Origin of the sequence: Pseudonocardia asaccharolytica DSM 44247 = NBRC 16224 (assembly GCF_000423625.1) — a bacterium.
GTDB classification, from domain to species: Bacteria; Actinomycetota; Actinomycetes; order Mycobacteriales; family Pseudonocardiaceae; genus Pseudonocardia; species Pseudonocardia asaccharolytica.
On sequence record NZ_AUII01000022.1, the window covers coordinates 1 to 57,671 of the forward strand.

Annotated in this window: 49 protein-coding genes, 2 tRNA genes and 1 pseudogene (1 of these 52 running past the window's edge); 22 read left to right on the forward strand and 30 right to left on the reverse strand. The window is 72.6% G+C overall.

Annotated features, from left to right (window positions below; all coding sequences use genetic code 11):
* A partial coding sequence (locus tag G567_RS29790; protein ID WP_037057670.1) for a transposase occupies window positions 1-291 on the forward strand: 291 nt, incomplete at its 5' end.
* Between the two features lie 509 nt (window positions 292-800).
* Here the strand turns inward: G567_RS29790 and G567_RS0118655 are convergent.
* The 10 genes from G567_RS0118655 to G567_RS34905 are packed head-to-tail and all read right to left on the reverse strand — an operon-like array spanning window position 801 to window position 16,297.
* Window positions 801-2,003, reverse strand: coding sequence for a glycosyltransferase (locus G567_RS0118655; protein WP_028931179.1), 1,203 nt, complete (start codon window positions 2,001-2,003; stop codon window positions 801-803).
* Between the two features lie 14 nt (window positions 2,004-2,017).
* Entirely contained in the window at window positions 2,018-3,232 is a 1,215-nt protein-coding gene (locus G567_RS29795) for a hypothetical protein (RefSeq protein ID WP_051233279.1), read from the reverse strand.
* On the reverse strand, window positions 3,226-4,743 hold the full coding sequence (locus tag G567_RS0118665; protein ID WP_051233280.1) for a right-handed parallel beta-helix repeat-containing protein: 1,518 nt from the start codon (window positions 4,741-4,743) through the stop codon (window positions 3,226-3,228). The genes G567_RS29795 and G567_RS0118665 overlap by 7 nt, the downstream gene beginning before the upstream one ends.
* Window positions 4,728-6,731, reverse strand: coding sequence for a heparinase II/III family protein (locus G567_RS29800; RefSeq protein ID WP_051233281.1), 2,004 nt, complete (start codon window positions 6,729-6,731; stop codon window positions 4,728-4,730). The genes G567_RS0118665 and G567_RS29800 overlap by 16 nt, the downstream gene beginning before the upstream one ends.
* Entirely contained in the window at window positions 6,728-8,932 is a 2,205-nt protein-coding gene (locus G567_RS0118675; protein ID WP_028931181.1) for a bi-domain-containing oxidoreductase, read from the reverse strand. The genes G567_RS29800 and G567_RS0118675 overlap by 4 nt, the downstream gene beginning before the upstream one ends.
* Window positions 8,933-8,944: 12 nt before the next feature.
* Window positions 8,945-10,861 (reverse strand): asparagine synthase (glutamine-hydrolyzing), encoded by a 1,917-nt coding sequence (asnB, locus tag G567_RS0118680; protein ID WP_028931182.1) that lies wholly within the window; start codon window positions 10,859-10,861, stop codon window positions 8,945-8,947.
* A 12-nt stretch (window positions 10,862-10,873) separates the two neighbouring features.
* Complete coding sequence (locus G567_RS29805; protein WP_245585698.1) at window positions 10,874-12,088, reverse strand: glycosyltransferase family 4 protein; 1,215 nt, start codon at window positions 12,086-12,088, stop codon at window positions 10,874-10,876.
* A complete protein-coding gene (locus G567_RS0118690; RefSeq protein ID WP_245585703.1) occupies window positions 12,085-13,404 on the reverse strand; it encodes a nucleotide sugar dehydrogenase in 1,320 nt (439 codons plus the stop codon). The genes G567_RS29805 and G567_RS0118690 overlap by 4 nt, the downstream gene beginning before the upstream one ends.
* Before the next feature lie 5 nt (window positions 13,405-13,409).
* Window positions 13,410-14,915: a Wzz/FepE/Etk N-terminal domain-containing protein gene (locus G567_RS34900; protein ID WP_051233283.1), complete on the reverse strand. Its 1,506-nt coding sequence runs from the start codon at window positions 14,913-14,915 to the stop codon at window positions 13,410-13,412.
* Complete coding sequence (locus tag G567_RS34905; RefSeq protein WP_028931184.1) at window positions 14,912-16,297, reverse strand: YveK family protein; 1,386 nt, start codon at window positions 16,295-16,297, stop codon at window positions 14,912-14,914. Before G567_RS34905 ends, G567_RS34900 begins: the two co-directional genes overlap by 4 nt.
* A 259-nt stretch (window positions 16,298-16,556) precedes the next feature.
* On the opposite strand from G567_RS34905, the gene G567_RS0118705 reads away from it, so the two are divergent.
* Both G567_RS0118705 and G567_RS29815 read left to right on the forward strand, forming a co-directional pair.
* Window positions 16,557-18,089, forward strand: a complete 1,533-nt coding sequence (locus tag G567_RS0118705) for a sugar transferase (protein ID WP_028931185.1) — start codon at window positions 16,557-16,559, stop codon at window positions 18,087-18,089.
* 64 nt (window positions 18,090-18,153) lie between these two features.
* Window positions 18,154-18,780, forward strand: coding sequence for a dTDP-4-dehydrorhamnose 3,5-epimerase family protein (locus G567_RS29815; protein ID WP_084796252.1), 627 nt, complete (start codon window positions 18,154-18,156; stop codon window positions 18,778-18,780).
* On the opposite strand, the gene G567_RS0118715 is transcribed toward G567_RS29815, so the two are convergent.
* Both G567_RS0118715 and G567_RS29820 read right to left on the reverse strand, forming a co-directional pair.
* Window positions 18,705-20,135: a DUF2252 domain-containing protein gene (locus tag G567_RS0118715; RefSeq protein ID WP_037057671.1), complete on the reverse strand. Its 1,431-nt coding sequence runs from the start codon at window positions 20,133-20,135 to the stop codon at window positions 18,705-18,707. The genes G567_RS29815 and G567_RS0118715 overlap by 76 nt on opposite strands.
* Complete coding sequence (locus tag G567_RS29820) at window positions 20,135-20,782, reverse strand: class I SAM-dependent methyltransferase (protein WP_084796253.1); 648 nt, start codon at window positions 20,780-20,782, stop codon at window positions 20,135-20,137. The genes G567_RS0118715 and G567_RS29820 overlap by 1 nt, the downstream gene beginning before the upstream one ends.
* 119 nt (window positions 20,783-20,901) lie before the next feature.
* Here G567_RS29820 and G567_RS34400 point away from each other — a divergent pair, with 119 nt between their 5' ends.
* Complete coding sequence (locus tag G567_RS34400) at window positions 20,902-21,228, forward strand: hypothetical protein (protein WP_147201238.1); 327 nt, start codon at window positions 20,902-20,904, stop codon at window positions 21,226-21,228.
* A gap of 241 nt (window positions 21,229-21,469) precedes the next feature.
* Here the strand turns inward: G567_RS34400 and G567_RS0118730 are convergent, their stop codons facing one another.
* The 4 genes from G567_RS0118730 to G567_RS0118745 form a co-directional block, all read right to left on the reverse strand.
* Window positions 21,470-22,066, reverse strand: a complete 597-nt coding sequence (locus tag G567_RS0118730) for an HNH endonuclease (RefSeq protein WP_028931188.1) — start codon at window positions 22,064-22,066, stop codon at window positions 21,470-21,472.
* A gap of 118 nt (window positions 22,067-22,184) precedes the next feature.
* The gene (locus G567_RS0118735; RefSeq protein WP_037057685.1) at window positions 22,185-23,297 is read right to left on the reverse strand and encodes a cystathionine gamma-lyase; all 1,113 of its coding nucleotides are present in this window, start codon (window positions 23,295-23,297) and stop codon (window positions 22,185-22,187) included.
* A 75-nt stretch (window positions 23,298-23,372) separates the two neighbouring features.
* Window positions 23,373-24,395, reverse strand: a complete 1,023-nt coding sequence (locus G567_RS0118740) for an NAD(P)H-dependent glycerol-3-phosphate dehydrogenase (protein ID WP_245585699.1) — start codon at window positions 24,393-24,395, stop codon at window positions 23,373-23,375.
* Window positions 24,392-25,099: a lysophospholipid acyltransferase family protein gene (locus tag G567_RS0118745; RefSeq protein WP_028931191.1), complete on the reverse strand. Its 708-nt coding sequence runs from the start codon at window positions 25,097-25,099 to the stop codon at window positions 24,392-24,394. Before G567_RS0118745 ends, G567_RS0118740 begins: the two co-directional genes overlap by 4 nt.
* An 86-nt stretch (window positions 25,100-25,185) precedes the next feature.
* Here G567_RS0118745 and cofC point away from each other — a divergent pair, with 86 nt between their 5' ends.
* The 3 genes from cofC (at window position 25,186) to G567_RS0118760 (ending at window position 29,350) form a co-directional block, all read left to right on the forward strand.
* Window positions 25,186-25,893, forward strand: a complete 708-nt coding sequence (cofC, locus tag G567_RS29825; protein WP_307724163.1) for a 2-phospho-L-lactate guanylyltransferase — start codon at window positions 25,186-25,188, stop codon at window positions 25,891-25,893.
* Window positions 25,894-26,270: 377 nt separating this feature from the next.
* Window positions 26,271-28,454: an RNA degradosome polyphosphate kinase gene (locus G567_RS29830; RefSeq protein ID WP_051233286.1), complete on the forward strand. Its 2,184-nt coding sequence runs from the start codon at window positions 26,271-26,273 to the stop codon at window positions 28,452-28,454.
* On the forward strand, window positions 28,451-29,350 hold the full coding sequence (locus tag G567_RS0118760; protein ID WP_245585700.1) for an NUDIX hydrolase: 900 nt from the start codon (window positions 28,451-28,453) through the stop codon (window positions 29,348-29,350). The genes G567_RS29830 and G567_RS0118760 overlap by 4 nt, the downstream gene beginning before the upstream one ends.
* Before the next feature lie 80 nt (window positions 29,351-29,430).
* Here G567_RS0118760 and G567_RS0118765 read toward each other — a convergent pair whose 3' ends face one another.
* The 3 genes from G567_RS0118765 to leuC form a co-directional block, all read right to left on the reverse strand.
* Window positions 29,431-30,072: an HU family DNA-binding protein gene (locus tag G567_RS0118765; RefSeq protein WP_028931193.1), complete on the reverse strand. Its 642-nt coding sequence runs from the start codon at window positions 30,070-30,072 to the stop codon at window positions 29,431-29,433.
* 118 nt (window positions 30,073-30,190) lie between these two features.
* Window positions 30,191-30,787 carry a 3-isopropylmalate dehydratase small subunit gene (gene leuD / locus G567_RS0118770; protein WP_028931194.1) on the reverse strand — a complete coding sequence of 199 codons (597 nt, stop codon included), beginning with the start codon at window positions 30,785-30,787 and terminating at the stop codon, window positions 30,191-30,193.
* Between the two features lie 76 nt (window positions 30,788-30,863).
* Window positions 30,864-32,291, reverse strand: a complete 1,428-nt coding sequence (gene leuC, locus G567_RS0118775) for a 3-isopropylmalate dehydratase large subunit (protein WP_028931195.1) — start codon at window positions 32,289-32,291, stop codon at window positions 30,864-30,866.
* Between the two features lie 80 nt (window positions 32,292-32,371).
* On the opposite strand from leuC, the gene G567_RS0118780 reads away from it, so the two are divergent.
* The 3 genes and pseudogenes from G567_RS0118780 to G567_RS36315 all read left to right on the forward strand — a co-directional run.
* Entirely contained in the window at window positions 32,372-33,082 is a 711-nt protein-coding gene (locus G567_RS0118780) for an IclR family transcriptional regulator (RefSeq protein ID WP_028931196.1), read from the forward strand.
* 105 nt (window positions 33,083-33,187) lie between these two features.
* The gene (locus G567_RS29835) at window positions 33,188-34,930 is read left to right on the forward strand and encodes an Hsp70 family protein (RefSeq protein ID WP_245585701.1); all 1,743 of its coding nucleotides are present in this window, start codon (window positions 33,188-33,190) and stop codon (window positions 34,928-34,930) included.
* Between the two features lie 133 nt (window positions 34,931-35,063).
* A pseudogene (locus G567_RS36315) lies at window positions 35,064-35,501 on the forward strand (transposase); the annotation flags it as partial.
* 130 nt (window positions 35,502-35,631) lie between these two features.
* Here G567_RS36315 and G567_RS0118800 read toward each other — a convergent pair.
* The 3 genes from G567_RS0118800 to gltX form a co-directional block, all read right to left on the reverse strand.
* A tRNA-Glu gene (locus G567_RS0118800) sits at window positions 35,632-35,707 on the reverse strand.
* 25 nt (window positions 35,708-35,732) lie between these two features.
* Window positions 35,733-35,804, reverse strand: a tRNA-Gln gene (locus G567_RS0118805).
* Window positions 35,805-35,871: 67 nt separating this feature from the next.
* Window positions 35,872-37,374, reverse strand: coding sequence for a glutamate--tRNA ligase (gene gltX, locus G567_RS0118810; protein WP_028931199.1), 1,503 nt, complete (start codon window positions 37,372-37,374; stop codon window positions 35,872-35,874).
* 66 nt (window positions 37,375-37,440) lie between these two features.
* Between gltX and G567_RS0118815 the strand changes: the two genes are divergently transcribed.
* From G567_RS0118815 to G567_RS0118850, 8 genes are all read left to right on the forward strand, one after another.
* Window positions 37,441-38,697, forward strand: a complete 1,257-nt coding sequence (locus tag G567_RS0118815) for an FAD-dependent oxidoreductase (RefSeq protein ID WP_028931200.1) — start codon at window positions 37,441-37,443, stop codon at window positions 38,695-38,697.
* A gap of 67 nt (window positions 38,698-38,764) precedes the next feature.
* Complete coding sequence (locus G567_RS29845) at window positions 38,765-39,232, forward strand: Na+/H+ antiporter subunit E (RefSeq protein WP_037057673.1); 468 nt, start codon at window positions 38,765-38,767, stop codon at window positions 39,230-39,232.
* Entirely contained in the window at window positions 39,229-39,483 is a 255-nt protein-coding gene (locus G567_RS0118825) for a monovalent cation/H+ antiporter complex subunit F (RefSeq protein ID WP_028931201.1), read from the forward strand. Before G567_RS29845 ends, G567_RS0118825 begins: the two co-directional genes overlap by 4 nt.
* Window positions 39,480-39,779, forward strand: coding sequence for a monovalent cation/H(+) antiporter subunit G (locus G567_RS29850; protein WP_037057674.1), 300 nt, complete (start codon window positions 39,480-39,482; stop codon window positions 39,777-39,779). The genes G567_RS0118825 and G567_RS29850 overlap by 4 nt, the downstream gene beginning before the upstream one ends.
* The gene (locus G567_RS0118835) at window positions 39,776-40,012 is read left to right on the forward strand and encodes a Na(+)/H(+) antiporter subunit B (RefSeq protein WP_028931202.1); all 237 of its coding nucleotides are present in this window, start codon (window positions 39,776-39,778) and stop codon (window positions 40,010-40,012) included. Before G567_RS29850 ends, G567_RS0118835 begins: the two co-directional genes overlap by 4 nt.
* Window positions 40,009-40,752 carry an MnhB domain-containing protein gene (locus G567_RS0118840; RefSeq protein ID WP_028931203.1) on the forward strand — a complete coding sequence of 248 codons (744 nt, stop codon included), beginning with the start codon at window positions 40,009-40,011 and terminating at the stop codon, window positions 40,750-40,752. The genes G567_RS0118835 and G567_RS0118840 overlap by 4 nt, the downstream gene beginning before the upstream one ends.
* Entirely contained in the window at window positions 40,749-41,096 is a 348-nt protein-coding gene (locus tag G567_RS0118845) for a sodium:proton antiporter (protein ID WP_028931204.1), read from the forward strand. The genes G567_RS0118840 and G567_RS0118845 overlap by 4 nt, the downstream gene beginning before the upstream one ends.
* Before the next feature lies 1 nt (window position 41,097).
* Entirely contained in the window at window positions 41,098-42,945 is a 1,848-nt protein-coding gene (locus tag G567_RS0118850) for a complex I subunit 5 family protein (RefSeq protein ID WP_037057675.1), read from the forward strand.
* A 40-nt stretch (window positions 42,946-42,985) separates the two neighbouring features.
* Here G567_RS0118850 and cimA read toward each other — a convergent pair whose 3' ends face one another.
* A complete protein-coding gene (gene cimA / locus G567_RS0118855; RefSeq protein ID WP_028931206.1) occupies window positions 42,986-44,638 on the reverse strand; it encodes a citramalate synthase in 1,653 nt (550 codons plus the stop codon).
* Between the two features lie 293 nt (window positions 44,639-44,931).
* On the opposite strand from cimA, the gene G567_RS0118860 reads away from it, so the two are divergent.
* Window positions 44,932-45,246, forward strand: coding sequence for an EthD family reductase (locus G567_RS0118860; RefSeq protein ID WP_028931207.1), 315 nt, complete (start codon window positions 44,932-44,934; stop codon window positions 45,244-45,246).
* Between the two features lie 24 nt (window positions 45,247-45,270).
* On the opposite strand, the gene G567_RS0118865 is transcribed toward G567_RS0118860, so the two are convergent.
* Window positions 45,271-46,803, reverse strand: a complete 1,533-nt coding sequence (locus G567_RS0118865; protein WP_028931208.1) for an AMP-binding protein — start codon at window positions 46,801-46,803, stop codon at window positions 45,271-45,273.
* Between the two features lie 85 nt (window positions 46,804-46,888).
* Between G567_RS0118865 and G567_RS32285 the strand changes: the two genes are divergently transcribed.
* The gene (locus G567_RS32285; protein WP_028931209.1) at window positions 46,889-49,699 is read left to right on the forward strand and encodes a helix-turn-helix transcriptional regulator; all 2,811 of its coding nucleotides are present in this window, start codon (window positions 46,889-46,891) and stop codon (window positions 49,697-49,699) included.
* Window positions 49,700-49,765: 66 nt separating this feature from the next.
* Here the strand turns inward: G567_RS32285 and G567_RS0118875 are convergent, their stop codons facing one another.
* Together G567_RS0118875 and G567_RS0118880 are read right to left on the reverse strand one after the other, a co-directional pair.
* Window positions 49,766-50,806 carry a 3-isopropylmalate dehydrogenase gene (locus G567_RS0118875; protein WP_028931210.1) on the reverse strand — a complete coding sequence of 347 codons (1,041 nt, stop codon included), beginning with the start codon at window positions 50,804-50,806 and terminating at the stop codon, window positions 49,766-49,768.
* Between the two features lie 128 nt (window positions 50,807-50,934).
* Window positions 50,935-51,264 (reverse strand): hypothetical protein, encoded by a 330-nt coding sequence (locus G567_RS0118880; protein WP_028931211.1) that lies wholly within the window; start codon window positions 51,262-51,264, stop codon window positions 50,935-50,937.
* Between the two features lie 81 nt (window positions 51,265-51,345).
* On the opposite strand from G567_RS0118880, the gene G567_RS0118885 reads away from it, so the two are divergent.
* Entirely contained in the window at window positions 51,346-51,552 is a 207-nt protein-coding gene (locus G567_RS0118885; RefSeq protein ID WP_147201131.1) for a hypothetical protein, read from the forward strand.
* A gap of 24 nt (window positions 51,553-51,576) precedes the next feature.
* Here G567_RS0118885 and serA read toward each other — a convergent pair whose 3' ends face one another.
* The 4 genes from serA to G567_RS29860 all read right to left on the reverse strand — a co-directional run bounded on the left by serA (window position 51,577) and on the right by G567_RS29860 (window position 57,027).
* A complete protein-coding gene (gene serA / locus G567_RS0118890) occupies window positions 51,577-53,187 on the reverse strand; it encodes a phosphoglycerate dehydrogenase (protein WP_028931213.1) in 1,611 nt (536 codons plus the stop codon).
* A 324-nt stretch (window positions 53,188-53,511) separates the two neighbouring features.
* A complete protein-coding gene (ilvC, locus tag G567_RS0118895; RefSeq protein ID WP_028931214.1) occupies window positions 53,512-54,516 on the reverse strand; it encodes a ketol-acid reductoisomerase in 1,005 nt (334 codons plus the stop codon).
* A 61-nt stretch (window positions 54,517-54,577) separates the two neighbouring features.
* On the reverse strand, window positions 54,578-55,084 hold the full coding sequence (gene ilvN / locus G567_RS0118900; protein WP_028931215.1) for an acetolactate synthase small subunit: 507 nt from the start codon (window positions 55,082-55,084) through the stop codon (window positions 54,578-54,580).
* The gene (locus tag G567_RS29860) at window positions 55,084-57,027 is read right to left on the reverse strand and encodes an acetolactate synthase large subunit (RefSeq protein WP_051233287.1); all 1,944 of its coding nucleotides are present in this window, start codon (window positions 57,025-57,027) and stop codon (window positions 55,084-55,086) included. The genes ilvN and G567_RS29860 overlap by 1 nt, the downstream gene beginning before the upstream one ends.
* 296 nt (window positions 57,028-57,323) lie before the next feature.
* Here G567_RS29860 and G567_RS29865 point away from each other — a divergent pair, with 296 nt between their 5' ends.
* Window positions 57,324-57,671 carry the 5' portion of a PH domain-containing protein gene (locus G567_RS29865; RefSeq protein WP_147201132.1) on the forward strand. The gene runs 114 nt beyond the window's last position, so 348 of the gene's 462 nt are visible here — the first part of the coding sequence; the start codon lies at window positions 57,324-57,326; its stop codon lies beyond the right edge, outside the window.

Consider the following 57,671-nt stretch of genomic DNA (forward strand, 5'->3'; position numbering starts at 1 on the left):
AAGGCGCCCGTGGTCCGTGCCTGGCTGGAGCGCCATCCGCGCTTCCACCTGCACTTCACCCCGACCTACTCGTCCTGGCTCAACCAGGTCGAACGCTGGTTCGGGCTGCTGACCGACCAACGGCTCCGCCGCGGGGTCCACAAGAACCTCCAAGCCCTCGAACGCGACATCCGGGAGTGGATCCAGAGCTGGAACGACAACCCCCGGCCCTTCGCCTGGACCAAGACCGCGGACGAGATCCTCGAACGACTCGCCGCATATCTTGACCGGATTCCTGGCGCGACTCACTAGGTGACTGGCGGATCTTCGCGGTGGTTTCGGAATGCGCGTGCAGCAGGAATACGCAGTGTCGACCTGTGCGAATGTCGCCGTACTCGTCCAATCGAGGATGTCGATCATCGCGCCGCGAACATCCGAGCCGATACGTGTACGTCATCTCAAATATTGGCGCCTTCGTGGAGCGAATGATCAATATTGGCATGACAAGACGACTTGAACCTATGGACCACATACGCGAGCTTGGCGATGCGTCTGTCCGTTCAGGTTTGACGTCCGTGCGCTCTCCTTCTCGGAAGACGCTGTAGGTATTGAAGACGCTGTAGGTATTGAGGGCGCCATGCATGCACGTCTGGCCGACCGACGTGTCAAACAGAGTCAACCTTCGCCGTGAGTTCTTCTACGCAACTGCAGCGGAAGCTCGACCGCGTCGGGTGCGAGCGCCGCCGCCGGTGGCCCGTAGCGCACATCTCCTTGGTCCGGCACAGCAGCTCGACGACGAAACCGCCGAGCATGACGGATCATCAGGACCGTCCTGGCCGGACCGGATCGGCGATCGCCGCCTCGTACCCGGCGACGAGACGCTCCAGCCCGACCGCCGGGGCGAGGTCGCGCTCGTAGCGGCGCCGCCCGGCCAAGCCCAGCGCCGCGTTGCGCACGGGATCGGCGACGACCCGGCGCAGACAACCGGCAAGCGACGCCGCGTCGCCGGGCGGATGTCGCAGCCCCGTCACCCCGTCCTCGACGAGTTCGACGAACGCGCCGTGGCCCGCGGCCACCACCGGCACCCCCGCCGCCATCGCCTCCGCGACCACCAGCCCGAACGCCTCCGGCCACACCGATGGTGCCACCACCGCCGCGGCGCGCGCGATCAGTCCCGCGCATTCGTCCCTGGTCCGCAGGCCGAGGTAACGGACGTCGTCGCAGCCGCTCGCCCAACGCACCAGCTCGTCGTGCAGCGGCCCGGCACCGGCCAGCACCAGCGGAAGGCCCAGCCCGCCGCGCGCCCGCAGCTCGTCCCAGGCCGTCATCAGCAGGCGCACACCCTTCTCCTCGGTGAGCCGCCCGAGGTAGAGCAGCCCCTCGCCCCGACCGCGGCGGCGCTCGACCGGATCGGGGACGAAGTTGGGCTTGACCCTCAGCCGGTCGGCCGGCATCCCCGCCCCGACGAGGATGTCGCGCTGCGCGGCGGAGATGCAGAAGAACCGCGCCACGTCCGACCACCAGCGGCGGCGGTTCGCCGCCAGGTTCACCGCCAGCGGGACCGTCGCCAACCGCGAGTCGCGGTAACAGCCATGCCGGACCGCGGGAAGCGGCGTCGCGCCCACGCAGTCGGTGCAGACCCGCCCGGCGCGGTAGAGCGTGCCGGTCGGGCACACCATCAGGTAGTTGTGCAGTGTGGCGACGGCGGGCACGCGCGCGTCGGCGCAGGCGGCCACGACCGACGGGCTCAGCAGCGGAAACGTGCTGTGGATGTGGACGATGTCCGGCCGCTCCCGCCGCAGCAGGGCGGCGAGCTCGGCGCGGACCGGAGCATTCCACGGCACGCGCAGTGGTATCGCGGCCTTCCGCAGCAGCGGCATGCCGGCGATATCGTCGCTGCGCCGCTCGAAGCGGCCGACCCGGTGCCCGGCGGCGGCCAGCAGCGCCGCCTCCTGGTCGACCACCCGGTCCTCGCCGCTGGGCTGCGCCGAGCGATACCGGTTGTGCACGACCAGCACGTGCAGCGGCCGCCCCGCCGTCATTCCGCGGCTCCCCGCGGCAGGGGGCCCGGCGCGACCAGCAGCGCGGCCGCCACCGCGAGATTCAGCGCGTAGGCGGACGCGTCGCCGAGTCCGACCTCGGTGTAGGAGGCGATGATGCAGTACCCGACGAGGAACACCGCGCAGGCCCGCTGCGGCGACGGCGGGCGCAGCGCCGCGAGGACGAGCAGGCCGACGAGGATCGCGGCCACGATCGCGACGCCGAGCAGACCCTGCTCGTAGTAGACCGACAGCCAGGTGCTGTCGATGGGCAGCCCGGCGAACGACTTGTCGGTCAGGCCCACACCGAAGATCTCCTCGCCGAGGCTGCGGTCGGCGGCCAGCAGGAGATCCCACACCTTCTGCCGCCCGGTGAGGTTCTCCAGTTCCTCGGTGTCCTGACCGCGTTGCAACCAGGTCAGCACGGCCTGGCTGAACAGCGCGGCGCCGACCACGCCGAGCCCGACCGCCACCGCGAGCGCCCGCCGGACCCTGCCGTGGGTCAGGGCGAGGCTGAGCCCGGCCATACCCAGGGCGACCAGGAGGCCGATCAACGCGGTGCGGGTGTGGCTGAGCAGCAGCAGCCCGGCGGCGGGCACCGTGATGACGACGGCGCTGCGCCCGTCGACACCCCGGGTGAGCCAGAGCACGACGGCCAGCCCGATCGCGGTGGCGGCGTACATGCCGACCTGGGGCGGCTGGATCGGCCAGAGGGCCCCGACCAGCCTGCCGCCCGGGCCGGAGAACGCCGAACCCGGCGAGATGATCACACCGGCAAGGACCGTCAGGAGCATGACGCAGACGACGCGCAGATGCAGCCGGGCGAAGAAGAGGTCGCCGCGCCACCACGCCGACGTCAGCCACAGGGTCGCGATGAACACGACCAACCGCACGCACCGCAACAGCGACCCGACCCCCGTCTCCAGCAGCATGCCGGAGGCGACGGCGACGACCGTCAGCAGACTGAGCAGGAGCAGATACGCGTTGGGTCGCACCCAGCCCCGCGGGTTGAGCGCCAAGACGATCCCGAAGGCGATCGCCAGCGCGGCCATCGTGATCAGCTGGGCGACCTGGCGCGGGAACGGAATGATCAGATCGACCTTGGTGTAGCCCAAGGTGTTGATGAACAACAACAGCCAGACCACGCCCAGCAGCCGCGGGGGGCGCGTCGCCGAGGTGACGACCTCGCCGATCCGGCCCGGCCCGGTCAGCACGACCCCGCCGAATCGCCCGCGGTGAACGTGCTCCCGGCGTCCTGCCGGTACGGCTCGGCCTGCCACTCTGCGACGCCGACCGTGTGGTCGACGCTGCCCAGCACGAACCTCCACGGCCCGACGTAGCGGTTGTCCCGCCACGTGATCTGCTGATCCGTCACGATCGAGTCCTGGACGACCTCGGCCTGGTACGGCGACCACTTCGGGTAGGTCCCGTAGTTGGACAGCACGGCCATCCGCCCGCCACCCCCCGGCAGGCAACCGATCGCCTCCGCGGTGAAGCTGAACGTGTTGTCGTGGATGTCGACCCGCTGCGTCCGCCACCGGCAGTCGCTGTAGAGCGGCTCGGTGGCGATCCCCGGCTGGGTGCACCGCGACGTCTCGGGCACGAGCAGCGTGCAGCTGTCGGTGGAGGTGTTGGCCGGGCTGTTGCAGAAGCGGTCGGCGTTCTCCCAGGCCGTGATCCCCGACCAGTTGTCCTCGAACCGGTTTCCGGTGATCTCGATCTTGTCCGTGCGGGCGGGCACCCGCGGCTCGCCGCCGGACTCGCTCAGGTACACGGTGCCGGTCGGGAAATGATCCCCGCTCTCTGCGACCTTCCGGCCCTCGACCAGCGTGTTACGGCGCAGCACGTTGTTGCGCAGGATGAGGTTGTAGCTGGTCTCGTAGAACAGGGCGGGCCCGTCGTTGTCCTCGATGAGGTTGCCCTCGATCAGGAAGTCGTTGTTGTTGGTATCGGCCCACAGCCCCGCCCCGCGGTTGTCGTGGATCCAGTTCCCCCGGATGTCCGCGCCGTTGACCGACCAGAACTTCGCTCCCCCGCTGCACCCGCAGCCCGGGTTGCGGGTCTCCCAGTCCTCGGTGTTGTTCCCGACGATCTCGTTGCCCTCGACGACGAGCCCGACGATCCCGTTCCCGGGCTGGTAGGCGTTGATGCCGTACTGGCCGTTGTCGCGCAGGCAGTTGCCCCGGACCTGCTGGCGGGCGCCCGCCATGAGCCCGGCGCCCCGGTTGTCGGAGATCGTGTTGTGCTCGATCACCCATCCGTCGCCGGAGTCGTGGTTGACCACCCCCTGGTCCTGCGGCGGGACGAAGCCGCGGACCGTCAGAAACCGGATCGTCACGTCGCGGGCCTCACCGACGAAGGCGTAGCGGTTCAGCCCGTGGCCATCGATGCTCGCACCCGGTGCGCCGAGGTACGCATTGCGGTCCTTGGGCGCGACCTGGCTGAACTGGTCGCCGCCCAGGGTGTGGGTCCCCGGGGCGAGCCAGAACGTCGTTCCCGGCGGGCTGGCCCTGGTCTTGGCGACCAGATCGCCCTCGACCGCCGGATCGACGACGACCGCGCCCTGCGGCGGCGACGCCGGACCGGGGGCCGTCCGGTCGCAGACCGCGGCTGTGGACGGCGGCTGTGAGGCCGGGGGCGGCGCGGAGCAGGCGGTCAGGGCGAGGGCCGCCACCAGCGCCGGCACGAGCACCAACCCGCGCCACAGCGTCACCGGACCGGCCATCGCGTCCCTCCGGCCGGGGCGTCGCGGCCAAGGTCCAGCAGGGTCGTCAGCGCCGGGCCGCCCGGCCCCGTCCAGCCGCTCCCGACCAGCGTCGCCGAGGGTTCCTTGCGCCCGAACCCCGCCGAGTACCAGCCCAGCGGCGGGTCCGTCTCCCCGCGATGCACGCTCCAGGACAGCTCCCCGGGCAGCTCGAGGACGGCGGCATCATCACGGCCTCGGTGGGTCCACGACAGCAGCGCCCGGGCCCCTTCGAGGCGCACCGCGATCCGCGGGCCGAGGTGATGGGCCAGCCGGCATCGATGCCACCCCCGCCCCCGGAGTTCGTCGGTCACACGCAGGGTCCGGGTGGCGGCGTCGAGCTCGACGGACCGGCGGTGCACGACCCGGCCGTAGCCGTCGTGCTCGGCGCACCAGCGGGACACCCCGTCGTCGCGGGGATCGGCCACCAGCACCCGGCTGCGGGCGTGCCGGGTCCACAGGAACGGTCCGCCGGAGCGGGACTGGTCCGCGCCGTCGAGCTCCAACGTGTTGTGCCCCAGGGTGGACCGGAAGTACGCGCGCCATTCGGGGCGGCCGTGGTAGCAGTAGCAACCGGGGTCGGCGAGCACGTCGACGCCGTCGTGGCGGACCTCCACCGACAGCGCGTCGGCGTGTGCATGGGCCGCGAGCGACCCGAAGCCGTGCGGCCCGCCGTCGCAGCGGCACCAGATCTCGCCGTCGCCGTCGCAGCGCGCCCGCAGGATCGTCAGCCCGGCGTCGGCGAAATGTGACGGCCGACGCGCGGGCCGGTCGGTGCGCGGCGGGCGCGGCCCGGCGAGACCCACCAGCAGCGGGGTGCGGACGTCCGCGACGGAGATCGCGGGCCACCAGTCCGCGCTGCCGAACAGCGCCGCCCCGGTGGCCAGCAGCGACGCCCAGTGCTCGGTGCCCGCGCCATCGAGGACCAGGCCGTACCCGTCGTCGCCGTCGCCCTGGCGCGGCGGTCTGCCGTGGGCGTCCACGACCGCGGCCAGCGCGTCGGTCATCCGGACCAGCACCATCCAGCCCCGCTCCGGGATCGGCATCCCGGCGGCCTCGGCCTCGGCGAACGCCGCCAGGCCCAGCTCCAGGACCAGGCCGTGGTACTCGGTCGCGAGCTCGCGGTTCAGCCCGGACCCGAAGGTGTTGCGGGCCAGCTGGTCGAGCAGCGAGGCCGCCGCCGCGACCCGCCAGCGCCCCGACTCGGCGAACCAGCCGAACGCGCAGGCGGCCGCGAGCAGGCCCGCCGACTCGGCGATGACGTGGTTGTTGGCCGACGAGCCGCGGCTGGGGAAGGCGGCGAGCCAGCGCTGGTGGAACCAGATCTGGTGCAGCGCCTCCGGATTCTCCTCGAACAGCCCCGGCGCGCCGCGCCAGCCGTCGAGCAGTCTGCGCACCCACACCCACGACAGCAGCCGGATGCCCAGCTCGATCCCGCTGATCCACGCCACGCCCCGCATCGGCGGGTGCGCGGCCCACCACGACTTGAGGTGATCGGCCACCCGTATCGCGTAGCGGTCGTCGCCGGTCAGCGCGAACGCCGCGGCCAGCACGGTCAGATGCTGGTGGCGGGAGAGCTCCCAGATCTGCTTGATGTCGCCCACCGCCCGCTCGTCGCGGTAGGCGATATCGAAGGCGTAGACGTCCGCCGGGGCCCGCCGCCCGGTGCGCGGGTCGAGCGACCAGTCCGGGCTGACCATGTCGTCGCGCCGGTGGCCGAGCAGCTCCGCGCAGCCGTCCATGAGCCGGTCGGCCGTGCCGAGCAGGCGTGCCCGGGCCGCGGCGGGAACCGCGGCCGGCACCTCGGGGGCGAGCACGGCCGCGAACCGGCGGCCCGCCGGGCCGGTCGGCCCGGGCGCGGGCGGAACCCGGCGCCACCGATGGATCCGGGCCGCCGTCTCGATCTGGCCCGCGATCTCGCGGGGACCCATCCGGGACAGCCGCCGCAGGTACCAGCCGAGGTCGGTCATGGGCCGGCTCCGTCCGGTGCCGCCGGTGGATCCAGGCGGACCGGCGTCCCGGTGCGCAGGCTGGTGTGCACCGCGAACGTCGCTCGGGTGGTCGCGATGAGCGAGTCGAGCCCGATCGGCATCGGGCCGCCGGTGCCGACCGCGGCCAGGAACGCGTCGAGCTGGGCGCGCTGGCCCTTGTCCCGCCCGCGGGGCAGCCGCGGGCCCGCCCAGCGCCACCTGCCGTGGACCGAGGCGCGGAGGAAGTCGTTGAACCGCAACACTTTTCCGTCGCCCAGCAGTTCGATGGTCTCCTTGGGGAAGCGGGCGGAGCCCGAGGTCGCGTAGGTGATCGCGGCGGTGGAGCCGTCCGGGTAGCGCAGCAGGACCTGTAGGTCGGCCTGGTCGGGGGTGGCGCAGGCGAAGACCTCGGCCGGGTCGGCGTCCAGCAGCCAGTCGATCGTGTCGATGAAATGCCCGCCCTCGCCGGCGAACCGGGACCCCTCACTGTCCCGGCGCCGGTACCAGCTGGCCGGGTCCAGCTGTCCCGCGTTCACCAGGTACCGCGCCGTGGCCGGTCCGATCCGCCTGCCGAGCCGCCCCCTCGCCTCCCGCAGCAGCGGCGCGAACCGGCGGTTGAACCCGACCTGGAGCCGGTCGTTGCCCGACTCCGCGACGGCGTCGAGGATCTGCCGAAGCTGCGCCTCGTCGAGAGCGAGTGGTTTCTCGACGAACACGGCCTTCCCGGCGCGCAGCGCCCGACCGGCCAGCTCGGCGTGCGAACTGTGCCGGGTCACCACGAACACCGCGTGCACCGAGGGGTCGGACAGCACGGCGTCGAGGTCCGTCGAGGCGGCGGCGAAGCCGAACGAACGCCGCGCGTTGGCCGCCGACAGCGCCGAGGTCGTGACGACCTGGCGCAACGCCACGTCGTCGCGTCCCGCGAGATGCGGCAGCAGCATCGACGAGGCGTAGGCGCCTGCCCCGACGAAGGCCAGCCCCACGGGGCGCGGCACCGGGGGCCGGGCCGCCGGCGCCGCGCCCCGGTCCGGCCGTCGCGCGCCGTTCCCACCCGGCTCCGGGGACGGGCGGGGCCCGGGAGGCGGGTACCGGAACAGCACCGCGACCGCCTTCAGCTCACCCGAACCGAGCCGCCGGTAGGTCTCGACCGCGTCCGCGAAGTCCGCGACGTGCGAGATCAGCGGCTCGACGTCGAGCCGCCCGCGGGCGATCAGGTCCAGGACGCAGGCGAGGTTGCGTCGCTCGGTCCAGCGCACGTAGCCGTACGGGTAGTCCCGCCCCGCGAGCTCGTAGTCCGGGTCGTAGCGGCCCGGGCCGTAGGACCGCGAGAAGCGCAGGTCGAGCTCCTTGGCGTAGTAGGCGTTCCAGGGCAGGTCGAGGCGGCATTTGCCGATGTCCACGACGCGGCCTCGGTCGCGCACCAGCCGCGCGGCCAGCTCGACCGGCTCGTTGCTGTCTCCGCCCGCCGCCAGATAGACCTGGTCGGCGCCGTGGCCGCCGGTGAGCTCGGCGACCGCGGTGTCGACGACGCCGGAGCCGGGAGGGCCGCAGGCCAGCGCGCCCAGCCGCTCGGCCAGCGCGCACCGCCGCGGATCGGGATCGGCCCCGACGACCCGGGTGCCCGAGCCCGCCAGCAGCGCCACCACGAGCTGCCCGATCAGGCCGAGGCCGACGACCAGCGCGGCGTCGCCGAGCTGCGGTTCGCCGCGACGGACCCCCTGCAGCGCGATCGAGCCGACCGTGCCGAACGCCGCGTGCGCCGCGGACACGCCCTCCGGTACCCGGGCGTAGAGGTTGGCGGGAACCCAGTTCAGCTCGCCGTGCAGGGCGTGCTCGTTTCCGGCGCAGGCGACGAGATCACCCACCGCGACGTCGCTGACCCCCTCGCCGACCTGCTCCACCACCCCGCACAGCGAGTAGCCCAACGGGGTGTAGGAGTCGAGCCGGTTCATCGCCTTCCGGTAGGTGGCCACCACCCCGGCCGTGGCCGCGCTCTGCACCACCTTCGCGACCTGGTCCGGCCGGGCCCGCGCCTTGCCCAGCAGCCCCATGCCGGCCTCGGAGACCTTCATCAGCTCGGTGCCCGTGGAGATCAACGAGTAGCGGGTCCGGACGAGCACACCCCCTGGTTTGCACCGCGGCGCCGGGACCTCCAGCAGCGCCAGCTCGCCGGTCCTGTAGTTCTGCACGACCTGTCTCACCGGTCCGCCCACCTATGCCGCCATGGCACCGGCGGCCGTGGCGCCGCGGTACCAGTATTCGAGGGTCACGAGATGCCAGAGATGTTTGGACCGGTCCTCGCGGCCCGACGCGTCCTCGTCGATGAGCCGCTGCACCGCCTCGCGGCGCAGGAAACCGGACGACACCAGCGCCCCCTCATGGGCCACCGCCCGGACCAGCGGCGCCAGGTCGCGGCTCATCCACGCCCGCAGCGGGGCGCTGAACAGCCCCTTCGGCCGGTAGGCGATCTCGCGGGGCAGGACGTTGAGGGCGGCCTGCTTGAGCGCGACCTTGCCGTGCCGTCCGATGATCTTTCGGCTGCCCGGGATGCGGAACGCCGCCTCGACGACCGCGACGTCGACGAACGGAACCCGCACCTCGGTCGAGGCCGCCATGCTGGCCCGGTCGGTGTAGGCGAGGTTGAGGCCGGGCAGGAACATCCGGGCGTCGGCCAGGCACATGCGGTTGACGACGTCGTCGAGCGCGGTGTCGGCGTAGACCGCGGCGTGCTCGGCGAGCACGTCCTCGACCGCCCCGGCGAGATCGGGGTTGACCAGGCCGAGCAGCTCCGTCCGGTCGTACATCGTGTAGCTGCGCCGGAAGGCGACCTCCTCCGGTAGGTCGGCGAAGGAGAGGAACCGCTTGGCGAAGCGGACCGAGCGGTAGCCGCGCCGCGCCGTCGCCACCGGCAGCCGGTCCATGCCGGCCCGCAGTCCGCGCCGCAGCGGCCGCGGGACGGCCTGGTAGCGCCGGGCGAGCAGGTTCGCCCGATGTTTGCGGTAGCCGGCGAACAGCTCGTCGGCGCCCATCCCCGACAGCAACACCGTGACCCCGGCGGCACGGGCCGCCGAACAGATGAGGTACGTGTTGATCGCGGCGGGATCGCCGATCGGCTCGTCGAGGTGGTAGGTCATGCGTTCGAGCAGGTCACCGACGTCCGGCGCGATCTCGATCTCGCGAAGGTCGACGCCGAAGCGGCGGGCGACCCGCCGGGCGTAGCGCAGGTCGTCGGGCATCGCCTCGAACCTCGCGTCCCGGGGCCGGAACCCGATGGTGTAGGCGGGAAGGCCCGGCCGGTGCCGCGCCGCGAGCGCGGTGAGATAGCTGGAGTCCAGCCCGCCGGACAGGAACATCCCGACCGGGACGTCGGCGACCAGATGCCGCCGGGTCGACTCCGCGACGACGGCGTGCAGGTCGGTGTCCTCGGGACCCTCGCGAGCGGCCCGCTCGGCGACCTCGCGGATCGACCAGTAGCGTCCCCGCTCGACCCGCCCGTCGGGCAGGCAGCGCATCCAGGTCCCCGGTGGCAGCTTCTCGACGTCCCGGTAGACGCAGTGGCCCTCGGGCACCCAGTAGTAGAGCAGCGACGCCACCAGCGCCGCGTCGTCGATGCCCAGCGCCGCGCCGAGCCCACCGGCGAGCGCCTTGAGCTCCGAGGCGAAGGCCAGCCCACCGCCCCGGCGCGCGACGAACAGCGGCTTGATGCCCAGCTGGTCGCGCGCCAGCACCAGCTCCCCGGTGCGTTCGTCGAACACCGCGAAGGCGAACATTCCGCGCAGCCGCGAAAGGCAGTCCGGGCCCCAGCGTCGCCAGGCCGCGAGCAGCACCTCGGTATCCGACGAACCCCGGAACCGCACGCCGGCGCCCACCAGCTCGGCGCGCAGCTCCGGTGCGTTGTAGAGCTCACCGTTGTAGGTCAGAGCGAGGCCGTCGGCGACCATCGGCTGGGCCCCGGTGGGCGAGAGGTCGATGATGGACAGTCGCCGATGTCCGAGGTGGACCTCGCCGTCGCCCGCGCGGTGGGTGTAGCGGCCGGTCGCGTCCGGGCCGCGGTGGGCGACGGCCGCGGTGAGCCGATCGGTCAGCGGACCGCCGTCGGGCCAGCGGTAGGTACCCGCGATTCCGCACATGCCGCCGGCCCCTCAGCCCCGCGCCGCGAGGGGGTCGTAGACGCCCACATAGGCGGGGATCTGTTTGTCCCAGGCCAGCACGGTCTCGACCCGGCGTCGGCCGCGGGCGCCCATCTGCTTGCGGCGCACCTCGTCGTCGAGCAGCGCAAGGATCGTGTCCGCGTAGTCGTCGACCCGGTTCGGCTCGGCGTAGGCGGCCGCGTCCGCCGCCGAGACCCGCGTCTCGACCAGATCGAAGGCGACGACCGGCAGCTCGAAGGCCAGATACTCCATAGTCTTGTTCATGGTGGACACGTCGTTGAGCGGGTTCTTCGGGTCCGGCGAGAGGCCGATGTCCGCGGTGGACAGCAGCCGGGCCACCAGCTCGTCCGGGGCGCGGCCGGTGAACTCGACCCAGCCGTCCAGCCCCAGCTCGCTCGCGAGGCGGCGCAGCCGTGCCGCGTCGTCGCCGTCCCCGATGAGGGTCAGCGCCACATCGGACCGCTTGCGGACGTGCACGATGTGGCGCATCGCCCGCAGCGTGATGTCGACGCCGTCCTGCGGGCCCATCACGCCCAGGTAGATCAGCAGGTGTTCGCGCCCGCGGCGCAACGCGGGGTCGGGGCTGCCACGACGCATCCGGTCCGGGTCCGGTCCGGTGCGCACGACCGTCACCTCGTCCGGCCGTTTACCCCCGCGCCCCAGGGCGACCCGCCGGTACGACTCGTTCGTGGCGATGACGTGCGCCGAGAGCCGGTAGGTCAGCCATTCGGTCGCCCGCAGCGCCCGATGCGGCAGCCGTGCCCCGTCCGGGAACCGGGACTCGTACAGCTCCGGGCACAGATCGTGCTGGTCGAAGACCAGCCGGACGCCGAACAGGACCTGGAACGGCAGGACCGCGAGGCACAGCACGTCCGGCGGGTTGCACACCTGGACGACGCCGAAGCGCCGCTCCCGCCAGACCTGGACCAGTCGCACCAGGGTCGCGAGGATCGACCAGGCGTATTCGGCGACGAACATCGCCTGTCGGGTGATCGGGGGGAACGCGGAGTAGCGGAACAATCGCACCCCGTCGAGCTCCTGGCGGGCGGGTTCCCCCCGGCCCCGTGGGCAGACGACCGACACCTCGTAGCCCGCGGCGCGCAGCGCCCGGCATTCCAGCCACACCCGCCGGTCGAACGGCACCGGCAGGTTCTGCACGACGATGCAGACGTGACGAGCGTGCCGGACGGGCCCGATGCGCCTCACCAGCCCACACCCTCGTAGCCGGCGAGGCATTCCACCTCGGCGCCGAGCCGTCCGTCCAGGTCGAGCACGAGCGGCGGTCGCGCCGCGACCACGGCGGCCGCCACGTCGGGGCCGGTGGAGCCGACGACCGCCACCGCCGCGCCGTCCAACGCCTCGGCGACGTCGTCGTAGAGCACCCGATGCAGATGCGGCAGCCGTTTCTGGACATGGCGGAGGTTCGCACCGGACAGCCGGGTGGGGTTGACGACCGGATCGTGGATGCGCACGTCCAGTCCCTTGCCGATGAGGATCTCGGCCAGCGCCACGTTCGGGCTCTCCCGCAGGTCGTCGGTCTGCTGCTTGAACGCGAGACCGATCAGCGCCACCCTGCGGTTCTCGCCGCCGCGGGCGTCGACCCCGCGCAGGATCCGCTCGGCGACGTCGCGGACCAGCATGTCGTTGGAGACGAGCACGGCGTCGAGGACCGGCAGATCGACGCAGTTCATCCGGGCGAGATGCAGCAGGCCGCGCAGGTCCTTGGGCAGACACGACCCGCCGAAGGCGAACCCGGGGCGCAGATAGGCCGGCGACACGTTGAGCTGACGGTCCCGCACGAAGACGTCCATCACCTGCCGGGAGTCCACATCGAGCGTCCGGTACAGCCGGGCCAGCTCGTTGGTGAACGCCACCTTGAGCGCGTGGAAGGCGTTACCGGCGAACTTGATGCTCTCCGCCGACCGGATCGAGACCGCGTGCACCGCGCAGTCGAGGAACCCGAAGAGCTCGCGGACCGTCGCCACGGCCGCCGACGAACCGCCGACCACCAGGAACGGCGGGTGGAAGAAGTCGGCCACGCTCGAACCCTCGCGCAGGAACTCGGGGCACATCGCGACCTGCAGATCGGTGCCGACCCCTCGTCCCGAGGACAGCTCGAGCTGCGAGACGACGACGTCCTCGACGGTCCCCGGGGGGACGGTCGAGCGGATGACCACCGTATGCGGATGGTCCGATCCGCCCAGTGCGGAACCGATCTCGCTGATCACCCGAGTGAGCTGGCGCAGGTCGGTGCTGCCGTTGGGGGCCGACGGAGTGCCGACGCAGACGATCGAGACGTCCGCGTGGGCGAGCCGGTCGTGGGCGGACCCCACGGCGGTCAGCGCCCCGGTGCCGATCGCGTCGGCGACCAGCTCGTCGAGGCCGGGCTCGATCACCGGCGGCCGACCGGCGCCGAGCGCCGCCACCTTGACCCGGTCCGGGTCGACGCCCACGACCCGATGGCCGCGCACTGCCAGACAGGTCGCCGTGACCGAGCCGACGTAGCCGAGGCCGAACACCATGACGTTCACCTGACCTCCACATGAGTGACGGGCGCCGCGGCCGCAGCCGGGACCGGTCGGTCGCGCAGGGACACCGTTCGCCCCCGCAGCGCCAGGTGCAGGCCGTCCCACAGGGTGCCGTCGGACCGGTCCCGCGGATCGGGGTGCACGAGCACCACACCGATCACCACGATCTCGACGTCCGCGAGCTGGCGGGCGACGGTGTGCAGCCATTCGGTGCCCGCCTGCCCGGCACGCACCACCAGCAGGCCCTCGCGGCCCAGCCGGGCGAGGTCCGTCCACGCCGCGCCGGGACCGACGGTGCCGACCCCGAGGGAGAACCGGTCCGGTACGCCCGGTTCGGGCCGAACGTCCGGATATCCCGCACCGTCGAGGACCTGGACCGGGTTCTGCGACGCCGCGGCGTATCGGGACACGGGTCTGCCGGGCAGGTCGTCGACGACCAGCACGGGGTGCTCGAGCACGAGTTCCCTGGCGATATCCAGCGCGAGCGCGGCGGCGGGCTCCGGGCAGCCGAGCTCGAGCAGCGACACCCCGGCGGGCGCATCGCGGATCAGCCGGGCGAGAGTCGCCGCGGCCCGCCCGCGCTCGAGCTCGGCGCGGTGCTTCCCCCGCCGGAAGGGCCGACGGCGAGGGGCGGGCAACTGCACGATGACCGACGCCCCGAGGTGCGCGGCGATATCGCGGCGCAGCACCGGACGGTCCTGCACGACGCTCGCGACCGCGGCCAGCGCGAGCCCGACGCCGAGACCGATGACGAGACCCACCACGCCGGCCAGGCCCGCCGCGACCGGCAGCGAACGACTCGTCACGTGCGGGGTGTCCAGGATCTGCGTTCCGGCGGCGACTTGCGGCGAGCCGATGCTCGCCATGGCGGCGGTCTGTGTGATGTCCTGGATCTGCCCCGAGAGCGCCCCGCGGCGGGTCTCCAGTGCCGCGGTCTGCCGGGCGTCGCCCGCCCGGTTCGCCGCGGCCAGCGCCGCATCGACCTCGGCGAGCTCCCGTTCGGCCTGCGCACCCTGGTCGCGCAGCGCCGCGACCTGTGCCTTCGCCACGTCCTCGGTGCGCTGGACGTGGTCGGCGATGAACGCCTCCGCCAGCGCCGTGGCGGTCGCGAGAGCCTCGTGCGCGCCGGCGGCGCGGACGGTGAGCCCGAGGACGTTCGGGGCCACCGCCTCGCCGGAGTAGCTCTCCCGGAAGTCCTCGACGGACTCCGCGGAGTGGAGCCGCTGCAGGGCCGCGGCCGCGATCCGGCTCGTCTCGAACACCGCGACGTCGGTGCCCATGAGGACGGTGGGATCACCCACCTCCTCGTTCTCGTGGACGACGTAGACGCGGGCGGCCGCGGTCACCCGGGACGGCATGACGAAGGTGAGCAGGACGCCGAGCAGCAGCCCGATCACCGCGCAGCCGGCCCAGAGCCTGCGCCGCCAGCGGATTCCGGCGACCAGGCGCTGCAGGTCCACCAGCGGTTCGGGACTCGAGGTGGCCGTCGTCGCGGTTGTCGTCACGAGGAACCCACCGTCGTCGCGTTGTTGTCGGGGTGCGCGAGCGATTCCGGCTGGCCGGGCGCCGCGCGGTACGGCCGCACGACGAGCGCCCCCAGGAGGGGATAGCCCATGTCGAGGCAGGCCCCGGCGAGACCCACCAGCTCCCACGCGGTTCGGGTTCCGACCGCCATGGCCACCAGGACCGCGCAGGCGGCTCCGCAATCCGGGAAGGTGGGGCGGCGGGCGACGTCGACGACCGTCACGACGAGGATCGGTGTGCCGCCGGCGACCGTGGTCAGCCGCTCCGCCGCGTGCCGCGCGGCGGGATCGTCGTCGGGGACGAGGACGATCAGCCCGGCCGCCGCCTCGGGCAGCCGCGCCAGCAGCCGGCGCAGCAGGGCGTCGCACCCCATCCGGTCGTCGGGCACCACCGGTTGCGGGGTCCAGGCGGCCTCCTCGCGCAACAGGTCGCGCAACCGGTCCCACCGGACGCGGCGTCCCGACCCCTCGCCCGATCGGCCGTTCGACTCGGCGCCGGACGGGACCGCAATGTCCACGGTGGCCAGTACCGGGGCGCCGAGCGCGGCGGCGATCGCACCGGTGTCGCGCAGCCGCCGGTCCGACCGCGCGGCGAGGAGCAGGCCGAACACGCCGAGCAGCGCGAACGCCACGGCGGCGCCGGCGACCAGCTGCGGCAGTGTCGGCGACGCGGCGCCGCGCACCACCGCAGGCCCGATCACGGTGATCCCGGACGGGCCGAGCCTGGCCGCCGAATCGGACTGCTGGCCGCCGTTCTTGACGTTGTCCAGCTCGGCTGCCGCCTCGGCCAGGGCGTTGCGCAGCCGGTCGAGCTCGGCGCGGGCCTGGACGCCCTCGGGTGAGGCCGCCCCGAGCACCGGCGAGCCCTGGAGCTGGTTGATCTGTGCGGTGGTCTCGTCGACCTTCTGCTGGGCCGCCGCCCGCCGTTGCAGCAGCGCGGCCGCCGCCGCCGCACCGTTGTCGGCGATCTGCGTCGAGAACGTCACGTACTCCTGGGTCGCCCGCCCCACGAGCTGCTGCGCCTTGTCGGGGCTCCCCGCCGTCCCGCTGATCTCGAGCACGTTGCCGTCGACCACCGCCGCCGTGACCGACCGCTGCAGATCGGCGGCGCCGACCCCCCAGCCGAGCCCCGCCGCGGTCCGGTCGAGTACGACAAGGCTCATCGCGACCTGAGCCTCGCTGAGCACCTCCTGCTTGTCCCGCGACCCCTGCAGCAGGACCCTGCTCGTCGCCTCGTACCCGGGGGAGAACAGCAGCGACAACCCGAGGCCGACCAGCGCACCCAGGCCGGTGAGGGCGGCGAGCAGCCGCCATCTCCTGCGGACGAGCTGCCCAATGACGGACAGCCGAGCCACGTCGTCCACGCCTCGCCATCCCTTCCCCCGGAGATCGGGTTCATCGGCGTATCGCTGGACTCGCCGGGGTTCGGCACGGCGTTACAGCCACCTGTCGGACACGATCGTTCGGAACCGCGCCCGGGGTGGACGTTGTAACGCCCACCGCCGTGGGCGCGAGCCCACCCCCGACGCATCTCGATCGTCGTCCCCCGGGCCGCGACATCGGGATGCGCCCGCTCACCGGACGGTTCGACGCGGCGCAGCACGCGACGGCATGAGGGGCACCATGGCTTCAGACGTCGAGTTGGGGGGCGGTCCGGAACCGGATGCCGACACCCGGTCCGCGCCGGGACCGGTCGCTCCTGTGTGCTCACCCGCCTGGGCGGTCGGGCGGCCGGCCGGCTCGCTCACCCGGCCCCGGTGGGAGACCCGGTACGCGCGGCTCGTCGTGGGCGGCGACCTGCTGGCCGTCGCCATCGCGGTCCTGGTGGGGCACCTGCTGGGGCTGGGGAACTACCTGCCCCTCTTCGGCGGCTCGACCTCGCCGAGCCTGGGCATCGGCAGCGGGCTCATCACCGTGACCGGGCTCTTCGTGACCAGGGCGTGGGACCCGCGCATCCTCGGCCAGGGCTCGGACGAGTTCAGCCGGGTGCTACACGCGCTGGTCGCCAGCGCGGTCGTGGTCGGCCTCGGGGGTTTGGCCCTGCAGATCTCCGCCGTCCGGCCCTGGGTGTTCGGGCTCATTCCGCTCGCCGGCATCCTGCTGGTGATCGGTCGGTTCGTGCTGCGCGGCTGGCTGCACCGCCGCCGTGCCGACGGTCGGTTCACCCACGCCGTGCTCGCGGTCGGCACGATCGACTCGGTCGCCGATCTGATCCGGCGCACCCGTCGCGACTCGCACAACGGGTGGGTGGTGAACGGCGTGTGCACCCCGACCGGCGCCGGTGCCGACGGCACCCCCAGCGTGCTCGACGTCCCGGTGCTCGGCGATCTCGACTCCGTCGCCGAGATCGTGCGCCGCGGCCGGCACCGGGTGGTGGCCGTCGGCGACGCACCGGGCTGGTCAGGACGTCGGTTGCACCAGCTCGCCTGGGACATCGAAGGGCTGGGCGCCGATCTCGTCGTCGATCCGGGGCTGATGGAGATCGCCGGGCCGCGGCTGCACGTGGCCCCGGTCGACGGGCTGCCCCTGCTGCGGCTGACCGAACCGATCTTCAACGGCGTGCCGCGGGTGGTCAAGAACGTGATCGACTGGGTCGGTGCGAGCCTGCTGCTGGTGGTGGTCGCTCCGGTGCTGGTCTGCATCGCCGTCGCGGTGAAGCTCGACGGCGGCCCGGTACTGTTCCGACAGACCCGAGTGGGCCGGCACGGAAATGCCTTTCGCATGCTCAAGTTCCGTTCGATGATCGTCGACGCCGAAGCATGCAAGGCCGACCTCATGGCCGCGAACGACGGCGCAGGCCCGCTGTTCAAGCTCAAGGACGATCCACGGGTGACCAAGATCGGAGCTTTTCTGCGGAAGTATTCCCTCGACGAACTCCCGCAGTTGGTCAACGTTCTCACCGGCAGCATGTCCCTGGTCGGGCCGCGACCGCCGCTGCCCCAGGAAGTCGCCACCTACTCCCGCGCCGCCGAGCGAAAATTACTGGTCAAGCCCGGTCTCACCGGGCTGTGGCAGATAAGTGGCCGCAGCGATCTCTCCTGGCAGGAGTCGGTCCGGCTCGATCTGCGCTATGTGGAGAACTGGACCCTGGCGATGGACGCGCACATCCTCTGGAAGACCCTCGGAGCACTGATCCGCGGAAATGGGGCCTATTGAAATGCGACGGCCTCCACCGAACGTGGATCGTAACGAATTTCGTCCGTCCGCCGACTACGAAGGCATGCAGACGTGCACGATGTCGATCGACGGGGTGCTGCTTTTCCTCCCGGCCCCGCACCACGACGATCGAGGATTCTTCACCCGCACCTTCGACAGCGCCGTCGCCCGCCGCCACGGCCTGCGGCCGGAGACGTTCGTGCAGGACAGCCAGTCCCGATCTCGCTGCGGCACGATCCGGGGGTTGCACGGCCGCAGCGGCCGGGGCGAGGCCAAGCTCATCCGCTGCGCCCGCGGCGCGGTGTTCGACGTTCTCGTCGATGCCCGGGCTGGCTCCCCCACCTTCGGCGAGCACCTGACCGTGACCCTGGACGACACCCGGTTCGCGCACCTCTACGTACCGGCCGGAATCCTGCACGGCTTCCAGGCGCTCACCGAGGAGACCGACATCTGCTACCGGATCGACCGCGAGCACGACCCGAGCGAGGACATCTCGGTGCGCTTCGACGACCCCGCGCTCGCCATCCGCTGGCCGATGCCGGTGACCGCGATCAGCGAGAAGGACCTGAACGCCGGCTCGTGGGGCACCCTGGCCGAGCGATTGCTCAGCGAGACTCACCCCCCCTCCTCGCACGGCAACACCCCGGCCCGGACCGCAGCCAGCAACGCCGCGTGGTCCCGCTCGGTCTGATCGGCGTAGTCCCTCGCGAACCGGCACATCGCCCGGTCGAGTTTGTCCGAACCCCCGCAGTAACCCGCGATCATCGATGCCCCGCTGGTGCGGGCGTGGCCCTTGGCCAGCAGCAGCCCGCAGACCGCGGCGTAGTCCTCCAGCGCCGCAGCGTCGATGCCATCAAGGACGATCGCCCCCTTCATGTCCCGGAACTGCCGCACGTAGTACTGCCGGTCCTCCACGGTGGTCCAGCCCAGCAGCGGGTCGCTCACCGTCTGCAGCGCCTGCTGGTACTCCACCACCCGGTTGCCCTGATGAGCGTGCCAGGCGTCGTCGCCATGCACGTACGGCGCGATCACCGAGCGACGGGCTTGTTTGAGCTGCAGGAACACCACATCGTCCGGGCTCGAGCCCTCGCACAGCGCGATATAGGCGCGCAGCCCCACCGAGCCGACGCCGACGACCTTGTGCGCCACATCGACGAGCCGATACCCACCGAGGATGCGCGCCCAATGCGAGGGCAGCGTCTGCAGATACTGGTCGAGCGCCACGGCGAGCCGCTCGTACTGCTGCGGGTCCGGCCGGGTGATCAGCGGCGGCTCCTCGACGATACGGCGCGTGCCGCCCAGCTCGCGGGTGAACCTCGGCAGCGCACGGTCACTGGTGCGCCGCCGAGCCCGGCGCGCGGCCTGTTCGAACTCGCGGCGGACCGACTTGCGGGACGCGCTCTCCTGCAACCGCTCCAGATCGAGCCGTTCGAACGACCGCGCGAGCAGCGGCTGCTCCGCCAGATGCGCCAGATGCTCCCGGTAGGACGCCACACAGCGGGTCACGGCCTGCGCGCAGTCCTGCTCGGACGCGCCGTTCTGCCGGCCCGCGACCCACACGCTGGCCACCAGTCTGCGCAGGTCCCACTCCCAGGCGCCGGGATGGGCCTCGTCGAAGTCGTTGAGGTCGAAGACCAGGTCCCGCTCCGGCGATGCGTAGAACCCGAAATTGCCCAGATGCGCGTCGCCGCAGATCACCGGCTGGATCCCGGAGGCGGGCAGCGCCGCGAAGTCGGCGGCGTGAATCGCCGCGGCGCCGCGCAGGAACGCGTACGGGGACGCCGCCATCCGCCCCACCCGGACCGGGATCAGCCGTTCGACGCGGCCCTCGTGGCTCGCGATGATCTGCGCGACCGGGTCGGCCCGCAACGGCGAGTGCTCCCAGGTCCCGAGGGTCTCGCGGGACACCTTCTTGCGCAGTCCGCGCCCGATCCCGTATCGCTCGTCCCGCGGGGTGGCCGCCAGGCGCAGCGACGCGAAGCCCCGCCGGTCCACCGCCGCCACCACTTCGTGCCGGTCCTGCGCGTCGTCCGTCGGGACCGACATCATGAGACCCCTTCTTCCGATCGCCGCTGCGCCACGAACACCGTGCTGCGGCGGGTGAGTTCGCGGTGGACGGCACCGAATCGCCGTCCGAGCTCGTCCTCGATCCGGGCGAGCGTCTGCTCCGGCAACAGCAGACGGCGGGCCACGGCGTTCGGGTCGGACCCGCCGTGCCAGCTGAGCACCAGCCGCCCACCGGGCCGCAGCACCCGATGCAGTTCGGCGAGCCCGGCCTCCAGATCGGGCCAGATCGCGACGGTGTTCGTCGAGACGACCACGTCGACCGCGGCGTCGGGCAGACCGGTCGAGGCGGCGTCACCGGCCTGGATCTCGACCCGGCCGTCGGCGATCTCGCGGGCCAGCGCGCGGATCGCGAGGTAGCGCATCTCGGCCGACGGATCGATCCCGACCACCTGCGTCGTTCCCGGCCGGCCGGCGAGCATGCCGAGCAAGACACCCGGCCCGTGGCCGACCTCGAGAACCTCGGCGGGCCGATCCTGGGCGACCAGCTCGGCGATCTCGCGCTGCGCGGCGCCGCTGAGCCGGCGCATCAGCCGTCCGCCGAGACGGCCGATCCGGCCGGCGGGCAGAGCGGCGAACCGGTTCGGCCGCGCCCCGGTGGACCACGACCGCTGCATCGACGTCGTCATGGCGCCAATGATCGTCCGCGAAGGGCCGCTCCGCTGTCCCCGCCGACGACGTCGGTCCCTGATCGGGCTCGTCCCTGGCGTGCCGTCCTCACCGTCCGCCGGCCGATGTGCTGAGTGTGGTGGTTCTGATCGCCGTGGTGGACGCGCTGGGTGGAACGATCGTCGACGTGACGATCCTGGGGAGGTCGACCGGCGGAGGCACCGGGGCGGCGGCCGTCGGAGCCGGGTGCGGATCGTCCGTCGGGGCCGACCAGCGGTCGGTCGCGGGCGCGCCGGCCGCCACGACGGGCGTCGGCTCGATCTCCGCGACCCACCCGGGCCCGGCCGCGGGCTCGCTCGCCGTGTCCTCGAACAACCGCGCCTCGAGCCTCGTCGTACCCGGACCGGTGACCAGGTTCACGCCGACCACACCGAGGATCGCCGCGCACGCCGACGCGCCGGTGTAGGCCGCCGCCCGCATCCGCCTGGATCGGCGGCCGGGGCCGTCGGTGAAGACGGGGCTGCTCAACCGGGTGCCAGTGGTCTCGTCGTCGATCAACGGCTCGTCCCTCTCGCCAACGTCCCTCGTGGACGGCGGGAAGTGAGTGCGTCCAACGCCGCGGTACCTGCGCCATCGTCGTCCGCCGCCACCGGCTTGTCGGTCCGGCCGCACCGGTCGTTACGGAGCCTGCGCTCCATCGGCCACCGTCAGGCTGCGGTGGTCAGCCACGGCTCCCAGGCCGGCAGCGGTTCGACGGCGAGCACGAGGACGCCGCCCGCCGAGCGGCTCGGCGGGGCCGGGTGCGTCCGCAAGCTCCAGCCGAGTTCCTCGATCAGCCGGTCGGCCTTGCGGGAGTTGCACGACCGGCACGCCGCGACGCAATTGTCCCAGCTGTGCGCGCCGCCGCGGCTGCGCGGCACGACGTGGTCGATGGTGTCGGCGCGCTTGCCGCAGTATGCACAGCGCCGCCCGTCGCGGCGCAACACCCCGGAACGGGTCATCGGGATCGACCGCCGGTAGGGCACCCGCACATAGCGGGACAGCCGCATCACCGACGGCGCGGGAATGGAGAGACTCTCGGAACGGAACGCCGTGCCCTCCAACTCAACCTGGACGCATTCGGCCTTACCGCTCAGCATGAGGAGGATCGCGCGTTTGGCGGTGACCACCGTCAGCGGCTCGAAGCTGGCGTTCAGCAGCAGGACCCTGGACCCCGTCGGGACCGCGCCCGGGCGCGACGCGATCCCCGGCACCTCCCCTGGATCGGGGTCGGCACCGATGGGGCCAGGTTGTCGATGCGGCACGCGACCACCTCCAGCGGGCTGCTCACAGTCGACCATACGGGGGCACGGTTACGCACGGGTGATATCGGAGATGTCGCTCAGGTGGACGCACGGAAGGGTGAGCGGCCGATCCGCGCGCTCAACGGCCGACGGCGTCCAGCGCCGCGACGACGTCGGCCACCAGATCGGCGGCGTCCTCGCAGCCCGCCGACAGCCGCACCAGTCCCCCGGGTACGGCGTCACCCCAGCGCTCGCGCCGATCCGCAGTGGTGCGCAGACCGCCGAAGCTGGTCGCCGAGCACACCAGCCGCGACGTCTCGAGGAACCGGGCGACGGCGGTCGGCGAGGGCAGGGTGAACCGCAGCACCCCGTTCCAGCGGCGCATCTGCCGCGCCGCCACGGCGTGCGCGGGGTCGTCCTCGAGCCCCGGCCAGCGGACATCGGTCACGGCCGGGTGCTCGCGCAGCGCCGTGGCCAGCGCACGGGCGTTGGCCGCCTGGCGCTCCAGCCGCAGGTCGAGGGTGCCCAGCCCACGGTGCGCGAGCCAGGCCTCCACCGGCCCGGGGACGGCGCCGCCGCGCGTCCGCGCCGATCGCAGCCGCCCGGCCAGCACCGGGTCGGCGCTGCTCACATGCCCGAGGACGACATCGCCGTGGCCGGCCAGCGCCGTGGTGTCGCTGGCCACGACGAGGTCGGCTCCCAGCTCGAGCGGGCGCTGCCCCAGCGGCGTCGCGGTGGTGTTGTCGACGGCGACCATGGCACCCGCGGCGTGGGCGAGCGCGGCGACGGCGGCGATGTCGCACACCTCCAGCCCCGGGTTGGACGGGGTCTCCAGCAGGATCAGCGAGGCGCCCTCCAGCACCCTGCCGGTCCAGTACCCCGCGGTGGGCACCGCCCGCACCGGCACGCCGAGCGGGGCCAGTTCCTCCTCGGCGAGCACCCGCCCGAGGAAATAGCCGTCGCTGGGCAGCACGACGGCACCGCCCGGGCGTGCGGCTGTCCGCAGCACCGCGGAGATCGCCGCCATCCCGGAACCGAACAGCACGCATTCGCCGCCGTCCAGCTCGCCGATCGCCGACTCCAGCGCGCGCCAGGTCGGGTTGTCAGCGCGACCGTAGAAGTCGCGCGGCAGCGGGTCGCCGGGGACACCGAGGTGAAAGGTCGACGAGAGCGCCGGCCCGGGATGCAGGGGCGCCCCCAGCGCGGCCGGCGGGTGCCCGCCGTGCACGCAGCGCGTCCCGTCGCTCACCATCGCCACACACCGTCCCGTTTGACCTGGTCACCCGGGCCTGTGAGTGCGTAACAGTGTTGGAACACTGTTACGCACTCACAGGTATTCGGGCTTGAAGGAACGGCTGATCAGCTCCTTCGCCATCGACGACGGGGCGAGGTCCTCGTGACAGACCCGCCGCACGGCGTCGGCGATCGGCAGCTCGACGCCGTGCCGCTCGCCCAGCTCGCAGATCGACAGGCACGACTTCACCCCCTCGGCCACCTGCCCGTGGTTGGCCCGTTCGGCCTCGGCGAGGGTCTCGCCCCGACCCAGCCGCTCGCCGAAGGTCCGGTTGCGCGACAGCGGCGACGAGCACGTCGCGACGAGGTCGCCCAGCCCGGCGAGACCGGCGAAGGTCAACGGGTCGGCCCCGAGCGCGACGCCGAGCCGGGAGATCTCGGCCAGCCCCCGGGTGATCACCGAGGCGCGGCTGTTGTCGCCCAGCCCCATCCCGGCGGCGATCCCGACGGCCAGCGCGATCACGTTCTTGCCCGCCCCACCCAACTCGCAGCCGATGACGTCGGTATTGGTGTAGGCCCGGAAGTAGCCGGTGGCACAGGCGTTCTGCAGGGCCACCGCGCGGTCGTGGTCGGCGCAGGCGATCACCGTCGCGGTCGGCTCCCCGTGCGCGATCTCCAGGGCGAGATTCGGACCGGAGACGACGGCCACCTGGTCCGGCAGCACCCCCGCGACCTCGACGATCAGCTCGCTCATCCGTTTGAGCGTGCCCAGCTCGACGCCCTTGGCCAGGCTCACCAGGGTCCGCCCTCCCGACAACTGATCGCGCCAGTGAGCGAGGTTGGACCGCAGAGTCTGCGACGGCACCGCGAACACCACGGCGTCGGCGCCCTCGAGTGCGGACGCCGGGTCGGCCGACGCCGAGAGCCGCGCCGGCAGCACGATCCCCGGCAGATAGTCGGGGTTGGTCCGGCGCTCGTTGATCGCGGCCGCGACCTCGGGGCGGCGGGCCCACAGCGTCACGTCACGGCCGGCATCGGCCAGCACCTTGGCGAACGTGGTCCCCCACGAACCAGCGCCCAGCACCGCGACCCGGCGCACCTCACGGGCCCCGCTCACGACGCACTCCCCCGACGGTAGAACTCGGCGGGAGCCGGTTCCCCGCGCACCTCGACGAGCAGATCGCGCACCCGTGTCATCAGGAGGTCGGTCACCTCGCGCAGCACGCCGGCGTCGATCGGCCGCCCGCGATAGGCCGAGAGATCGACGGGGGCCCCGGCGCGCACGGTGATCGTCCGGCGCGGCAGCGGCCGGAACCTCTTGTTGTAGTGGTCGTACACCTCCCGGGTGCCCCAGTGCACCACCGGCAGCACCGGCACGTCGGAGCTCAGCGCGAGCCGGGCGGCGCCGGTGCGCGCATGCATCGGCCAGCCGCCCGGGTCGCGGGTGATCGTTCCCTCCGGGTAGATCACGACGATCTTGCCGTCGCGCAGCGCCTCGGTCCCGGCGCGCAGGCTCTGCCCGGCGTCCGCGGACTGCCGGTAGACCGGGATCTGACCGGTGCCGACCAGGACCTTGCCGAGCACCGGGATGCTCCACAGGCTGTGCTTGGCCAGGAAGCGCGGCGTCCGGCGGGCCGTGTGCACGTACAGCGCGGTGTGCACCGGGTCCAGATAGGAGATGTGGTTGGCCACCAGCAGCGCCCCGCCCTGCGCGGGGATGTGCTCGCGTCCCTCGTAGCGGACCCGGCCGGTCCCCCAGCCGATCGGATAGAAGAACACCGCGGCGAACTTCTCCCAGAATCCACCGTTCTCCCGAGTCACCCAGAACCTCCCGCCTCGCGATCTCCGGTTGAGTCTTCCCGGCCCGAGCCCCCCGGTCCACCGCCGGGTGGTGCGACGATGGAGCCGTGCCCACGCCGCGGATGCAGACCGTCGATCTCGTGGTCCCGATCAAGCCGCTGCACACCGCCAAGTCCCGGCTGCGCGGCGCCGCCGACAACGGCGTCGGCGAGGCGGCGGCGCATGAGCGGCTCGCGCTCGCGATCGCGCTCGACACGATTGTCGCGGCGCGCGCCGCTGAACGCGTCCGCGCCGTCCTGGTTGTGACATCCGACCCAACGGTGACCCGCGAGCTCGCCACCGAGGGGGTCGCGGTGGCCCCGGACGGACCCGCCGCCGGACTCAACCCCGCGCTGCGCTACGGCGTCCACGTCCTGCGCGACCGCGACCCGAGCGCTGCCGTCGGCGCACTGCAGGCCGATCTGCCCGCGTTGCGCCCCGCCGAGCTCGACGAGGCGATCGACGTCGCCGCGGCCGTGTTCGCGGCGGGTCCGGTGCGTCGCGCCTACTGCGCCGACGCGCACGGCGCCGGGACGACGCTGCTGCTCAGCGCCCCGGCGACGGCGCTGGGCCCGCGGTTCGGCCCCGGCTCGGCCGCCCGCCACCGCCGTTCCGGCGCCTATCCGCTACCCGGCGCATGGCCCGGTCTGCGCCGCGATGTCGACACCGAGGAGGACCTGCGCCGGGCCGCCGACCTCGGCGTCGGACGTCGGACCCGCGGGGTGCTGACGCTGTGTGGCGGCGGCTGCGGTGATGCAGTCGAGATTGTTTCGTAATCAGAAGTTCATTTGGCTGTACTTGGGGGACCGGACAGCGGGGCCCGCGAAGTGCGTCAGAATGGCTGATCGTGGGTCGCGACGCGCGCAGTGCAGATTCAGACTCCTCCGGTTCCCCGTCCGCCCAGTCGAAAAAGACCTTGCCGGAGTGGGCCGACGGCGCATCGCGCCGGGCCGGCGCGGCGCGTACGTCACGTCGCGCTCCGCGCCCATCCGCCAGACGAGCGAGCCTTGCCGGCCGCTCCGCCGCGGGATCCGCGGTCGCCGCGGCGTCCGCGGGCGTAAGCGTCTCCGCTCCGATCGCCCCGCCGAGCGGCCCCGACACTACCGAGTCCACGCCGGGCGCCCCGCCGAGCGCGCCCAACTCCACCGCGTCCGTGCCGACGCAGACCGCCGCATCCGATTCGGCGCTCAGCACGCCGCCTCCGGCCGCCGCTCCGATCGCCCCACCCGCCCCGACCACGGCCGTGGCCGTGGCCGGATCGGGCCTGCCCGACGACCGTTACCTCAACCGCGAGCTGTCCTGGCTCGACTTCAACGCGCGGGTGCTCGCGCTGGCCGAGGATCCGAGCCAGCCACTGCTGGAACGGGCCAAGTTCCTGGCGATCTTCGCGAGCAACCTCGACGAGTTCTACATGGTCCGCGTCGCCGGGCTGAAACGCCGCGACGAAACCGGGCTGGCCGTGCGCAGCGCGGACGGGCTGTCCCCGCGCGAGCAGCTGGCCCGCATCGCCGCGCGCAGCCAGGTGCTCGCGCGGGCCCACGCCCAGGTGTTCCTCGACGAGGTCCGCCCCGAGCTCGCCGACCACGGCATCCACATCAAGCGCTGGCCGGATCTGTCCGCGGCGCAGCGGCAGCGGCTCGCGGAGTACTTCTCCGCCCAGGTCTTCCCGGTGCTCACCCCGCTCGCGGTCGACCCGGCGCACCCGTTCCCCTACATCTCCGGGCTGTCGCTCAACCTGGCTGTCACCGTCCGCGACCCCGAAGGCCGCACCGAACGGTTCGCCAGGGTCAAGGTGCCCGACAACGTGCCGCGACTGGTGCGGGTCGAGAGCGACGAGCCGGGCGAGGTCACCTTCCTGCCCATCGAGGATCTCATCTCGGCCCACCTCAACGAGCTGTTCACCTCGATGGAGGTGACCGAGGTGCACGCGTTCCGGGTCACTCGCAACGCCGACCTCGAGGTCGAGGAGGACCGCGACGAGGACCTGCTGCAGGCGTTGGAGCGCGAACTGGCCCGGCGCCGGTTCGGCCCGCCGGTGCGGCTCGAGGTCGTCGACACGATGAGCGAGCACGTGCTGGAGCTGCTGCTCCGCGAGCTCGACGTCGACCCGAGCGACGTCGTCACCGTGCCTGGGTTGCTCGATCTCACCACCCTGTGGCAGGTCTACGGCGTCGACCGGCCGGACCTGAAGGACGAGCCGTTCGTACCCGCGACGCATCCGGCGTTCGGTGAGCGGGAGACCCCGCTGAGCGTGTTCGCCACCCTGCGCGAGGGCGACGTGCTCGTGCACCATCCCTACGACTCGTTCTCCACCAGCGTGCAGCGGTTCATCGAGCAGGCCGCGGCCGACCCGGACGTCCTGGCGATCAAGCAGACGCTCTACCGCACGTCCGGTGACTCCCCGATCGTCGACGCGCTGATCGAAGCCGCCGGGGCCGGTAAGCAGGTCGTCGCGCTGGTGGAGATCAAGGCACGGTTCGACGAGCAGGCCAACATCCGGTGGGCGCGCGAGCTGGAGAAGGCGGGCGTGCACGTCGTCTACGGCCTGGTGGGCCTCAAGACGCATTGCAAGACCGCGCTGGTGGTCCGGCAGGAAGGATCCACCATCCGTCGCTACTGCCACATCGGGACCGGCAACTACAACCCCAAGACCGCCCGGCTCTACGAGGACATCGGGGTGCTCACCGCCGACCCGACGATCGGCGCCGACCTCACGAACCTGTTCAACTCGCTCACCGGCTACTCCCGGCAGAACCAGTACCGCAGCCTGCTGGTGGCCCCCTACGGGGTGCGCCGGGGCATCGTGCGGCGCATCGAGGACGAGGTCGAGGCGCATCGCCGGGACGACCGGCGGGCCCGGATCCGGATCAAGGTCAACTCGCTGGTCGACGAGCAGGTGATCGACGCGCTGTACCGGGCCTCGCAGGCCGGCGTCCCGGTCGACATCGTGGTGCGCGGGATCTGCGCGCTGCGGCCCGGTCGGCCGGGGCTCTCGGAGAACATCCGGGTCCGCTCCATCCTCGGCCGCTTCCTCGAGCACTCCCGGGTCTTCCACTTCGCCGCCGCGGACGAGTACTGGATCGGCAGCGCCGACATGATGCACCGCAACCTCGACCGCCGGGTCGAGGTGCTGGTGCGCGTCGCCGACCCGATGCTGGCCGACCAGCTCGGTTACGTCTTCGACTCCTGCCTGGATCCGGCCACCCGCTGCTGGACGCTGCTGGCCGACGGTGGCTGGGAGCCCTCCCCGCCACCGGGCGCCGATATCGACGAGGTGCGCGACCACCAGGCCGAGATGATGGCGCGGCACGCGACCGTGGCGGCCGGCGCCGAATGAGCGCCCCGGATCTGATGGTGGCCGACGTGCTGGCGGCCGGCGCCGTGCTGTGGCGGACATCGGGCGGGGCGGGGCTGCAGATCGCGGTGGTGCACCGGCCGCGCTACGACGACTGGTCGCTGCCCAAGGGCAAGCTCGATGCCGGCGAGACCATGGCCGCCGCCGCCGTCCGCGAGGTGGGCGAGGAGACCGGGTTCCGGATCCGGCTCGGGCGGCGGCTCGGCGACGTGCGCTATCCGGTGGCGGGCGCGGCCAAGCTGGTGCGCTACTGGGCGGGCCAGGCGCTCGACGACGGCCCCGGCTTCATCCCGAATGCCGAGACCGACGAACTGCGCTGGCTCGCGCCCACCGAGGCCATGGACGTACTGTCCTACGACCGCGACCGGGAGATCCTCGAGCGGTTCGCCGAGCGTCCGGTTCCGACCTCGGTGCTGCTCCTGGTTCGGCACGCCAAGGCGGGCAGCCGCGAGGGCTGGAACGGCGAGGATGCGCTCCGGCCCCTGTCGCGGGCCGGTCAGGCCCAGGTCGTCGAGCTCACCGGGCTGCTGTTGTTGTTCGGGCCCGATCGCATCCACAGCGCACCCCCGCTGCGCTGTCGGCAGTCCGTCACCCCGCTCGCGGACCTGCTGGGACTCGACGTGGTCGCCGAGCCACGGCTCGGCGAGGTCGGCTACCACAACGACCCGGCCGGGGGCCTGGCCCGGCTGCGCGAGCTCGCGGCGATGCCCGGCGTGACGGTGCTGTGCGACCAGGGCGGGGTGATCCCCGCGGCGGTCGGCCACCTCACCGCCGAGTCCGACCGCGAGATCCGGGCGGCCAAGGGCAGCATCTGGGTGTTGGGCAGCCGCGACGGCCGCACTCTCTTCGCCGACCACTACCCCACTCCCAGCCGCTAGGCCCACTCCCAGCCGCTAGGCCCACTCCTCGCGAGTCGTGGTATTCCCGAGCGCGAGTCGGGGTCGGGCCGCGGCAGCGGCTACTTCTTGGGCTTGGCCGTCCTCCGGGCGGGCTTGGCGGTGCCCTCGACCGTCGACTTCGCCGCCGTCTTCGCGACCGTCTTCGGCGCCGCCTTCGCGGCCGTCTTCGGCGTCCCCTTCGCAGTCGTCTTCGGCGTCCCCTTCGCAGTCGTCTTCGGCGTCCCCTTCGCAGTCGTCTTCGAGGTGGCCTTGCTCTCGGTCGCCCTCGCCGGCTTCTTCTCGGAGAACGACGCCGACGCCTTGGCCTTGCCCGACGACAACCGGGCCGGCTTCGCCTTCGGTGCAGCCGCCGCCTCGGCGGTCGGAGCTGCGGCCGTCGAGGGCGTGCGCCGGGCCCTGCGGGCCGGAGCCGGACGGGTCGACACGCCGTTCCCGCTCACCAACGATTTGAAGCTCGTGCCGGGCCGGAACGCCGGGACCGTCGTCGCCGGGACGTTGACCGTCTCCCCGGTACGCGGGTTGCGCGCAACCCGCGCCGCACGGGCCCTCGCCTCGAACACGCCGAAACCGGTGAGCGAAACGGACCCGCCGGAGCCGACGGTGTCCACGATGATCTCGAGCAGCCCGTCGACCGCCGAGGCGGCGGTTCGCCGGTCCCCGAGGCGCGCTGCGAGCGCGTCCACAAGCTGGGATTTGTTCATGGATGCGCACCGTAGAGCTTTCGGGCACGCAACACCAGGCGCAACGCCAAAAAACCCCTTGCCGTGCAACGGGTGTCTTCGACGGACCGTTGCACGGCAAGGGCTCGACCCGGTCGGGTCAGCGAACGGGGGTGGTGACCGGCAGCCGAGCCGGACGGCCGGCCTCGAACGCAGCGATGTCGTCGGTGTGCCGCAGGGTGAGCCCGATGTCGTCGAGCCCCTCCAACAGGCGCCACCGGGTGTAGTCGTCGATCTCGAATCCGACGGTCAGGTCCTTCGCCTGCACCGTCTTCTCCCGCAGGTCGACGGTGACCTCGGTGCCGGGCTCGTTCTCCAGGAGCTTCCACAGCAGTTCGACGTCGGGCTGTGTGACTTGGGCCGCGATCAGGCCCTGCTTCGCGGAGTTGCCGCGGAAGATGTCGGCGAAACGAGAGGAGATGACGACACGGAATCCATAGTCCATCAGCGCCCATACGGCGTGCTCGCGCGACGAGCCGGTGCCGAAGTCCGGACCGGCCACCAGCACCGAGCCCCGAGAGAAGGGCTCGATGTTGAGAACGAAACTCTCGTCGGCCCGCCATGCCGAGAACAGCCCGTCGGCGAACCCGGTGCGGGTCACCCGCTTCAGATATACGGCCGGGATGATCTGGTCGGTGTCCACGTTGGACCGGCGCAGCGGGACGCCGATTCCCGTGTGTGTGGTGAACGGCTCCATGCTCGGGAAATCCCTCCTCAATCGGGGCCGTGAGTGCGTAACAGTGTTCTAACACTGTTACGCACTCACGGGCAGGTCAGCGCAGGTCTTCGGGGGAGGACAGCGTGCCGCGGACGGCGGTCGCCGCGGCCACCAGCGGGGAGACGAGATGGGTCCGTCCGCCCTTGCCCTGCCGGCCCTCGAAGTTCCGGTTCGATGTGGATGCGCTGCGCTCACCGGGCGCCAGCTGGTCGGGGTTCATGCCCAGACACATCGAGCATCCCGCGGATCGCCATTCGGCCCCGGCAGCGGTGAAGACCTTGTCCAGACCCTCCTGTTCGGCCTGCGCACGCACCCGCATCGACCCGGGGACGACGAGCATCCGGACCCCGTCGGCGACCTTGTGTCCATCGAGGATCTTCGCGGCGGCACGCAGATCCTCGATCCGGCCGTTGGTGCAGGAGCCGACGAACACGGTGTCGACGGTGATCTTCCGCAGCGGGGTACCGGCCTGCAGCCCCATGTAGGTGAGCGCCTTCTCGGCGGCGACCCGCTCGTTCTCGTCGATGATCCGCGCGGGGTCCGGCACGTTCTCGCTCAGCGGCAGGCCCTGGCCGGGGTTGGTGCCCCAGGTGACGAACGGGGTGAGTGCATCGGCGTCGATGTGGATCTCGGCGTCGAACACCGCCTCGTCGTCGGTGCGCAGCCCGCGCCACGCGGCGACGGCCTCGTCCCACGCCGCCCCCGACGGGGCGTGGTCGCGGCCCTTCAGGTAGGCGAAGGTGGTGTCGTCCGGGGCGATCATGCCCGCCCGGGCGCCCGCTTCGATCGACATGTTGCAGATCGTCATCCGGGCCTCCATCGAGAGGTTCTCGATGACGTTGCCCCGGTACTCCAGGACGTAGCCCTGACCGCCGCCGGTGCCGATCTGCGCGATCATGGCCAGCACGACGTCCTTGCTCGTGACGCCCGGCCGCAGCGTCCCGTCGGAGCTGTTGACGTTGATCGCCATCGTCTTGAACCGATTGAGCGGCAACGTCTGCGTGGCCAGCACGTGCTCCACCTCGGAGGTGCCGATGCCGAATGCCAGCGCGCCGAACGCACCGTGGGTGGAGGTGTGGCTGTCCCCGCAGACGACGGTCAGGCCGGGCTGGGTGAGCCCCAACTGCGGGCCGACTACGTGCACGATGCCCTGCTCGGCGTGGTTCATCGGGTAGAGCGGGACGCCGAACTCCGCGCAGTTGCGCCGCAGCGTCTCCACCTGTGTGCGCGAGACGGGGTCCGCGATCGGCGCCAGCACGTCGAGGGTCGGGACGTTGTGGTCCTCGGTGGCCAGGGTGAGGTCGGGCCTACGCACCGTCCGGCCGGCCAGCCGCAGGCCGTCGAAGGCCTGCGGGCTCGTGACCTCGTGCACCAGATGCAGGTCGATGTAGAGCAGGTCGGGCTCCGACCCCTCCGCCTTGCGGACCAGGTGCTGGTCCCAGACCTTCTCGGCCAGCGTGCGTCCCGCCCCGTGGTTCGTCACGGCGCTGCCTCCTGTTCGATATGCGGCCCCGCGTGGGAATGGTATGGATTTCCCATATATTGGGAAGTTAGTATCGAGGCATGAGACAGTCTAGCGGCATCGGGGTGCTCGACAAGGCCGTGGGGGTCCTGCGGGCCGTGGCCGCCGAGCCGTGTGGTCTGTCCGAGCTGTGCGAGCGCACCGGGATGCCCAGGGCCACCGCCCATCGCCTCGCCGTCGGGCTGGAGGTGCACGGGCTGCTGCACCGCGGCGCCGACGGCCGATGGCGCCCCGGCCCGACGCTCGCCGAGCTGGCCAGCGGTCACGGCGACCCCCTGCTCGAGGCCGCCGCGTCCGTGCTCCCGCGGCTGCGCGATCTCACCGGGGCGAGTGTGCAGCTCTACCGGCGCGATGGCATCCACCGGATCTGCGTCGCCGCCGCCGAGCCTGCCAGCGGCCTGCGCGACACCGTTCCCGTCGGCACCCGGCTGCCGATGTCGGCAGGCTCCGGCGCCAAGGTCCTCGCCGCCTGGTCCGACCCCGCCACCCAGCGCGCCGTGCTCGCCGAGGCGATCTTCACCGAACGGGTGCTGCTCGACGTCCGCCGCCGTGGCTGGGCGCAGAGCGTCGCCGAACGCGAGTCGGGCGTCGCGAGCGTGTCCGCTCCGGTCCACGACGGCGCCGGGAACGTCGTGGCCGCCGTCTCCGTGTCCGGGCCCATCGACCGGATCGGCCGGCGCCCCGGGGCCCGCTGGGCCACCGATCTCCTCGCCGCCGCGGAGGCCCTGCACCAACGGCTCAAATCCGGCTGACCCGCCAGCCCCGTCCCGGAATTCGGGCACCGCAACGCTAACGTGACCTTCGCTGCGGCCGATGAACCTCGCAGAGCGCGGACCTGCATCCAGACGAAATGGACGATGATGACCTACCTCCTCGGTATCGATGTCGGGACCACGCGTACCGCGGCGGCGATCAGCCGCCTCGACGGACGGGCCACCGATGCCGAGATGGTCAACCTCGGTGCCCGGTCCGTCGACGTCCCGTCGGTGCTGTTCATGGCCGGGGATGGGTCGGTGGTGGTGGGGGAGGCGGCCGAGCGGCGGGCGGTGACCGATCCGGACCGGGTGGTGCGGGAGTTCAAGCGGCGGGTGGGGGATCCCACCCCGGTGGTGGTGGCCGGGCGGGCGTGGGCGGCCGAGGAGCTCTCGGCGCGGTTGGTGCGCTGGGTGACCGATCGGGTGGCCGAGCGGGAGGGTGGGCCGGCGGCGCGGATCGCGGTGACCCATCCGGCGGCGTGGGGGGCGCACAAGCGGGAGCTGCTGGCCGGGGCGCTGGCCGGGCAGGGGCTGGCGGTGACGTTTTTGGCCGAGCCGCAGGCCGCGGCGCTGCACTACGCCGGCGCCGAGCGGGTCGAGCCGGGCTCGACGATCGCGGTGTATGACCTGGGTGGGGGGACCTTCGACGCGGCGGTGGTGCGCAAGGCCGACGGGGCGTTCGGGCTGTTGGGGCGGCCGGAGGGGATCGAGCGGCTGGGCGGGGTGGATTTCGACCAGGCGGTGTTCGAGCACGTGCTGGCCGGGTGTCCGGGGGTGTTCGAGGGGTTGGACGAGGCGGATCCGGCGGTGTTGGGGGCGGTGGCGCGGGTGCGGCGGGAGTGCACCGAGGCCAAGGAGGCGCTCTCGGCGGATACCGAGGTGTCGATTCCGGTGTTGTTGCCGGGGCAGCAGTCGGCGGTGCGGTTGCATCGCAGCGAGTTCGAGGGGTTGATCCGGGAGCGGGTGGAGGAGACGGTGGCGGCGCTGCGCCGGGCGGTGGGCTCGGCGGGGTTGACCCCGGAGCAGCTGTCGGCGGTGTTGCTGGTGGGCGGGTCCTCGCGGGTTCCGCTGGTGGCCCAGTTGGTGTCCGAGCAGGTGGGCCGGCCGGTCGCGGTGGACGCCGACCCGAAGAACGCCATCGCCAAGGGCGCGGTGCTCGCACTGGCGCCGCCGCAGGCGGACGCCGGCGCCACCGGCGAACAGACCCAGGTCGCGACGGGCGGGTTTCCGGCCGCCCCGGCGCCTGGCCCCCGATCCGCCCCGATGCCCCCACCCCCGCCGCCGAAGGGCGGACTCGCGGCCGCGGCCGCGCCGCTCGCGGGCGCCGGCCCCAAGCCCCGCACCGATGAGCTCCCCGCGACGACCGGCGGATATGGCGTCGCCGCCCACCTGCCCGACGAACCGCACCATGGCTACGCCGAGCACGACTACGCCGAGGATCCCGGCGAGCGGCGCAAGCCGGTGTTGCTGGTCGGCGCGGGCGGGGTGCTGGCGGCGCTGGCCGTCGTCGGCGCGATGCTGTTCTGGCCGCACGGCAGCCCGACGAGCAAGGCCAACACCCGCTTCGAGCCCTCGGCCCCCACCCCCACGTCGATCGTCGACGAGCCGCCCCCCTCGGCCCTGAACCAGCCCGTCCAGGACCCCCAACGGCCGACGCAGGCCCCGCGAACCGCTCCCCCGGTCACCGAGCAGCCCCCGCCCGTCGTGCCCCCGCCGGCGACGACCACCGCGCCGCCGCCGACCACCACCACCAAGCCACCGACCACCACCAAGCCACCGACCACCACCAACCCGCCGACGAGCCCGCCGCCATCCGGGTCGCCCGCGCCCTCGACCGGAGATTGAGGCCCCTCGGCGCCGCCCGTTCGGGCGGCGCCGGGCACCCGACTCGAGCCAGCCCGCCCGCCGGCGCAGCCCGGCCAACCGGGAAGGGACTGTAAGAACATCGGTGTAACTCCGATCAAGGAGTGTGGACCCGATGACTGACCTGATGCCTGAGCCGCTTGTCGACCTCGACGCTGGTGCTGGGGACGAGCCGTCGGCGTCGACGGCCCCGGTGCCGGACGTCCTGGACGCGGTGGACGAGCAGCTGATCGCCCGGCTGGCCGGGCGAGCGCGGGAGAACGGACTGGCGCTGACCGGCGAGGGCGGTCTGCTCGCCCAGCTGACCAAGCGGCTGGTGGAGTCCGCGCTGGAAGGCGAGATCACCGACCATCTCGGCTACGACCGGCACGTCCCGGCCGGCCGGGACGGCGGGGACTCCCGCAACGGCCACCGCACCAAGACCGCGTGGACCGAGGTCGGCCCGGTCGAGATCGACGTCCCCCGGGACCGGAACGGCTCGTTCCAGCCGCAGATCGTCGCCAAGCGGCAGCGGCGGCTCTCCGGGGTGGACGAGCAGGATCTTCGGATCAGCCGATCGAGGATGCCGGCCATACCCGCGAGCGGCTTCGTGATCTCGGACGTGAGGCGCGCACCCGGGGCTGCCGCGGCGGGCGCGGAACAAAGAAGGTCCTCGTTCCGGATCTCCGGAACGAGGACCTCCGTGGTAGCCCCGACGGGATTTGAACCCGCGCTACCGCCTTGAGAGGGCGGCGTCCTAGGCCGCTAGACGACGGGGCCCCGGGAAACGTTTATGGCGTTTCCGCTGGGGTACCAGGACTCGAACCTAGACTAACTGAACCAGAATCAGTCGTGCTGCCAATTACACCATACCCCAATGGATCACGTTCACCGGGCCCAGCTCGCGAGTTGAGAACCGGTGTCCGTGTCCTGCGCGAGCCACTCTAGCGGACCCCGCCAGCGCGCTCCAAACCGGCCCTCAGCCTGCGCAGCGACCGATCCCGGCCGAGCAGTTCCATCGACTCGTACAGCGGCGGGGAGACCGTCCGGCCGCTCACGGCGACCCGCACCGGCGCGAACGCCTTGCGCGGCTTGAGCCCCAGCCCGTCGACCAGCGAGGCCTTCAGGGCCGCCTCGATAGCCGCGCTCGACCAGCTCTCCAACGCATCCAGGCTGGTCAGGGCCGCGCCGAGAATCGGGGCGGCGTCGGCGCCGAGGTTCTTCTCGGCCGCGTCGGCGTCGGGGGCGAAGTCCGCCTCGTCGACGAAAAGGAAACGCAGCATCCGCGCGGCGTCGGAGAGGACCACGCTGCGCTCCTGGACCAGCGGGGCCGCCGCGGCGAGCAGCGCCCGCTGTTCCTCGGCGGGAGTGCCGATGATCACACCCTCCGAGCGCAGGAACGGCTCGACCCGCCGGGCGAACTCGTCGACGGGCAGTCGCCTCAGGTGCGCGGAATTGATCGCCTCGGCCTTCTTCAGATCGAATCGAGCGGCGTTGGAGGAAACGCGGGAAATGTCGAACGCCGCCACCATCTCCTCGAGGGTGAACACGTCGCGATCCTCCGCGATCGCCCACCCGAGCAGGGCCAGGTAGTTGAGCAGACCCTCGGGGATGAATCCGCGCTCGCGGTACAGGAACAGGTTCGACTGCGGATCCCGCTTGGAGAGTTTGCGATTTCCCTCACCGGTCACGAGCGGCAGGTGCGCGTAGACGGGAGGGCCACTGCCGATGCCGACTCTGACGAACGCCTCGAACAGCGCGATCTGCCGCGGCGTCGAGGAGAGCAGGTCCTCGCCGCGCAGCACGTGGGTGATCTCCATCAGGGCGTCGTCGAGGGGGTTGGTCAGCGGGTAGAGCGGGGTGCCGTCGCCGCGGGCGAGCACGAAGTCGGGCACCGAGCCCGCGCGGAAGCTCACCTCGCCGCGGATGAGATCGGTGAAGCTGATGTCGCGGTCGGGCATCCGCAGCCGGTAGACCGGCGCGCGGCCCTCGGCGCGGAACGCGGCCTTCTGCTCGGCGGTGAGGTCGCGGTCGGCGTTGTCGTAGCCGAGCTTCGGGTCGCGACCGGCCGCGCGGTGCCGGGCCTCGATCTCCTGGGCGGTCGAGTAGGACTCGTAGGCCTCTCCCGCCTCGACCAGCCTGCGCAGCGCATCGGCGTACAGCGCGCCGCGCTCGCTCTGCCGGTACGACGCGTGCGGCCCGCCGATCTCGGGACCCTCGTCCCAGTCGAGCCCGAGCCAGCGCAGCGCGTCCAGGATCGCCTCGTACGACTCGGCGGTGTCGCGGGTGGCGTCGGTGTCCTCGATCCGGAAGACGAACGCGCCGCCGTGGTGTCGGGCGTGTGCCCAGTTGAACAGCGCCGTGCGGACGAGCCCGACGTGCGGCGTACCGGTGGGCGACGGGCAGAATCGCACCCGGACCTGCGAAGGAGTGCTCACGGGCTCCATCGTGCCGGGTCACTGTTCGGCGCTTCGGGCTGGCCCCCGGGTCTCGCCCGGCCTACAGTTCAACGCATGAGGAATACCGCGCGGACGACGGTCGCTGTCGTGGGCGGCGGACCGGCCGGGATGGTGTTGGGCCTGCTGCTCGCCAGGGCGGGCGTCGAGGTCACCGTCCTGGAGAAGCACGCCGACTTCCTGCGCGACTTCCGCGGCGACACCGTGCACGCCTCCACCCTGACCCTGCTCGACGAGCTCGGTCTCGGCGAGCGGTTCGCCGCGCTGCCGCAGCGCCGGCTGGAGCGGGCGCAGGTCCAGCTGGACTGGACCACCGCGCAGGTGGCCGACCTTTCCCGGCTACCGGGCGCCCACCAGCACATCGCGCTGGTTCCACAATGGGACTTCCTCGATCTGCTCGCCGACGCCGCCGAGGCCGAGCCGACCTTCACCCTGCAGCGCAACGCCGAGGTCACCGGGCTGCGCCGCGACGGCGGCGCGGTCGGCGGGGTCCGCTACACCGACCGGGTCACCGGTGAACGGCACGAGCTGCGCGCCGCGCTGACCGTCGCCTGCGACGGGCGGGGTTCCGCGGCCCGCGCCGCCGCGGGGCTGCGTCCGCGCTCGTTCGGCGTACCGATGGACATCTGGTGGTTCCGGCTGCCTCGCCACGACACCGACCCGGCCGGTGGCCTCGGGCGGGTCTCGCCGGGCCACTTCGCGGTGCTGATCGACCGCGGCGACTACTGGCAGTGCGGCTACCTCATCCGGAAGGGCTCCGACGTCCGGATCCGGCGGGCCGGGCTGCCCGCCTTCCGGGCCCGGCTCGTGGGCCTGCTGCCCTGGCTCGCCGACCGGGTCGAGACCCTGCGCAGCTGGGACGACGTCAAGCTGCTCGACGTCCGGCTGGAGCGGCTGCGCCGCTGGTACGACGACGGGCTGCTACTCATCGGGGACGCGGCGCACGCGATGTCCCCGGTCGGGGGTGTGGGGATCAACCTGGCCGTGGCCGACGCCGTCGCCGCCGCCCGGCTGCTCGCGCCCGCCCTGCGCCGCGACGGCCGGGTCACCCGCGCCGCCCTGCGCCGGGTGCAGCTGCGCCGGTGGTGGCCCACCGTGCTGATCCAGACCGGCCAGCGGCTGGCCCACCGGGCCGTGCTGAACCGGGATCCGGAGCAGGCCGCGAGTGCTCCGCGCCAGGCCGCAAGGCTGCCCGCACCGCTGCGGCTGCTGCGGCGGTGGCCGATCCTGCAGGGTCTCACCGCCCGGATGGTCGCCATCGGCCCGCTGCCCGAACACGCGCCCGCGTGGGCCTGCGTCCCCCGTGAGCGCTGAGTAACGCTGTGGAGGTACCCGGCGCCCACCGGAGCGTAGCCCCCGACGCGGCGGGGTACTCGCGCGCGTGGGGCGGATCATCGAGGTACTCGTGTGGTGGGCCGTGCTGGTCGGGGTGTGGCTGCTGACGCTCTCCACCGTGTCACCACCCGAGCTGGCGGTCGCGGGCGCCGCCGCGCTGCCCTGCGCGGTGGCGGCGACCGTCGGCAGGCACGTGGTGGACGGCCGCTGGCGGGTACGCCTGCGCTGGCTGCGCTGGCTGGTCCTGCTGCCCGTGGCGGTCGTGGCCGACACCTGCCGGGTGCTCGTCCTCCCGCTGCGCGGGCCCGCCGGGGGTCAGGGCCGCGGGCAGCTGCGCACGATCCCGCTGCCGGACACCCCACCGGGCGACGCGACGCGCAGGGCCCTCGCCACGATCGTCGTCTCGATCACCCCCGGCACCTTCGTCGTGGACGCCGACCCGGACGCCGACCAGCTGGTGGCGCATTCGCTGGTCGGCGGTCCGCCGCGGATGGACGAGGTGGTGCGCTCGTGAACCCCTGGCTGGCCGGTGCCGTGGCGCTGCTGGTCGGCGGGCTCGGCCCCGCGCTCTGGCTCGGCGCGCGCCGGGACCCGGTCCACCGGCTGGTCGGGCTCGAACTCGGCGGAGCGGTGACGGTGCTCATCCTGCTGCTGCTCTCCCAGGCCGCGGGCCAGTCGTCGTATCTCATCGTGCCGCTGGCGCTGGTGCTGGCGTCGTTCGCCGGCACGCTGGTGTTCACCCGGCTGCTGAGCTCACGGCCATGACCGTCGTCGAGAACGTGCTGCTGGCCGCCGGGGTGCTGGTCACCGTCGCCTCGGCGGTCGGCGCGCTCGCCATGCGGTCGGCCTACAACCGGATGCACTTCCTCTCCCCTGTCAGCTCGTTGGGCGGGCCGCTGATCGGCGCCGCGATCGCCGTCGCGAACGGCTGGAGCCTGACCACCGCGCTGGTCGGATTCACCGTGTTCCTGCTCGCGCTGTCCGGGCCGGTGCTGGAGGCCGCCACCGGGCGGCTGGCCGCGCAGCGCGAGGGCCTGATCCCGCCGGAGTCCCCGGAATGACCGCCGCGATCGCCGTCGCGCTGGCCATGGTCGCGATCACCGCCACCGCGGTCGTGTTCACCGGCGACCCGGTACGCCAGGCGGTGACGCTGTCGGTGTTCGGGTTGACGCTGTCGGTGCTGTTCCTCCTCCTGCAGGCCCCCGACGTCGCACTCGCCCAGATCGGGGTGGGTGCCGCGGTGGTGCCGCTCATGGTGATGCTCACGCTGCGCCGGATCAGGCGACACCGATGAGCCGGCCCGCCCGCCTGGTGCTGTTCCTCGTCGCGGCCGCCGGCGTGGCCGCGCTGCTCGTCGTCGCCTTCCTCGACCTGCCCCCGTTCGGCAGTCCCTTTCATCCCTACCGCGACCGCGCCGTCGCGGCCGCCGTCGCGCATGCCACGGCGAACGTCGTCGGCTCGGTCACCTTCGACCAGCGGGGGCTCGACACGCTCGTCGAGGAGACCATCCTGCTCGGCTCGGTCGCGGGCGCCGCGGCGCTGCTGCGGCCGTCCAAGGAGGAACGGGAGAACACCACCGTGCCCGAGGGCGGCCGCGTACTGGAGGCCACCAAGCTCACCGGCTACCTGCTGCTGCCGGTCACGCTGCTCGTCGGCATCGACGTCGTGGTGCACGGGCACCTGACCCCCGGCGGCGGTTTCCAGGGCGGGGTGCTGCTGGGCACCGCCGTGCACCTGCTCTACCTCACGGGTCACTACCGGGCCCTGGACCGCGTCCGGCCGCTGCCCGTCTTCGACTCCGGTGAGGCCCTGGGCGCGGCCGCGTTCGCCGCGCTGGGGATCGCCGGGATCATCGCCGCCGGGGCGTTCCTCGGCAACATCCTCCCGTTCGGGACGTTCGGCGAGCTGCTGTCCGCGGGGACGGTCCCGGTGTTCAACATCGCCGTCGGGGTGGAGGTCGCGTCCGGGGTGATCGTGCTGCTGGCGAAGTTCCTCGAACAGGCTCTGCGGGTGCAGCGGGAGGCGGTGTCGTGACCCTCTACGTCTACCTCGTCGCGGGCTGGCTGCTGCTCGTCGGCTCGCTGGGGATCGTGCGCAGCCGCGATCTCGTCCACACGGTGGTGTGCCTGTCGGTCGCGCAGTCGGGCACCTACGTCTTGCTGATCGCCGTGGGCTACCAGCGGGGAGCGACCGCACCGGTGTTCGGCAGCACCACCCCGCCGAGCGAGAACGTGGTCGACCCGGTCGTGCAGGCGATGACGCTCACCGACATCGTGGTGTCCGCGACCGTCACCGCGCTGCTGCTCGCGCTGGTCATCCAGATCGCCAAGCGGCACGGCACGCTGGACCCCGACCATCTGTCGTCGCTGAAGGGCTGAGATGGTGCCCTCGGCCGACCCCGCCGCCACGCATCTCGCCCCGCTGGCGTTCACCGTCCCGATCATCGTCGCGTGCCTGCTGCTCGCGCTGGGCCGGCGGCTGCCCCGGTGGGCCGTCGACGGGCTCGCCACCACGACCGCCGCCGCCGTCGCCGGCATCGACGTCCTGCTGCTTATGGCCGCCCGCGACGGCCGGGTCGTCACCTGGGCGGGCGGCTGGACACCCGTCGACGGCACCACCGTCGGCATCGCGCTCGTCGCGGACCCGCTCGGGGTGGGTGCCGCGCTGATCGCGGCCATCCTGATGCTGTGCGCCCTGGTCTTCAGCTGGCGCTACTTCGACTCGGCCGAAGCACACCTGCACGCGCTGATGCTGCTGTTCCTGGCCGGGATGACCGGCTTCGTACTGACCGGCGACCTGTTCAACATGTTCGTGTTCTTCGAGCTGATGGGCGCGGTCGCCTACGCCCTGACCGGGTTCAAGATCGAGGACCCGACGTCGGTGCACGGGGCGCTCTCCTTCGGCGTCGTGAACTCGCTCGGCGCCTACCTCACGCTCTGCGGGATCGGCATCCTCTACGCCCGCACCGGCGAACTCGGGCTCGCCCAGCTGGCGGTCGCGCTGCGGGGCAACCCGCCGGAGGCCCTGCTCGTCACGGCATTCGTGCTGGTCCTGACCGGCTGGCTGGTGAAGGCGGCGATGGTGCCGTTCCACTTCTGGACCGCGGATGCCGAGGCCGTCGCGCCCACGCCGGTGTGTCTGCTGTTCTCCGGAATCATGGTCGCGCTCGGGGTCTACGGCACCTTCCGCGTGTACCACGTGGTGTTCGCCCCGGTGCTGCCGGCGCCCGGCGTCCAGTGTCTGTTCCTCGTGTTCGGTGCGGTGACCGCGGTCGTCGGCGCGGTCATGTGCTTCGCCCAGCGGCACCTCAAGCGGCTGCTCGCCTACTCGACGATCGCACACGTCGGGTTGTTCCTGCTGGCGTTCGGCACCCTGGATGCGGCGGGGACCGAGGGCGGGGCGCTCTACGTGGCGGGCCACGCCGGCATCAAGTCGGCGCTGTTCCTGATGTCCGGGGTGATCCTCAACCGGTACGGCAGCGTCGACGAGATCGACCTGCACGGGCGCGGCCGCCATGCCGTGCTGCTGCCGTGGCTCATGCCGCTGGCCGGGCTCGCGCTGGCGGGCCTGCCGCCGTTCGGGCTCGGCATGGGCAAGGCGGTCGCCGAGGAGGCGGTCGCCACGGCGGGGGGATGGTGGGCCGTCGCGGTGTTCGTGCTGGTCTCCGCGGCGACCGGGGGCGCGGTCATCCGGGCCGCGCTGCGGATCTACCGCGGTACGGGGCGCGCCCCGGAGGCGTCCCCGCCCGGGACGGAGGAAACCAGCGGGACCGACGAGGAGGCCGAGGTCTCCGGCCTGCTGCAACGGGTGCCGCTGACGATGCTCGTCCCGATCGTGGTGCTGCTGCTGGGTGCCCTCGCGCTCGGTGTCGTCCCCGGGGTGTCCGAGGCGTTCCATGCGGCCGCGAGCCGGTTCACCGACGGAGCCGGGTACGTGGCGCGGACGCTCGGCGCCCCCGCGCCGCTGCCGGCACCGACGGCACCGAGCGGATGGACGCTCTCCGGGGTCGCGCTGAGCCTGCTGTCCTCGGCCATGGCGCTCGCGTTCGCACTGGCCGCGCTGCACCACGACCGGCTGCCCGCGACGCTGCGGGCGGCGGCGCGTCCCGTGGCACCGGTGCTGCGCGGCGTGCGCGCGCTGCACTCCGGGCACGTCGGCGACTACGTCGCCTGGTTGTTCGTCGGTGTCGCCGTGCTCGGGGCGTTCCTCGCGGCCGGGGCGCTGTAGCCGGGGCAGGGCTCCGTGCACACCGAGCACCGCTCCGGGGCTACTCGGCGCTCACCGGCGCCGCAGCCGCGGCGCCGCGCAGCCGCAACGCCGCGTAGGCCAGCGCGTCGACCAGGGCCAGCCACGACGCCTCGACGACGTTGCCGTGCACCCCGATCGTCGTCCAGGAGCCCGCCTGGTCGCTCGACTCCACCAGCACCCGGGTGACGGCGTCGGTGCCGTGCCCGGCCCCCGACCCGCCCGGGGCGAGCAGCCGCACCTTGAAGTCGGAGAGCTCCACGTCCTCCAGCCACGGCCGCGACGGGGTGAGCGCCGCCCGCAGCGCCGCGTCCAGGGCGTTGACCGGGCCGTTGCCCTCCCGGGTGGCGATCAGCCGCTCACCGTCGACGATCAGCTTCACCGTCGCCTCGCTCATCACCACGCCGTCGGCCCGGTGCTCGATGATCGCCCGATAGGACTCCAGCGTGAACGGCACGGCGTCCTGCTCGCCCATCGCGGAGCGCATCAGCAGCTCCAGCGACGCGTCGGCGGCCTCGAACGTCCAGCCCTGCGCCTCGCGCTGCTTCACCGTGGCCACGACCGAGGAGACCGCGTCGGGGTGGCCGGCCAGGTCCAGGCCGAGCTCGGTGCCCTTGAGCTCGACGCTGGCCCGGCCGGCCATCTCGGTGACCAGCACCCGCTGCCCGTTGCCGACAACCTCGGGGTCCATGTGGTTGTACAACTCCGGGTCCACCTTGATCGCACTCGCGTGCAGCCCCGCCTTGTGGGCGAACGCCGACGCCCCGACATAGGCCTGGTGGGTGTCGGGGGCGATGTTGGCGATCTCCGCCAACGCGTGCGAGGTGCGGGTCAGCTCGCCGAACGCACCGTCCGGTAGGACCGGCATGTCCAGCTTGGTCACCAGGTTCCCGAGGACGGCGAACAGGTCGGCGTTGCCGGCCCGCTCGCCGTAGCCGTTGGCGGTGCACTGCACGTGTGTCACCCCGGCCTGCACCGCGGTCACGCTGTTGGCGACCGCGCAGCCGGTGTCGTCCTGGCAGTGGATGCCCAGCCGGAAGCCGGTGCGCTGTGCCACCTCGGCCACCACCTCGGCGATGGAGAGCGGCAGCATCCCGCCGTTGGTGTCGCAGAGCACCACGACATCCGCACCGGCCGTCATCGCAGCCTCGAGGACGCGCAACGCGGTGTCCGGGTCGAATCGGTAGCCGTCGAAGAAGTGCTCGGCGTCGAGGAACACCCGCCTGCCCTCGGCGCGCAGGAACGCCACCGTGTCGGCGACCATCGCGCAGTTCTCCGCGACGTCGGTGCGCAACGCCCGCTCGATGTGCCGCCGGTCGGACTTGGCGACCAGCGTGACCACGGGTGCCTGGGCCTCGAGCAGTGCGCGGACCTGCGGATCCTCGGCGGCCGTCAGCCCGGCGCGGCGGGTGGAGCCGAAGGCGACCAGCACGGCATGCCGCAGTGTCAGCTCACCAGCCGCGGCGCGGGCGAAGAACTCGGTGTCCTTGGGCAGCGCACCCGGCCAGCCGCCCTCGATGAAGCCGACGCCCAGCGCGTCGAGGTGGTGTGCGACGGCGAGCTTGTCGGCGACGGAGTAGCTGATGCCCTCGCGCTGGGCCCCGTCGCGCAGCGTCGTGTCATAGACGTGGAACGCGTCGCCGAGCGGGGTGCCGGCGGGCTGGGTGCGGGACATCGGGTGTCTCTCCTGGTCGTGAGGTTTCGGGGCAACAAAAAAGACCCCCCGCGGGGTGCGAGAGGTCTGCGCGTCGGCCGTGGTGCTGGTCAGCCGACGCGCTGGCGAATGATGATCACGCTGAGGTAGCGCACCTCTCAAGTCTTGCACGGGTGCCACGGCGACGCCGCACCGCCCCCGGAATCTGCGCGAGGCAGCCCTTTGGGGGTGTTGCGGGCCGGGTCGGCCAACCAGGATGGGCGGTGAGTCGGCGGACACCGTGGTCCGCCGACCGTCCGGTCTGGAGGTACCCGGTGCCCCACCAGCTCACCGCGCTCTACAACCGTCCCGAGGACCCGGCCGCGTTCGACCGGTACTACGACGAGGTGCACACCCCGCTGGCCGCGAAGCTGCCCGGGCTGCGCAGCTTCCTGGTCAACCGCCCCGGGCCCGACGCGGACGGCAACCCGCCGCCCTACCACCTCATCGCCGTCCTCACCTTCGACTCGGCGGAGGCATTCGGGGCCGCGCTGAACGGGCCGGAGGGCAAGGCCGCCGTCGCGGATCTGCCGAATTTCGCGGGAGCCGGGGTGACCATCCTCAACGGGCCCGCCGAGGCGGTCGTCTGACGGATCGGTCGAGGACCGGCGCGATCAGGCGGGCGCAGCCACCGCATGGCGCAGTGCGCGCCGCAGGATCTTGCCCGCCGGCGACCGCGGGACCACGTCGACGATGCGCACCTCGGCGATCCGCTTGTAGCCGGCCACCCGCTCGGCGACAAACGCCGCCACCGCGTCCGGATCGAGTTCGCCGCGGGGCGCCACGAACGCGACCGGCACCTCCCCGCGATCCGGGTCGGGCCTGCCGAGGACCGCCGCGTCGGCGACCGCGGGGTGCGTCACGAGCAGCGCCTCCAGCTCGGCGGGCGGCACCTGGAACCCGCCGACCTTGATCAGCTCCTTGACCCGGTCGAGGATGACGATCTCGCCGGTCGCCGACAGCGTGGCGAGGTCGCCGGTCCGCAGCCAGCCGTCGGCGTCGATCATTTCGGCGGTCGCCGCCTCGTCGCGCAGATAACCGGCCATCACCTGCGGGCCGCGCACCCACAGCTCGCCGACCTCGGCCGCCTCGGCCCCACTGTGCGGGTCGACCAGCCGGATCTCGGTGCCCGGCACCGGTTCGCCGACGCTGCCGTCGGCGTGCGGGGCGGCCGGGTCGCGCCGGCCCATCGCGATCAGGGTGCTGGTCTCGGTCATCCCGTAGGCCTGCACCACCCGCCTGCCGAGCCGAGCGGCGCAGTCGCGTTGCACCGCGGCGGGCAGCGGCGCCGATCCGGATACGACGAGCTCCAGCGACGAGAGGTCGTAGCGATCGACGGCCGGATGGCGGGCCAGCGCGAGCACGATCGGCGGCGCCGCGGGCAGGATCGTCCCCCGGTGCTCCTGGATCAGGGCCAGGCACTCCTCGAGGTCGAACCGCGGCTGGGTCACCACCGTCGCCCCGCCGTGCAGCGCCAGGAAGATCCCGGAGAAGCTCCCCGCGGCGTGGAAGTACGGGAGCGCGGCGAGCACGACGTCGTGCGGGGTGGCGGCCGTCCAGGCCTCGCCCTGAAGCACGTTCGCGACGATGTTGCGGTGGGTCAGGCGCACCCCCTTGGGCAGCCCGGTGGTGCCCGACGAGTACGGCAGCAGCGCGGTGTCGGCAGGCGAGATCGCGACGGGCCGGAGCGGCGCGGTCTCGGCGAGCAGCGCCGCGAACGGGATGGTGCCCGGTGCCTCCCCACCGGCGAGCACGATCCGGGCGTCGCCCGCGGCCTCCCGGGCGCGGTCGAGGAACGGCGGCACCGTGAGGACGAAGCGCGCGCCCGAGTCGGTGAGCTGCGCCGCGATCTCGCCGGTGGTCCACAGCGGGTTGATCCCGTTCACCGCGCCGCCCGCGGTCAGCGCGCCGAGCAGCGCGAGCGGCCACTCCGGGACGTTCGGCGCCAGCACGGCCAGCACGTCCCCCTTCCGGAACCCGCGCGCGGCCAGCCCGGCCGCGATGCGCCCGGCGGCCGGGGCGAGCTCGTCGTAGCGGACCGCGCGGCCGGTGCGGCCGTCGACGAACGCGGGGCGCCCGCCGTGCCTGGCGGACCCGGCGAGCAGGAACGTCGGCAGGTCGAGCTCGGGGATGGGCTGCATGGTCATCGCGACCTCCTCGGTGGCTGGGCCACCAGCCAATTCCTGGACGCACCCGCCGCGCGCCGGGGATACTCCCTAGGTTTTGGAGCCGATGACCCGAAGCGTCGCCACCGAGCACCCGCTCCTCGAGCGAGACGCCGAGCTGCGCGCCCTCGACGCCGTGATCGCCGCGGCCATGGCCGGTCGCGGGGGTGCGCTGCTGGTGGAGGGCGCCGCGGGGATCGGCAAGACCCGGCTGCTGGACCTCGCCGCGGCGAGGGCGGCCGAGCATGGGATGCGCGTGCTGACGGCGCGGGCCGGGCCGCTGGAGCGCGACTTCGCGTTCGGGGTCGTGCGGATGCTGCTCGAACCGGCGCTGTCCCGGTCGGACCCCGACCGGCGGGCCCGGCTGCTCGAAGGTGCCGCGCGCTGGGCCGCGCCGGTGCTCGACGGCCCGACGGCGGGGGTTTCCACCGATACCGCGGCGACGTTGCACGGCCTGCACTGGCTGGTCGCCGCGCTGGCCGAGGAGCGGCCGCTGCTACTGGCGGCCGATGACCTGCACTGGGCCGACGCGGCGTCGCTGCGGGCGCTGGCCTACCTGTTGCGCCGCGCCGCCGCGCTGCCGCTGCTGCTCGCGCTCGCCACCCGCCCGGCCGAGCCCGGCGCCGGATCCGACCTGCTGCAAGAGCTGGCGGCCGACCCGCTGACCACCACGCTGCATCCCGGCCCACTCAGCCTCGCCGCCACCGAGCAGCTGGTCCGCACCGTGCTCGGCGAGCCCGAACCCGCCTTCACCGAGGTCTGCCACGACGTCGCCGCGGGCAACCCGCTGCTGCTCGGCGCGCTGCTGCGGTCGCTGCATGCGGCGGGCGTCGCACCCGTCGAGGCCACGACCGCAGCGGTCCGCGACCGGGCGCCCGCCATCGTCGCGACGTTCGTGCTGCCGCGGCTGCGGCATCTGCCGCCGCCCGCCGCGGCGGCCGCCCGCGCGCTCGCGCTGCTCGGTCCCGGCGCGACCCTGCGGCACGTCGCCGCCGTGGCCCGGCTGCACCCGGACCACGCCGCCACCGCGGTCGACCAGCTCACCGCGGTCGAGCTGCTGGTCGCCGATCCCCCGCTGCGGTTTGCCCATCCGCTGCTCGCCCAGGCTGTCGTCGAGCACATGCCGGCCGGGGAACGGCACGCCGCCCACCGCGCCGCCGCCCGGGAGCTGGCTGCCGACGCCGCGCCGCCCGAGGCCGTCGCCGCGCACGTGATGCTCGTCGAGCCGCTGCGTGACGACTGGGTCGTGGAGCGGCTGCGCGCAGCCGCGGACGCCGCGCTGGGCAAGGGCGCCCCGCAGGCGGCCGTCAGCTATCTGGAACGGGCGCTGGCCGAGCCGCCGTCCCCGCGGCTGCGCGCCGAGGTGCTCTTCGAGCTGGGCTCGGCCCAGACCCACCTCGGCCCGGCCCAGGGACTGTCCCGGCTCGAGGAGGCCCTCGCGCTCACCGCCGAGCCGGACACGCGCGCCCGGGTGGCGCTGCGGCTGGCCCGCGGGCTGGAGACGGCCTGGGAGCTGCCGCGGGCGCTGGCGGTGCTGCAGCGGGCGGTGACCGAGGCCGACGCCGAGCCCGGCGTGGACCCCGGGTTGCGGTTGCTGTTGGAGGCCGAGTTCGTCGGACTTGCCCGCTCCCGCCCGGAGACGCGCGCCGCGGCGCTCGACCGGCTACGCCTGCTGGCCCCGCGGGCCCGGCCGGACTCCACCGCGGGCTGCATCCTGCTCGCGGTGTCGGCCATGGAGACGTTGCAGCGGCCGGGCCGCTCCGCCGAGGCGGTCGCGCAGGCCGAGCGGGCGCTGGCCGGCCTCGGCCGGATCGAGGCCGGCCCCTTCACCACCGGCGTGCTCTACCTGGCTGCCCCGGTGCTCGCGGCGGCCGGGGAGCTCGACGCGGCGTTCCGGGTGGCCGACGCCGCGGTCGCCGACGCCCGGGAGCGGGTCGCGCACATCGAGCTGGGTGCCGCGCTCGCCTCGCGGGCGGACATGGGCTTCCGCCGCGGTGCGCTGCTCGACGCCGAGGCCGACGCCCGGCTGGCCCAGGACATGATCTGCGAGTTCGGCGTCGTCTACCCCCGGCCGCTGGTGCTGGGCTTCCTGCTTCCCGTCCTGGTCGCGCGCGGACAGCTGGCGACGGCCGAGCAGGAACTGTGCGCGCTCGAGGCCGGCCGCAACCACGTCCATCTGCTCCTCGGGGCCGGCAGGCTGCGGATGGCGCAGGACCGCCCCGCCGAGGCGCTCGAGCACCTGCTCGCGGCCGGGCGCAGACTGGCCACGCGCGACTGGACGCATCCAGGGCTCATCCCGTGGGAGACCGACGCCGCGCTCGCCTACCACCGGCTGGGCCGCCTCGAGCAGGCCCGCGAGCTCGCCGACAGCGCGCTGGCCGCTGCCCGCCGCTACGCCGCACCCGTCGCGACGGGCGTCGCCCTGCGCACCGCGGGGCTGGTCGACGGCAGTCTCGACGCGCTGCGCGAGGCCGTCGACGTCCTCGCGGGCACCGCGGCGCGGCTCGAGCACGCACACGCCCTCGTCGAGTTCGGGGCCGCGCTGCGCCGGTCCGGCCATCGGGCCGATGCGCGGGAGCCGCTGCGCGCCGGGCTCGATATCGCGCACCGCTGCGCGGCGACCGTCCTCTCCGCCCGGGCGACCGAGGAGCTGCTCGCGGCGGGGGCGCGCCCGCGCCGCCCGCACCGCACCGGAGTGGAGGCGCTGTCCCCCAGCGAACGGCGGGTGGCGCGGCTGGCCGCCGATGGTCTGAGCAACCGGGAGATCGCGCAGGCGCTGTTCGTCACCGCGAAGACCGTCGAGGTTCACCTTTCGGCCTGCTATCGCAAGCTCGGCATCGCTTCGCGGGGAGAGTTGGGCTGCACTATGGCTCCATAATGCGGCTGGGCCCACTCCCGGGAACGCGTCATGACTCCATAATGCGGCGTAGGGCGGCTGGGGCGGTCAGTTCGTCGGGGTCGCCTGCCGGCTCACCAGCGCCGCGAGCCGGTCCCCGATCGAGCGGGTGTGCCCGGTGACGCCGTGATCGCGGGTGGCCAGGTCGAACGCCACCGCGGCCTCGATCCGGCGCGCGGCCTCGGCGTTGCCGAGGTGGTCGAGCAGCAGCGCAACCGACAGCACCGCCGCCGTCGGGTCGGCGATGCCCTGCCCTGCGATGTCCGGGGCGCTGCCGTGCACCGGCTCGAACATGCTCGGGTTGCGCCCGCTGACATCGAGGTTTCCGCTGGCGGCAAGCCCGATACCACCGGTGACGGCGGCGGCGAGGTCGGTGAGGATGTCGCCGAACAGGTTGTCGGTGACGATCACGTCGTAGCGGCCGGGGTCGGTGACCATGTGGATGGTCGCGGCATCGACGTGCTGGTAGGCGACGGAGACCTCAGGGTGTTCCAGTGAGACCTCCTCGACGATCCGGGACCACAGCGCCCCGGCGAAGGTCAGCACGTTGGTCTTGTGCACCAGGGTCAGATGCTTGCGCGGGCGCCGCTGGGCGCGGGCGAACGCGTCGCGCACCACGCGCTCGACGCCGAACGCGGTGTTCGTGCTGACCTCGGTGGCGATCTCGTGCGGGGTGTCCTTGCGCAGCAGGCCGCCCGTGCCGACGTACGGGCCCTCGGTGCCTTCCCGCACCACCACCATGTCGATCTCGGGATTGCCGGACAGCGGGCTGCGCACTCCCGGGTAGAGCCGCGCGGGGCGCAGGTTCACGTGGTGGTCGAGCTCGAAACGCAGCCGTAGCAGCAGCCCGCGCTCCAGGATGCCGCTGGGCACCGACGGGTCACCGACCGCGCCGAGCAGGATCGCGTCGTGCCCGGCGAGCTCGGTGAGCACCGACTCCGGCAGCAGCTCGCCGGTGGAATGCCAGCGTGCGGCACCGAGGTCGTAGGTTGTCGTCTGCACGCCCGCGGCAACCTCGGCGAGCACCTTCAGTGCCTCGTCGATGACCTCCGGCCCGATGCCGTCGCCGGGAATGACCGCAAGGCGCATGTGTGGGAGTCCTCTCATGATGTGGCGTCGCCGCACCGTACCGGCTGCGCCGCCGCCGCGTTGTCGTCGTCCACCCCTTCGGGGCCACCCGGGGTGGTGAAAGGGGCCCGCGGGGCTGTCGTGGCCCGTCACCTCGGTCGCGACACGCCCCGAGCGGGTTGATTCTGCGCCTGTCCCCTGCGGCGGCGGGTTCGGGGGTGGTCCGACTCGGAGCATCGACGACGACCGCCCTGCGGGCGGGCCGTAGTCGCGAACACCGACATCTGGAACCGCAGCGGAGCCGACCTCGCCGCCGGATCGATCCCGAGCGCGGCCAGCCGCACCGGCAGCACCCAGACGTCGGTGTCGAAGACGTTCGTGTCGGTATCGGCGCCGAACCCGCCGACGGGCTGGGCCTCGATCTCGGCGAACCCGCCCGGCACCGGCCGGTGCAGGTCGTGGGTCCGGACGAGGAGCACATCGGTGTCGGGGGCTTGGTCGCCACCGTCAGGGAGTCGGGACGGCCGTCGCCGTCCACGTCGATCTCGACGCTCGGCTGGGTGACGCTGCCGATATCGGGCAGGTCGGCCCAGGGCGCGATGGCGAACCCGAGCAGCGCGTCAGCGGGCCGTCCGGCCGCCCGCACGGCCGCCGACCATCAGCGCCGCGGCGAGGCACACGAGCATGCCCGCCACCCGGCCACCCCCACCGAGCCGGCCCGCCCGGCCTCGTCCGGGGCAGGCGCGGGGGCACCGCCGCCCACCTGATCGAGCGAGGTGCCCGCCCCCGGGTCAGTCGAAGGAGATCAACCGGGTGGTCTTGGCGCTCACCGAGGCGCCGATCGGCTCCAGGACCACCGGGTTCACCGGGCGGTCGACGCGCAGCAGCATGATCGCGTCGCGGCCGTCGGTGGTCTGGCTGATCTGCGCGGCCTCGATGTTCACCGCGGCCTCGCCGAGCAGCGAGCCGACCCGGCCCATCACGCCGGGACGGTCGGCGTACTCGAGCAGGATGACCTCGCCCTCGGCCCGCAGGTCGAAGTGGCGGCCATTGACCTCGACCAGCTTCTCGACCTGGGCGCGGCCGGTCAGCGTGCCCGACACCGTGATCGACTCACCGTCGGGCATCGCGCCCCGCAGCTGCACGACGCTGCGGTGGGTCTCGCTCTCCGGGGTCGTGGTGAGCTCAACGCCGACCCCGCGCTCCGCGGCGAGGTTGGGCACGTTGACGAACGTGACCTGGTCCTCGACGACGTTGGTGAACACCCCACGCAGCGCGGCCAGGGACAGCACCGAGACATCCTCGGCGGCCAACTCACCCGCGACATCGACGGCCACCGAGCTCGGCAGCCTGCCCGCGACCGCGTACAGCACGGTGCCCAGCTTCTGCACCAGCGGCAGCCAGGGCCGGACCTCCTCCCCGACCACGCCGTCGACCTGCACGTTCACGGCGTCCGGGACGAAGTCGCCGGCCAGGGCCAGCTTCACCGAGCGCGCGACATCGGTGCCCGCGCGGTCCTGGGCCTCGTCGGTCGAGGCGCCCAGGTGCGGGGTGACGACGACGTTCTCCAGCTCGAACAGCGGGCTGGAGGTGGTGGGTTCCTTGAGGTACACGTCGATGCCCGCGCCGCCGACGTGCCCGCTGCGGACCGCCTCGGCCAGCGCCTCCTCGTCGATCAGCCCCCCGCGGGCGGCGTTGACGATCAGCACGCCGGGCTTGGTGATCGCGAGCTGGTCCTTGCCGATCAGCCCCAGCGTCTCCGGGGTCTTCGGCAGGTGGATGGAGATCACGTCGGCGCGCCGGAGCAGGGCCTCCAGCTCGACCAGCTCGATGCCGAGCTGGGCCGCGCGGGCCGGCGCGACATAGGGGTCGTAGGCGATCAGCTCGACGCCGAACACCGCGAGCCGCTGCGCCACCAGTTGACCGATCTTGCCGAGACCCACCACCCCGACGGTCTTGCCGTTCAGCTCGACACCGGTGTAGAAACTGCGCTTCCACTGCCCTTGGCGCAGGCTCGCATCGGCGGCCGGGACGTGCCGGGCCACCGCGAGCAGCAGCGCGACGGCGTGCTCGGCGGCCGAGACGATATTCGAGGTCGGGGCGTTGACGACCATCACGCCACGGGCGGTTGCGGCCGCGACGTCGACGTTGTCGAGCCCGACGCCCGCGCGCGCAACGACCTTGAGCCGGGTGGCGGCGGCGAGCGCCTCCGCATCGACCTTGGTGGCGGAGCGGACCAGCAGGGCGTCGGCATCGGCGACGGCCGCGAGCAGCGCCGGGCGGTCGGTTCCATCGACGTGCCGGATCTCGACATCGTCACCGAGCATCGCGACGGCGGACGGCGCCAGTTTCTCGGCGAGCAGGACGACGGGGCGGGTGTGGTCGGTTGCAGGGGTGCTCACGGTGCTGCAGTGCTCCCGGATCGGGTTGGCGCGGTGGTGGCCTCGGATGTCGTGCCGGACGCACCGATGGTAGTTGCGCAGACCGACGGCACGTGCAGCGGCGTGCGCAGCGCAACAGTGTGATCATCGGCGCCGCCGCCGCGGCCCGAAACGACCATGTGCTCGCGGCACTTCCGCGACTTCAGGGCCCTACGAGGCGTTCGAGCGGCTGCTGTCCGGCGAGGAGCTGTAGCGTCCCGTGGAACGCACGAGCGGCACGTCCGCGCAACCGAGTCGCGTGGACGTGCCGTTCGTTCGGACGGGGTCCGACAGGGAGGGCGGGGTCTACTTGGCCTTCTCGCCCACCCAGCTCATCAGGCCGCGCAGCTTCTCCCCGACCTGCTCGATGGGGTGCTCGGTACCCTCCTTCTGCAGCCGGGTGAAGGTCGGCCTGCCATTCTCGTCCTCGGCCACCCACTCGGCCGCGAACCGGCCGTCCTGGATCTCGGCAAGGATCTTGCGCATCTCCTCCTTGACCGCGGGGGTGATGATCCGCGGTCCCCGGGTGAGGTCGCCGTACTCGGCGGTGTCGGAGATCGAGAAGCGCTCGTTGGCGATGCCGCCCTCGTACATCAGGTCGACGATCAGCTTGAGCTCGTGCAGGCACTCGAAGTAGGCGATCTCGGGGGCGTAGCCCGCCTCGGTCAGTACCTCGAACCCGGTCTGCACCAGCGCCGCCATGCCGCCGCACAGGACGGCCTGCTCGCCGAACAGGTCGGTCTCGGTCTCCTCCTTGAACGTCGTCTCGATGACACCCGCGCGGGCGCCGCCGATGGCCGCGGCGTAGGAGAGGGCGAGCGCCTTGGCGTTCCCCGAGGCGTCCTGCTCGACCGCGATCAGGCACGGCACGCCCTTGCCGTCGACGAACTGGCGCCGCACCAGGTGACCGGGGCCCTTCGGAGCGACCATCGCCACGTCGACGTCCGCGGGCGGGGTGATCAGGTCGTAGCGGATGTTGAAGCCGTGCCCGAAGAACAGCGCGTCCCCGCTGCGCAGGTTCGGGGCGATGTCCTCGCTGTAGATGAAGCGCTGCTTGGTGTCCGGCGCCAAGATCATGATCAGGTCGGCCTCGGCGGCGGCCTCGGCGGGGGTCACCACCCGCAGTCCCTCGTCGGCGGCCTTGGCCCGGCTCTTCGAGCCTTCCGGCAGGCCGACCCGGACGTCGACGCCGGAGTCCCGCAGCGACAGGGCGTGCGCGTGGCCCTGCGAGCCGTAGCCGATCACCGCGACCTTGCGGCCCTGAATGATCGACAGATCGGCATCGTCGTCGTAGTAGATGTTCACACTCATGACCGGTGGATCGTCCTCTCCGGGGAATTCAGTGTCCGGCTCGGTGGTAGCCGGGTTCTTGTTAGCGGACGCTCGCGGCGGTGATGGACCGGGGTCCGCGGCCGACGGCCACCATCCCGGACTGCACCATCTCACGGACGCCGTAGGGCTCCAGCATGCGCAGCAGCGCGTTCAGCTTGTCGGCGGTGCCGGTCGCCTCGATGGTGAGTGCCTCCGGCGCCACGTCGACGACCTTGGCCCGGAACAGCTGCACCGCCTCGAGCACCGAGCTGCGCATCCCGGCGTCGGCCCGCACCTTGACCAGCAGCAGCTCGCGCTGCACCGATGTGGCCGGCTCGAGCTCGACGATCTTGATGACGTTGACGAGCTTGTTGAGCTGCTTGGTCACCTGCTCGAGCGGCAGGTCCTCGACGGCGACGACGATCGTCATCCGGGACACGCCCGGCTGCTCGGTCGGGCCGACGGCCAGCGAGGTGATGTTGAAGCCGCGTCGGGAGAACAGCCCCGAGACCCGGGCCAGGACACCGGGCTTGTCCTCGACGAGGACGGACAGCGTGTGGATCTCCATCAGTCCTCTTCTCCGGTGTCGGCGGAACCAGCAGGGTCAGCGAGGCCCAGGGGCCCCGTCTGGTCGACCTCGGCGTCCAGCTCGTCGCCGTCGAACAGCGGCCGGATGCCGCGGGCGGCCATCAGCTCGTTGTTGCCGGTGCCCGCGGCGACCATCGGCCAGACCTGGGCGTCGGCGCCGACCACGAAGTCGATGACGACCGGTTGGTCGTTGATCTCCATCGCCTTCCGGATGACCCGGTCGACCTCGTCCTTGGACTCCGCGCGCAGCCCCACGCAGCCCATCGCCTCCGCCAGCAGCTTGAAGTCGGGGATGCGGTGCTTGTGCGTGCCGAGCTCGGTGTTGGAGTACCGCTCCGAGTAGAAGAGGTTCTGCCACTGCCGGACCATGCCGAGATTGCCGTTGTTGATCACAGCGACCTTGATCGGGATGCCCTCGATCGCGCAGGTGGCAAGCTCCTGGTTGGTCATCTGGAAGCAGCCGTCACCGTCGATCGCCCACACGACGGTGTCGGGCAGAGCGGCCTTCGCGCCCATCGCCGCGGGCACCGCGTAGCCCATCGTGCCCAGCCCTCCGGAATTCAGCCACGACCGCGGGTTCTCGTAGCCGATGAACTGCGCCGCCCACATTTGGTGCTGGCCGACGCCCGCCGTGTAGACCGCGTCCGGGCCGACGATCTTGCCGATCCGCTCGATCACGTACTGCGGGGACAGCGAACCGTCGTCGGGCCAGTTGTAGCCGAGCGGGAAGGTCTCGCGGTACCCGTCGAGCAGGGCCCACCAGGCCGTGATGTCGGCCGTGCCGGAGGCCTGCTCGGCGCGGACCGCCTCGATCAGCTCGGTGATGACCTCCTTGCAGTCACCCACGATCGGGATGTCCGCGCGGCGGTTCTTGGAGATCTCGGCCGGGTCGATGTCCGCATGCACGACCCGGGCGTCCGGCGCGAAGCTGTCCAGCTGCCCCGTCACCCGGTCGTCGAACCGGGCGCCGAGCGTGATCAGCAGGTCCGCCTTCTGCAACGCGGCGACCGCGGCCACGGTCCCGTGCATCCCGGGCATGCCGACGTGCTGCGGGTGGCTGTCGGGGAACGCGCCGCGCGCCATCAGCGTGGTCACCACGGGGATCCCGGTGAGCTCGGCCAGTGTCCTGAGCTCGCCGGACGCCTCCGCCTTGAGCACGCCGCCGCCGACGTAGAGCACGGGACGGGTGGCCGAGGTGATCATCCTCGCAGCCTCGCGGATCTGCTTGCCGTGCGGCCGGGTCGTCGGCCGGTAGCCGGGCAGCTTCATCTCCGGGGGCCAGCTGAACGTGGTCTGCGCCTGCAGCGCGTCCTTGGAGATGTCCACCAGCACCGGGCCGGGTCGGCCGGTGGATGCCAGGTGGAACGCCTCGACGATCGCGCGCGGGATCTCCGCCGCGTCCGTCACCAGCATGTTGTGCTTGGTCACCGGCATGGTGATGCCGGTGATATCGGCCTCTTGGAACGCGTCGGTCCCGATCAGCGGCCCGGCGACCTGCCCGGTGATCGCGACGATCGGCACCGAGTCCATGTGGGCGTCGGCCAGCGGGGTGATCAGATTCGTCGCCCCGGGACCCGACGTCGCCATGCACACCCCGACCTTGCCGGTGGCCTGCGCGTAGCCGGTGGCCGCGTGGCCCGCGCCCTGCTCGTGGCGAACCAGCACGTGCCGGACCTTGGTCGAGTCCAGCAGCGGGTCGTACGCCGGGAGGATCGCGCCGCCCGGAATGCCGAAGACGACCTCGCAGCCGATCTCCTCGAGCGAGCGGACGAGGGACTGCGCGCCGGTCATCGGTTCGGCGGCCGGGAACGGCCCAGCCGGCGGCGCGCCGGAGACGGTCGGCCCGGGGCGGCCCGGCGGCGGTGCCGGCTTCGGTCCCGGTGGTCCGGGGACCGGGCCGGAACGGGGCGTGGCGGTGGTCATCTGCGGTCAGCCTCGCTCGAGGAGTGGGTCCGAACATGAAAAAACCCCCGGCCGCCGAGCTCCGGCGGAACGAGGGTGGCGCGTCGACGGCCGAGTGTGCAGCGGACAGCTCAGGCGTGGACGCGCCTGCGAAGTACGAGAATTCGGCCGATGGGCATGGCGGCGACGCTAGTCGCCCTGCGGAGCATCGGTCAACATCGGGGGTCGTCGGGACCGCAACGTGGGAGCAGCATCACGCGGACCGGGCTGCCCGGCCTGCGTCTCGGGCCGGCCGCGGCGATGCGACCATGATGGCCGTGACCGCGGACCCCCACCAGCCCGCCGACGCCGCCGAGCCACCGCCGCAGGCCGTCTTCCAGATCTCCCGGCTGGGCATCTTCGTCGCCATCGCGCTGGCCTTCTTCGCGATCCCGTTCGCCTTCGGAGCCCCCTACTTCTGGTTCGTCTACGTGGTGCCGCTGGGGATCATCGTGTGGATCCTGCGGGTACGGACCGTCGCCGACCCCGAGGCGGTGACCGTGCGGCGCGTCCTCGGGACCCGGCGAGTACCGTGGTCGCAGATCAGCTCGCTGCGTCTGCTGCCCTCGACCCGATCTCGAGGTACCCGGGTCAGCGCGGTGCTGACCGACGGCGCGGAGCTACCG

Coding starts and splice junctions, on each gene's coding strand:
- G567_RS29850 (WP_037057674.1), top strand. CDS start 39,480: ATGACCGTCGTCGAGAACGTGCTGCTGGCCGCCGGGGTGCTGGTCACC.
- G567_RS0118835 (WP_028931202.1), top strand. CDS start 39,776: ATGACCGCCGCGATCGCCGTCGCGCTGGCCATGGTCGCGATCACCGCC.
- G567_RS0118760 (WP_245585700.1), top strand. CDS start 28,451: ATGAGCGCCCCGGATCTGATGGTGGCCGACGTGCTGGCGGCCGGCGCC.
- G567_RS0118665 (WP_051233280.1), bottom strand. CDS start 4,743: ATGGCCGGTCCGGTGACGCTGTGGCGCGGGTTGGTGCTCGTGCCGGCG.
- G567_RS29860 (WP_051233287.1), bottom strand. CDS start 57,027: ATGACCACCGCCACGCCCCGTTCCGGCCCGGTCCCCGGACCACCGGGA.
- gltX (WP_028931199.1), bottom strand. CDS start 37,374: ATGGAGCCCGTGAGCACTCCTTCGCAGGTCCGGGTGCGATTCTGCCCG.
- ilvC (WP_028931214.1), bottom strand. CDS start 54,516: ATGAGTGTGAACATCTACTACGACGACGATGCCGATCTGTCGATCATT.
- ilvN (WP_028931215.1), bottom strand. CDS start 55,084: ATGGAGATCCACACGCTGTCCGTCCTCGTCGAGGACAAGCCCGGTGTC.
- G567_RS0118815 (WP_028931200.1), top strand. CDS start 37,441: ATGAGGAATACCGCGCGGACGACGGTCGCTGTCGTGGGCGGCGGACCG.
- G567_RS0118850 (WP_037057675.1), top strand. CDS start 41,098: ATGGTGCCCTCGGCCGACCCCGCCGCCACGCATCTCGCCCCGCTGGCG.
- G567_RS0118735 (WP_037057685.1), bottom strand. CDS start 23,297: ATGGTGAGCGACGGGACGCGCTGCGTGCACGGCGGGCACCCGCCGGCC.
- cimA (WP_028931206.1), bottom strand. CDS start 44,638: ATGTCCCGCACCCAGCCCGCCGGCACCCCGCTCGGCGACGCGTTCCAC.
- G567_RS29835 (WP_245585701.1), top strand. CDS start 33,188: ATGATGACCTACCTCCTCGGTATCGATGTCGGGACCACGCGTACCGCG.
- G567_RS32285 (WP_028931209.1), top strand. CDS start 46,889: ATGACCCGAAGCGTCGCCACCGAGCACCCGCTCCTCGAGCGAGACGCC.
- G567_RS0118765 (WP_028931193.1), bottom strand. CDS start 30,072: ATGAACAAATCCCAGCTTGTGGACGCGCTCGCAGCGCGCCTCGGGGAC.
- G567_RS29800 (WP_051233281.1), bottom strand. CDS start 6,731: ATGACCGACCTCGGCTGGTACCTGCGGCGGCTGTCCCGGATGGGTCCC.
- G567_RS0118865 (WP_028931208.1), bottom strand. CDS start 46,803: ATGACCATGCAGCCCATCCCCGAGCTCGACCTGCCGACGTTCCTGCTC.
- G567_RS0118715 (WP_037057671.1), bottom strand. CDS start 20,135: ATGTCGGTCCCGACGGACGACGCGCAGGACCGGCACGAAGTGGTGGCG.
- G567_RS0118690 (WP_245585703.1), bottom strand. CDS start 13,404: ATGGTGTTCGGCCTCGGCTACGTCGGCTCGGTCACGGCGACCTGTCTG.
- G567_RS0118875 (WP_028931210.1), bottom strand. CDS start 50,806: ATGCGCCTTGCGGTCATTCCCGGCGACGGCATCGGGCCGGAGGTCATC.
- G567_RS29815 (WP_084796252.1), top strand. CDS start 18,154: ATGCAGACGTGCACGATGTCGATCGACGGGGTGCTGCTTTTCCTCCCG.
- G567_RS0118705 (WP_028931185.1), top strand. CDS start 16,557: ATGGCTTCAGACGTCGAGTTGGGGGGCGGTCCGGAACCGGATGCCGAC.
- G567_RS29820 (WP_084796253.1), bottom strand. CDS start 20,782: ATGACGACGTCGATGCAGCGGTCGTGGTCCACCGGGGCGCGGCCGAAC.
- G567_RS0118840 (WP_028931203.1), top strand. CDS start 40,009: ATGAGCCGGCCCGCCCGCCTGGTGCTGTTCCTCGTCGCGGCCGCCGGC.
- asnB (WP_028931182.1), bottom strand. CDS start 10,861: ATGTGCGGAATCGCGGGTACCTACCGCTGGCCCGACGGCGGTCCGCTG.
- G567_RS0118780 (WP_028931196.1), top strand. CDS start 32,372: ATGAGACAGTCTAGCGGCATCGGGGTGCTCGACAAGGCCGTGGGGGTC.
- leuD (WP_028931194.1), bottom strand. CDS start 30,787: ATGGAGCCGTTCACCACACACACGGGAATCGGCGTCCCGCTGCGCCGG.